At 48.5% G+C, this 55331-nt stretch carries 65 protein-coding genes, 2 tRNA genes, 3 rRNA genes and 1 pseudogene (2 of these 71 only partly in view); 59 read left to right on the top strand and 12 right to left on the bottom strand.

Features of this window, described 5'->3' with window-relative positions; translation table 11 throughout:
- On the bottom strand, positions 1 to 1454 hold the 5' portion of the coding sequence (locus tag PCO85_20955) for an ABC transporter ATP-binding protein (GenBank protein ID WJV53584.1). The gene continues 484 nt to the left of window position 1, outside the view; the window shows 1454 of its 1938 coding nt (coding positions 1-1454); the start codon lies at positions 1452 to 1454; the stop codon falls past the left edge of the window.
- A 124-nt stretch (positions 1455 to 1578) separates the two neighbouring features.
- Between PCO85_20955 and kefG the strand changes: the two genes are divergently transcribed.
- From kefG to slyD, 4 genes are all read left to right on the top strand, one after another.
- The gene (gene kefG / locus PCO85_20950; GenBank protein WJV56163.1) at positions 1579 to 2133 is read left to right on the top strand and encodes a glutathione-regulated potassium-efflux system ancillary protein KefG; all 555 of its coding nucleotides are present in this window, start codon (positions 1579 to 1581) and stop codon (positions 2131 to 2133) included.
- Position 2134: 1 nt separating this feature from the next.
- Positions 2135 to 3940, top strand: a complete 1806-nt coding sequence (gene kefB / locus PCO85_20945; GenBank protein WJV53583.1) for a glutathione-regulated potassium-efflux system protein KefB — start codon at positions 2135 to 2137, stop codon at positions 3938 to 3940.
- A gap of 18 nt (positions 3941 to 3958) precedes the next feature.
- Positions 3959 to 4165 (top strand): YheV family putative zinc ribbon protein, encoded by a 207-nt coding sequence (locus PCO85_20940; protein ID WJV53582.1) that lies wholly within the window; start codon positions 3959 to 3961, stop codon positions 4163 to 4165.
- Positions 4166 to 4405: 240 nt separating this feature from the next.
- A complete protein-coding gene (slyD, locus tag PCO85_20935; GenBank protein WJV53581.1) occupies positions 4406 to 5032 on the top strand; it encodes a peptidylprolyl isomerase in 627 nt (208 codons plus the stop codon).
- Between the two features lie 125 nt (positions 5033 to 5157).
- Here the strand turns inward: slyD and eat are convergent, their stop codons facing one another.
- Entirely contained in the window at positions 5158 to 6525 is a 1368-nt protein-coding gene (eat, locus tag PCO85_20930; GenBank protein WJV53580.1) for an ethanolamine permease, read from the bottom strand.
- A gap of 314 nt (positions 6526 to 6839) precedes the next feature.
- Between eat and PCO85_20925 the strand changes: the two genes are divergently transcribed.
- Both PCO85_20925 and PCO85_20920 read left to right on the top strand, forming a co-directional pair.
- Positions 6840 to 7844 (top strand): phosphotransferase, encoded by a 1005-nt coding sequence (locus PCO85_20925; GenBank protein ID WJV53579.1) that lies wholly within the window; start codon positions 6840 to 6842, stop codon positions 7842 to 7844.
- 161 nt (positions 7845 to 8005) lie between these two features.
- Complete coding sequence (locus PCO85_20920; GenBank protein WJV53578.1) at positions 8006 to 9049, top strand: AraC family transcriptional regulator; 1044 nt, start codon at positions 8006 to 8008, stop codon at positions 9047 to 9049.
- A 39-nt stretch (positions 9050 to 9088) separates the two neighbouring features.
- Here the strand turns inward: PCO85_20920 and PCO85_20915 are convergent, their stop codons facing one another.
- Complete coding sequence (locus tag PCO85_20915) at positions 9089 to 9307, bottom strand: SlyX family protein (GenBank protein WJV53577.1); 219 nt, start codon at positions 9305 to 9307, stop codon at positions 9089 to 9091.
- A 215-nt stretch (positions 9308 to 9522) separates the two neighbouring features.
- Here PCO85_20915 and fkpA point away from each other — a divergent pair, with 215 nt between their 5' ends.
- Together fkpA and PCO85_20905 are read left to right on the top strand one after the other, a co-directional pair.
- Positions 9523 to 10344 carry an FKBP-type peptidyl-prolyl cis-trans isomerase gene (gene fkpA / locus PCO85_20910; GenBank protein WJV53576.1) on the top strand — a complete coding sequence of 274 codons (822 nt, stop codon included), beginning with the start codon at positions 9523 to 9525 and terminating at the stop codon, positions 10342 to 10344.
- Between the two features lie 183 nt (positions 10345 to 10527).
- A pseudogene (locus PCO85_20905) lies at positions 10528 to 11054 on the top strand (amino acid ABC transporter ATP-binding protein).
- 25 nt (positions 11055 to 11079) lie between these two features.
- Here PCO85_20905 and pmrB read toward each other — a convergent pair.
- Genes pmrB through eptA form a run of 3 tightly spaced genes read right to left on the bottom strand, consistent with a single transcriptional unit; the run spans position 11080 to position 14488 of the window.
- Positions 11080 to 12183: a two-component system sensor histidine kinase PmrB gene (pmrB, locus tag PCO85_20900; protein ID WJV53575.1), complete on the bottom strand. Its 1104-nt coding sequence runs from the start codon at positions 12181 to 12183 to the stop codon at positions 11080 to 11082.
- On the bottom strand, positions 12180 to 12848 hold the full coding sequence (pmrA, locus tag PCO85_20895) for a two-component system response regulator PmrA (GenBank protein WJV53574.1): 669 nt from the start codon (positions 12846 to 12848) through the stop codon (positions 12180 to 12182). Before pmrA ends, pmrB begins: the two co-directional genes overlap by 4 nt.
- Positions 12845 to 14488: a phosphoethanolamine transferase EptA gene (gene eptA, locus PCO85_20890; protein ID WJV56162.1), complete on the bottom strand. Its 1644-nt coding sequence runs from the start codon at positions 14486 to 14488 to the stop codon at positions 12845 to 12847. Before eptA ends, pmrA begins: the two co-directional genes overlap by 4 nt.
- 201 nt (positions 14489 to 14689) lie before the next feature.
- Between eptA and PCO85_20885 the strand changes: the two genes are divergently transcribed.
- The 38 genes from PCO85_20885 to PCO85_20700 all read left to right on the top strand — a co-directional run bounded on the left by PCO85_20885 (position 14690) and on the right by PCO85_20700 (position 36115).
- Positions 14690 to 15412, top strand: coding sequence for a transcriptional regulator (locus PCO85_20885; GenBank protein WJV53573.1), 723 nt, complete (start codon positions 14690 to 14692; stop codon positions 15410 to 15412).
- On the top strand, positions 15412 to 15801 hold the full coding sequence (gene tusD / locus PCO85_20880) for a sulfurtransferase complex subunit TusD (GenBank protein WJV53572.1): 390 nt from the start codon (positions 15412 to 15414) through the stop codon (positions 15799 to 15801). The genes PCO85_20885 and tusD overlap by 1 nt, the downstream gene beginning before the upstream one ends.
- A gap of 19 nt (positions 15802 to 15820) precedes the next feature.
- Entirely contained in the window at positions 15821 to 16180 is a 360-nt protein-coding gene (gene tusC / locus PCO85_20875) for a sulfurtransferase complex subunit TusC (protein ID WJV53571.1), read from the top strand.
- 13 nt (positions 16181 to 16193) lie between these two features.
- Positions 16194 to 16481, top strand: coding sequence for a sulfurtransferase complex subunit TusB (gene tusB / locus PCO85_20870; GenBank protein WJV53570.1), 288 nt, complete (start codon positions 16194 to 16196; stop codon positions 16479 to 16481).
- A gap of 129 nt (positions 16482 to 16610) precedes the next feature.
- Complete coding sequence (rpsL, locus tag PCO85_20865) at positions 16611 to 16985, top strand: 30S ribosomal protein S12 (protein ID WJV53569.1); 375 nt, start codon at positions 16611 to 16613, stop codon at positions 16983 to 16985.
- A gap of 96 nt (positions 16986 to 17081) precedes the next feature.
- Positions 17082 to 17552, top strand: a complete 471-nt coding sequence (gene rpsG, locus PCO85_20860; GenBank protein WJV53568.1) for a 30S ribosomal protein S7 — start codon at positions 17082 to 17084, stop codon at positions 17550 to 17552.
- A 93-nt stretch (positions 17553 to 17645) separates the two neighbouring features.
- On the top strand, positions 17646 to 19754 hold the full coding sequence (gene fusA, locus PCO85_20855; GenBank protein WJV53567.1) for an elongation factor G: 2109 nt from the start codon (positions 17646 to 17648) through the stop codon (positions 19752 to 19754).
- Positions 19755 to 19822: 68 nt separating this feature from the next.
- Positions 19823 to 21007, top strand: coding sequence for an elongation factor Tu (tuf, locus tag PCO85_20850; protein ID WJV53566.1), 1185 nt, complete (start codon positions 19823 to 19825; stop codon positions 21005 to 21007).
- Positions 21008 to 21605: 598 nt separating this feature from the next.
- A complete protein-coding gene (gene rpsJ / locus PCO85_20845) occupies positions 21606 to 21917 on the top strand; it encodes a 30S ribosomal protein S10 (GenBank protein WJV53565.1) in 312 nt (103 codons plus the stop codon).
- Positions 21918 to 21949: 32 nt separating this feature from the next.
- Positions 21950 to 22579 (top strand): 50S ribosomal protein L3, encoded by a 630-nt coding sequence (gene rplC, locus PCO85_20840; GenBank protein WJV53564.1) that lies wholly within the window; start codon positions 21950 to 21952, stop codon positions 22577 to 22579.
- Positions 22580 to 22595: 16 nt separating this feature from the next.
- A complete protein-coding gene (gene rplD / locus PCO85_20835; GenBank protein ID WJV53563.1) occupies positions 22596 to 23201 on the top strand; it encodes a 50S ribosomal protein L4 in 606 nt (201 codons plus the stop codon).
- A complete protein-coding gene (gene rplW / locus PCO85_20830) occupies positions 23198 to 23500 on the top strand; it encodes a 50S ribosomal protein L23 (GenBank protein ID WJV53562.1) in 303 nt (100 codons plus the stop codon). Before rplD ends, rplW begins: the two co-directional genes overlap by 4 nt.
- Positions 23501 to 23519: 19 nt before the next feature.
- Positions 23520 to 24341: a 50S ribosomal protein L2 gene (gene rplB / locus PCO85_20825; GenBank protein WJV53561.1), complete on the top strand. Its 822-nt coding sequence runs from the start codon at positions 23520 to 23522 to the stop codon at positions 24339 to 24341.
- Positions 24342 to 24357: 16 nt separating this feature from the next.
- Positions 24358 to 24636, top strand: coding sequence for a 30S ribosomal protein S19 (rpsS, locus tag PCO85_20820; protein WJV53560.1), 279 nt, complete (start codon positions 24358 to 24360; stop codon positions 24634 to 24636).
- 14 nt (positions 24637 to 24650) lie between these two features.
- On the top strand, positions 24651 to 24983 hold the full coding sequence (gene rplV / locus PCO85_20815; GenBank protein ID WJV53559.1) for a 50S ribosomal protein L22: 333 nt from the start codon (positions 24651 to 24653) through the stop codon (positions 24981 to 24983).
- Between the two features lie 17 nt (positions 24984 to 25000).
- Complete coding sequence (rpsC, locus tag PCO85_20810) at positions 25001 to 25702, top strand: 30S ribosomal protein S3 (GenBank protein ID WJV53558.1); 702 nt, start codon at positions 25001 to 25003, stop codon at positions 25700 to 25702.
- A gap of 12 nt (positions 25703 to 25714) precedes the next feature.
- On the top strand, positions 25715 to 26125 hold the full coding sequence (gene rplP / locus PCO85_20805) for a 50S ribosomal protein L16 (protein ID WJV53557.1): 411 nt from the start codon (positions 25715 to 25717) through the stop codon (positions 26123 to 26125).
- Positions 26125 to 26316, top strand: a complete 192-nt coding sequence (gene rpmC / locus PCO85_20800) for a 50S ribosomal protein L29 (protein ID WJV53556.1) — start codon at positions 26125 to 26127, stop codon at positions 26314 to 26316. Before rplP ends, rpmC begins: the two co-directional genes overlap by 1 nt.
- Positions 26316 to 26570, top strand: a complete 255-nt coding sequence (gene rpsQ, locus PCO85_20795; protein ID WJV53555.1) for a 30S ribosomal protein S17 — start codon at positions 26316 to 26318, stop codon at positions 26568 to 26570. Before rpmC ends, rpsQ begins: the two co-directional genes overlap by 1 nt.
- A gap of 171 nt (positions 26571 to 26741) precedes the next feature.
- Entirely contained in the window at positions 26742 to 27113 is a 372-nt protein-coding gene (gene rplN / locus PCO85_20790; GenBank protein WJV53554.1) for a 50S ribosomal protein L14, read from the top strand.
- Between the two features lie 10 nt (positions 27114 to 27123).
- Complete coding sequence (rplX, locus tag PCO85_20785; protein ID WJV53553.1) at positions 27124 to 27438, top strand: 50S ribosomal protein L24; 315 nt, start codon at positions 27124 to 27126, stop codon at positions 27436 to 27438.
- A gap of 14 nt (positions 27439 to 27452) precedes the next feature.
- Complete coding sequence (rplE, locus tag PCO85_20780; protein WJV53552.1) at positions 27453 to 27992, top strand: 50S ribosomal protein L5; 540 nt, start codon at positions 27453 to 27455, stop codon at positions 27990 to 27992.
- Positions 27993 to 28005: 13 nt separating this feature from the next.
- A complete protein-coding gene (rpsN, locus tag PCO85_20775) occupies positions 28006 to 28311 on the top strand; it encodes a 30S ribosomal protein S14 (GenBank protein ID WJV53551.1) in 306 nt (101 codons plus the stop codon).
- A 33-nt stretch (positions 28312 to 28344) separates the two neighbouring features.
- The gene (gene rpsH / locus PCO85_20770) at positions 28345 to 28737 is read left to right on the top strand and encodes a 30S ribosomal protein S8 (GenBank protein WJV53550.1); all 393 of its coding nucleotides are present in this window, start codon (positions 28345 to 28347) and stop codon (positions 28735 to 28737) included.
- A gap of 13 nt (positions 28738 to 28750) precedes the next feature.
- Entirely contained in the window at positions 28751 to 29284 is a 534-nt protein-coding gene (gene rplF / locus PCO85_20765) for a 50S ribosomal protein L6 (GenBank protein WJV53549.1), read from the top strand.
- A gap of 9 nt (positions 29285 to 29293) precedes the next feature.
- A complete protein-coding gene (gene rplR, locus PCO85_20760; protein WJV53548.1) occupies positions 29294 to 29647 on the top strand; it encodes a 50S ribosomal protein L18 in 354 nt (117 codons plus the stop codon).
- A gap of 14 nt (positions 29648 to 29661) precedes the next feature.
- Complete coding sequence (gene rpsE, locus PCO85_20755; GenBank protein WJV53547.1) at positions 29662 to 30162, top strand: 30S ribosomal protein S5; 501 nt, start codon at positions 29662 to 29664, stop codon at positions 30160 to 30162.
- A 6-nt stretch (positions 30163 to 30168) separates the two neighbouring features.
- Positions 30169 to 30348: a 50S ribosomal protein L30 gene (gene rpmD, locus PCO85_20750; GenBank protein ID WJV53546.1), complete on the top strand. Its 180-nt coding sequence runs from the start codon at positions 30169 to 30171 to the stop codon at positions 30346 to 30348.
- Positions 30349 to 30351: 3 nt separating this feature from the next.
- Complete coding sequence (gene rplO / locus PCO85_20745; protein ID WJV53545.1) at positions 30352 to 30786, top strand: 50S ribosomal protein L15; 435 nt, start codon at positions 30352 to 30354, stop codon at positions 30784 to 30786.
- A gap of 7 nt (positions 30787 to 30793) precedes the next feature.
- Positions 30794 to 32125: a preprotein translocase subunit SecY gene (gene secY / locus PCO85_20740; protein ID WJV53544.1), complete on the top strand. Its 1332-nt coding sequence runs from the start codon at positions 30794 to 30796 to the stop codon at positions 32123 to 32125.
- A 34-nt stretch (positions 32126 to 32159) separates the two neighbouring features.
- A complete protein-coding gene (gene rpmJ, locus PCO85_20735) occupies positions 32160 to 32276 on the top strand; it encodes a 50S ribosomal protein L36 (protein ID WJV53543.1) in 117 nt (38 codons plus the stop codon).
- 145 nt (positions 32277 to 32421) lie between these two features.
- Positions 32422 to 32778 carry a 30S ribosomal protein S13 gene (gene rpsM / locus PCO85_20730; GenBank protein ID WJV53542.1) on the top strand — a complete coding sequence of 119 codons (357 nt, stop codon included), beginning with the start codon at positions 32422 to 32424 and terminating at the stop codon, positions 32776 to 32778.
- Positions 32779 to 32794: 16 nt separating this feature from the next.
- On the top strand, positions 32795 to 33184 hold the full coding sequence (gene rpsK, locus PCO85_20725) for a 30S ribosomal protein S11 (protein ID WJV53541.1): 390 nt from the start codon (positions 32795 to 32797) through the stop codon (positions 33182 to 33184).
- Positions 33185 to 33214: 30 nt separating this feature from the next.
- The gene (rpsD, locus tag PCO85_20720; protein ID WJV53540.1) at positions 33215 to 33835 is read left to right on the top strand and encodes a 30S ribosomal protein S4; all 621 of its coding nucleotides are present in this window, start codon (positions 33215 to 33217) and stop codon (positions 33833 to 33835) included.
- Positions 33836 to 33860: 25 nt separating this feature from the next.
- Entirely contained in the window at positions 33861 to 34850 is a 990-nt protein-coding gene (gene rpoA / locus PCO85_20715; protein WJV53539.1) for a DNA-directed RNA polymerase subunit alpha, read from the top strand.
- A 40-nt stretch (positions 34851 to 34890) separates the two neighbouring features.
- A complete protein-coding gene (gene rplQ / locus PCO85_20710; GenBank protein ID WJV53538.1) occupies positions 34891 to 35283 on the top strand; it encodes a 50S ribosomal protein L17 in 393 nt (130 codons plus the stop codon).
- A 135-nt stretch (positions 35284 to 35418) separates the two neighbouring features.
- Positions 35419 to 35799: a DUF1992 domain-containing protein gene (locus PCO85_20705; protein ID WJV53537.1), complete on the top strand. Its 381-nt coding sequence runs from the start codon at positions 35419 to 35421 to the stop codon at positions 35797 to 35799.
- Positions 35800 to 35884: 85 nt separating this feature from the next.
- Entirely contained in the window at positions 35885 to 36115 is a 231-nt protein-coding gene (locus tag PCO85_20700; protein ID WJV53536.1) for a ribosome alternative rescue factor ArfA, read from the top strand.
- 125 nt (positions 36116 to 36240) lie between these two features.
- Here PCO85_20700 and mscL read toward each other — a convergent pair whose 3' ends face one another.
- From mscL to def, 5 genes are all read right to left on the bottom strand, one after another.
- Positions 36241 to 36651 carry a large-conductance mechanosensitive channel protein MscL gene (mscL, locus tag PCO85_20695; GenBank protein WJV53535.1) on the bottom strand — a complete coding sequence of 137 codons (411 nt, stop codon included), beginning with the start codon at positions 36649 to 36651 and terminating at the stop codon, positions 36241 to 36243.
- A gap of 106 nt (positions 36652 to 36757) precedes the next feature.
- Positions 36758 to 38134 carry a Trk system potassium transporter TrkA gene (gene trkA / locus PCO85_20690; GenBank protein WJV53534.1) on the bottom strand — a complete coding sequence of 459 codons (1377 nt, stop codon included), beginning with the start codon at positions 38132 to 38134 and terminating at the stop codon, positions 36758 to 36760.
- A gap of 49 nt (positions 38135 to 38183) precedes the next feature.
- Positions 38184 to 39473 carry a 16S rRNA (cytosine(967)-C(5))-methyltransferase RsmB gene (rsmB, locus tag PCO85_20685; GenBank protein ID WJV53533.1) on the bottom strand — a complete coding sequence of 430 codons (1290 nt, stop codon included), beginning with the start codon at positions 39471 to 39473 and terminating at the stop codon, positions 38184 to 38186.
- Positions 39474 to 39533: 60 nt separating this feature from the next.
- Positions 39534 to 40475 carry a methionyl-tRNA formyltransferase gene (fmt, locus tag PCO85_20680; protein WJV53532.1) on the bottom strand — a complete coding sequence of 314 codons (942 nt, stop codon included), beginning with the start codon at positions 40473 to 40475 and terminating at the stop codon, positions 39534 to 39536.
- Between the two features lie 26 nt (positions 40476 to 40501).
- The gene (def, locus tag PCO85_20675; protein ID WJV53531.1) at positions 40502 to 41014 is read right to left on the bottom strand and encodes a peptide deformylase; all 513 of its coding nucleotides are present in this window, start codon (positions 41012 to 41014) and stop codon (positions 40502 to 40504) included.
- A 114-nt stretch (positions 41015 to 41128) separates the two neighbouring features.
- On the opposite strand from def, the gene dprA reads away from it, so the two are divergent.
- Genes dprA through aroE form a run of 5 tightly spaced genes read left to right on the top strand, consistent with a single transcriptional unit; the run spans position 41129 to position 44702 of the window.
- The gene (gene dprA / locus PCO85_20670; protein ID WJV53530.1) at positions 41129 to 42262 is read left to right on the top strand and encodes a DNA-protecting protein DprA; all 1134 of its coding nucleotides are present in this window, start codon (positions 41129 to 41131) and stop codon (positions 42260 to 42262) included.
- Positions 42234 to 42707, top strand: a complete 474-nt coding sequence (locus tag PCO85_20665) for a DUF494 family protein (GenBank protein WJV53529.1) — start codon at positions 42234 to 42236, stop codon at positions 42705 to 42707. Before dprA ends, PCO85_20665 begins: the two co-directional genes overlap by 29 nt.
- A gap of 27 nt (positions 42708 to 42734) precedes the next feature.
- Positions 42735 to 43295, top strand: a complete 561-nt coding sequence (locus PCO85_20660) for a topoisomerase DNA-binding C4 zinc finger domain-containing protein (GenBank protein WJV53528.1) — start codon at positions 42735 to 42737, stop codon at positions 43293 to 43295.
- Entirely contained in the window at positions 43288 to 43857 is a 570-nt protein-coding gene (gene tsaC, locus PCO85_20655; protein ID WJV53527.1) for an L-threonylcarbamoyladenylate synthase type 1 TsaC, read from the top strand. The genes PCO85_20660 and tsaC overlap by 8 nt, the downstream gene beginning before the upstream one ends.
- Before the next feature lie 17 nt (positions 43858 to 43874).
- A complete protein-coding gene (gene aroE / locus PCO85_20650) occupies positions 43875 to 44702 on the top strand; it encodes a shikimate dehydrogenase (protein ID WJV53526.1) in 828 nt (275 codons plus the stop codon).
- Positions 44703 to 44909: 207 nt separating this feature from the next.
- Here the strand turns inward: aroE and PCO85_20645 are convergent, their stop codons facing one another.
- Positions 44910 to 45464, bottom strand: coding sequence for a gamma carbonic anhydrase family protein (locus tag PCO85_20645; protein WJV53525.1), 555 nt, complete (start codon positions 45462 to 45464; stop codon positions 44910 to 44912).
- A 482-nt stretch (positions 45465 to 45946) separates the two neighbouring features.
- Here PCO85_20645 and PCO85_20640 point away from each other — a divergent pair.
- From PCO85_20640 to aceA, 8 genes are all read left to right on the top strand, one after another.
- A 16S ribosomal RNA gene (locus tag PCO85_20640) occupies positions 45947 to 47489 on the top strand.
- Positions 47490 to 47558: 69 nt separating this feature from the next.
- Positions 47559 to 47635: transfer RNA gene (locus PCO85_20635), tRNA-Ile, on the top strand.
- Between the two features lie 101 nt (positions 47636 to 47736).
- A tRNA-Ala gene (locus PCO85_20630) sits at positions 47737 to 47812 on the top strand.
- 202 nt (positions 47813 to 48014) lie between these two features.
- A 23S ribosomal RNA gene (locus PCO85_20625) occupies positions 48015 to 51023 on the top strand.
- 109 nt (positions 51024 to 51132) lie between these two features.
- Positions 51133 to 51248 (top strand): 5S ribosomal RNA (gene rrf / locus PCO85_20620).
- The 16S, 23S and 5S rRNA genes sit together here with 2 tRNA genes alongside, the layout of an rRNA operon.
- A gap of 749 nt (positions 51249 to 51997) precedes the next feature.
- Positions 51998 to 52927: a homoserine O-succinyltransferase gene (gene metA, locus PCO85_20615; protein WJV53524.1), complete on the top strand. Its 930-nt coding sequence runs from the start codon at positions 51998 to 52000 to the stop codon at positions 52925 to 52927.
- A 455-nt stretch (positions 52928 to 53382) separates the two neighbouring features.
- A complete protein-coding gene (aceB, locus tag PCO85_20610; protein ID WJV53523.1) occupies positions 53383 to 54981 on the top strand; it encodes a malate synthase A in 1599 nt (532 codons plus the stop codon).
- Between the two features lie 26 nt (positions 54982 to 55007).
- Positions 55008 to 55331, top strand: the start of a protein-coding gene (gene aceA, locus PCO85_20605) for an isocitrate lyase (protein ID WJV53522.1). 987 nt of this gene lie beyond the right edge of the window; 324 of the gene's 1311 nt are visible here — the first part of the coding sequence; the start codon lies at positions 55008 to 55010; the stop codon falls past the right edge of the window.

The following is a 55331-nucleotide window of genomic DNA, read 5'->3' as shown; positions in this document are numbered from 1 at the left end:
TGAGAAACCACCACCAAGGCACCTTCAAAATCGATCAACGCTTCGGTTAATGCTTGACGCATATCCAAGTCCAGATGGTTGGTCGGTTCGTCGAGCAGCAGCAGATTAGGCCGTTGCCAGACGATTAACGCCAGCACCAGACGTGCTTTTTCTCCGCCGGAAAAACGTTCCGTCGCTTCCGTCACTTTATCGCCGCGGAAATCAAATCCACCGAGATAATCGCGTAACTGTTGTTCCGTTTCACGCGCAGCCAGACGGGTGAGATGCTGTAATGGGGATTCATCTGCCCGCAGAAATTCCAATTGATGCTGCGCGAAATAACCCAGCTTCACACCTTTTGCCAGCCCGATATCCCCATGAAGCGGCTGTAGTTCGCCTGCCAGCAGCTTAATCAGCGTTGATTTACCGGCACCGTTGTGGCCCAGTAGACCAATACGCGAACCTGGCACCAGATTCAGTTTGATCGATTCAAGAATTAGCTTGTCACCGTAGCCTGCGCTGACTTTTTCCATGCGCAGCAATGGGTTGGGCAAAGCTTCCGGTGGGCGGAAACTGAAGCGGAAAGGATTATCCACGTGAGCCGGGGCAATCAATTCCATACGTTCCAGCATTTTGATACGGCTCTGTGCCTGTTTGGCTTTGGTGGCCTGAGCGCGAAAACGGTCAATATAGTGTTGCAGGTGAGAGACCTGTTCCTGCTGGTGTTCATACATCGACTGCTGTTGTGCCAGTTTCGTCGCCCGCTGCCGCTCGAAAGAGGAGTAGTTGCCGGTGTATTCATACAGCGTTTCCTGCTCAATATGCAGGATTTTGTTCACGACGGGATCGAGAAAGTCCCGGTCATGTGAGATCAGCATCAACGTGCCGGAATAATTTTTTAACCACTTTTCCAGCCAGATAACCGCATCCAGATCCAGGTGGTTGGTGGGTTCATCCAGCAGCAGCAGATCGGAGCGACAAATCAGCGCCTGCGCCAGATTCAACCGCATCCGCCAGCCCCCGGAAAACGCACTTACCGGCTGTTGTAACTGATCCTGGGTAAATCCAAGACCGTTTAACAGACTGGCGGTACGGGACTGAATCGACCAGGCTTGAATGGCATCCAGCTTGCCGTGCAAAGTAGCGATGGCGTTGCCGTCATTCTTTTCATTGGCTTCATTCAGCGCCGCTTCCAACTGGCGGAATTCCCGATCACCGTCCATCACGTACTCGATGGCGGGACGCTCCAATGCTGGTGTTTCCTGATTCACCCAGGCTAGCGCCCAGTTTTGCGGAAAGGTCGCATTACCACCATCGGCGCTGATTTCACTTTTCAGCAGTGCGAGTAATGTCGATTTACCACACCCATTTTTACCCACCAGACCCACTTTCTGGCCCGGATTCACGGTAGCGGTTGCATTATCCAGCAGTACCCGCGTACCACGTCTAATTTGTAAGGAGGAGAAAACAATCATAACGCGCCAAATAGTTAGAATATGTTAAATTATGGATCTTGGTTCAGGACTGTTGTGTCCTGCTTGTCACCGCTGCGCTGCATGGTAGCGGAAAATACCCACTATGACGACGTTTTGGAGGGGAATGATGTCGCAGCCACCGAAGATTTTGCTGCTGTTTGCCCATCCGGAATCACAGGACTCAGTAGCGAATAAGCTACTATTGGAGTCGGCCCAGTATCTGGGGCATGTCACCGTGCATGATCTTTACGCACACTATCCTGACTTTTTCATTGATATTCACCATGAACAACAGCTGTTACGTGAACATCAGATCATTGTGTTTCAGCATCCACTCTACACTTATAGTTGTCCGGCGTTATTGAAAGAGTGGCAGGATCGCGTGTTGTGCCGCGGTTTTGCCAATGGTATTGGCGGTAATGCGCTGGCCGGAAAATATTGGCGCTCGGTGGTAACCACCGGTGAACCGCTGGAAGCATACCAACCCGGTGGGAGCAATCGTTTTTATATGTCTGACGTATTACGGCCGTTCGAAATGACAGCGGCAATGTGTCATATGCGTTGGATGGAACCGATGGTTATTTACTGGGCGCGGCGTCTGCCGCGCCACGTATTGCTCAGTCATGCCCGGTTGTATGAAAAATGGCTGAGTTCACCGCTGACTACCGGAGAGCAGTAGCATGGAAAGTTCCTCCGTATTAAGTGCTAGCGTATTGTTTCTGTTTGTTGCGGTATTGATGGTGCCTATCGCCGCCCGGATGGGGATTGGTGCGGTGCTGGGTTATCTTATCGCTGGTATCGCCATCGGCCCGTGGGGATTGGGTTTTATCCGTGGTGTGGATGCCATCCTGCATTTTTCCGAGCTTGGCGTGGTGTTTCTGATGTTTATCATTGGACTGGAGCTAAATCCGGCCAAACTCTGGAAGCTGCGTCGTTCTATTTTTGGTATCGGTGCCGCGCAAGTGTTGCTCAGTGCGGCCATTCTCGGCGGCGCACTGTATTTAAGCGCATTTCCCTGGAAGTCCGCGCTGATTGGCGGTATTGGTCTGGCGATGTCATCCACGGCAATCGCTTTGCAACTGATGCGAGAAAAAGCCATGAATCGCAATGAATCCGGGCAACTCGGGTTTTCTGTGTTGTTGTTTCAGGATCTGGCGGTGATCCCGGTGTTGGCATTGATTCCGCTCCTGGCGGGAGTGCAGAGCGAGATCGGGAATTGGAATCAGGTCGGGATGAAAGTCGTGGCGTTTGCGGGCATGTTGATCGGTGGCCGCTATTTGATCAGGCCGTTATTCCGCTTTATTGCGGCTTCCGGTGTCAGAGAAGTGTTTACTGCGGCAGCACTGTTGCTGGTGCTCGGCTCTGCGCTGTTTATGGAGGCGCTCGGGCTATCGATGGCGTTGGGGACATTTATCGCCGGCGTGCTGCTGGCTGAAAGCGAATACCGACATGAGCTGGAAAGCGCTATTGAACCATTTAAAGGGTTGTTGCTCGGTCTGTTTTTTATTTCAGTGGGGATGTCACTCAATCTGGGGGTGCTCTACGACCATATCATCGACGTATTAATCGGTGTGGTGGTTCTGGTGGCAGTAAAAACGCTGGTGCTCTATCTCCTGGCCCGGATTCATGGGCTGCGATCCTCGGAACGGTTGCAGTTTGCCGGTGTTCTCAGTCAAGGCGGCGAGTTCGCTTTTGTGCTGTTTTCTGCCGCGGCGGCTCACCAGATGTTTAAAGGCAATCAGTTACCGCTGCTATTGGTGACGGTAACACTGTCGATGATGCTGACACCTTTATTGATGCAGTTGATAGACCGTATTCTGGTGCGTCGCTTTAATGTGCGTGACGAGCCGGATGAAAAACCCTATGTGGACGATGACGAACCGCAAGTGATTGTCGTGGGATTCGGGCGTTTCGGGCAGGTGATCGGCCGTTTGCTGATGGCCAACAAAATGCGAATCACGGTGCTGGAGCGCGATATCAGTGCAGTGAGTCTGATGAGATCGTTTGGTTATAAAGTGTACTATGGCGATGCTGCCGATCTGGAGCTGCTGCGTGCCGCCGGTGCAGGGAAGGCGCAATCCATCGTGATTACCTGTAACGGGCCGGAAGATACGATGGCAATTGTGAACCTATGTCAGCAGCATTTTCCTGACCTGGAAATACTGGCCCGTGCCCGTGGCCGAGTGGAAGCACATGAATTAATGCAGGCCGGCGTGACACAATTCTCCCGTGAAACATTTTCCAGCGCGCTGGAACTGGGTAGGAAAACGCTTATTACATTGGGTATGCATCCACATCAGGCTCTTCGGGCGCAGCAGCATTTCCGGCGGCTGGATATGCGAATGTTGCGGGAATTGATGCCACAGCGCCAGGGGGATGTAGCTCAGGCATCTCGTATTAAGGAAGCACGTCGTGAACTGGAGGATATCTTCCACCGTGAAATGCAACGTGAACGTCGACGCCCCGATGACTGGAACGAGTTTTGATCAAGGTTGGAAATAATCATGGCAACTATACGTAAACGTTTTATTGCTGGGGCGGTTTGCCCACAATGTCATTCGCAGGATACGCTGGCCGTCGGTCGGGAAGATGAGACCGACGTCGTGATCTGTGTAAAATGTGGTTATCATCAGCGTCAGTCTGAGGAGTCGTTGAAGGCGATAACGCGCCCCGACGAGAAACAGATCATTGGTATTTTCCACCCTGAATAAAATATGCTCGCAGCACGTTAATACTGCTCGGTCAGGTGAGCAAATATTGAAAATACGCGAGCTTGAACGAATGCGTCGCACATCGGTGGTCGGCCCTGTTTTGGTGCAGAATAACGTGAGAGATAGCCCTTGAACGGTAGATCCCACGCTGGTTGCTGTGATTTTTTATCTCAGGCAGTACATGGAGATTTTTTTCAGCTACAATTTGCGCAAAATTGATTTCCAACGGTAGGAGATATCATGAAAGTAGCAAAAGACGTGGTGGTCAGCCTGGCCTATCAGGTACGTACAGAAGACGGTGTATTGGTTGATGAGTCTCCGGTGAGTGCACCGCTGGACTACCTGCATGGCCACGGTTCGCTGATTTCCGGTCTGGAAAAAGCGTTGGAAGGCCGTGATGTGGGTGAGCGATTTGACGTTAACGTAGGGGCTAACGATGCCTACGGTAACTATGACGAGAATCTGGTACAGCGCGTTCCTAAAGATGTATTTATGGGTGTGGATGAACTTGAAGTCGGCATGCGTTTTCTGGCAGAAACCGATCAGGGTCCGGTACCAGTAGAAATTACTGAAGTTCAAGATGAGCACGTTGTGGTTGATGGCAATCATATGCTGGCAGGTCAGAACCTGAACTTCAACGTGGAAGTGGTTGCCATCCGCGAAGCTACGGAAGAAGAACTGGCGCACGGCCATGTGCACGGTGAGCATGATCACGAGCACGAAGGCTGCTGTGGCGGTCACGATCATGATCATGACGGTTGCTGCGGTGGTCACGACCATGAACATGGTAAAGGCGATTGTGGCGGTCATGGTCATGAACATGGTAAAGGTGATTGTGGCGGTCATGGCGGCTGCGGTTGCCACTAATCCTGCGATAAAAAAGGCTACTGGATTTGCTATCCCGGTGAGAACGGGGAACTAATCTGATACCCATTGATAGAAAAGGCCGTATATGCGGCCTTTTCTATTTGACGTTGACGCTCGGTAACCGGTTATTCTTCTCCCATCAGCAGTACATCTTGCGGTGCGTTATTTCGCTGGGTTTTGGTCACCAGGAAATAGCTGTAACCCACCAGCATGAAGACAATGAAGATCCCGCCAATCAGCGGATTGAACCACAGCATGGCGATCAGACAGACCAGCGCCAGTACCAGTGCAATAGCGGGCACAATGGGGTAGCCAGGCGCACGGAAGGTGCGTTCCAGCTCTGGTGCGCTGCGGCGCAGCCGGAACAGACTTAGCATACTCATGATGTACATCACGATGGCACCGAATACTGCCATAGTGATCATCGCCGCCGTCAGGCTCATGCCTTGCAGGTTAATCCAGCCATCGCTGAAGATGGCGGCAATACCGATGATCCCGCCAGTGATGATCGCTCGGTGCGGCGTCTGGAAACGGGAGAGTTTTGCCAACCCGGTGGGCAGATAACCGGCTCGTGCCAGTGCAAAGAACTGGCGGGAATAACCCAGAATGATACCGTGGAAGCTGGCGATCAGTCCGAACAGCCCGATCCAGACTAGCATATGCATCCAACCTGAGTGCTCACCCACGACAATTTTCATCGCCTGCGGCAGCGGATCGTTGATATTGGACAACGTTCTCCAGTCACCTACGCCACCGGCAAGGAACATCACGCCCAGTGCCAGCACGACCAGCGTTATAATGCCGGTGATATAGGCTTTAGGAATGGTTCTTTTGGGATCTTTGGCTTCTTCGGCGGCCATGGCCGCTCCTTCAATCGCCAGAAAGAACCAGATGGCGAAAGGAATGGCGGCGAAGATTCCGGAAACAGACGACATGCTGAAGTGATCACTACCTGCCCAGCCGTTGGCGACGAAGTGGCTGACACTAAACCCTGGTGCGACGACCCCCATAAATACCAGTAATTCCGCTACAGCCAGCAATGTCACTAACAACTCGAACATGGCAGCAAGTTTTACCCCCAGAATATTCAGTGTCATAAAAATAAGGTAGGCCCCGGTAGCCGCATAACGCGGATCAAGTCCGGGGTATTGGACATTGAGATAAGCGCCGATCGCCATAGCGATGGCCGGCGGTGCAAACACAAATTCGATCAGTGTGGCCATACCAGCAATCAGTCCACCGGTTTCACCAAACGCCCGACGGCTGTAGGCAAATGGCCCGCCAGCATGGGGAATGGCGGTGGTCAGTTCGGTGAAACTAAAAATAAAACAGGTATACATGGCGGCAATAAGCAGTGAAGTGATCAAAAATCCCATCGTGCCTGCCACCCCCCAGCCATAGCTCCAGCCGAAATATTCGCCGGAAATGACCAGACCGACTGCGATCCCCCACAAATGGAGGGCTCCCAGGGTGGGTTTTAGCTGCGTTGTCATGACTCTCTCCCATCTAACAAATTCAGGATGAAAACAGACGGCGTTTTCATAACGAGTGACTCGATAAAGCGTTGTATTTTTTTCTGCGACGGAACATGCCCGATGAGTCCGCATGTTGTCGATAATGCCGCTGTCAGATAAAGGGATACTTGACACCAAGGCAGTGATTTTTGCGCTTTACAGTCAAGTGGTGCAGAGAAATGCCTGCCGTTGTCATGTGTAGTCAACTAATGCCGTTTTTACGTCAAGCATCGAAAAGAGAGTGATTACATCCTGAATACTACTCAGGACACTACTCTTTGCGAGAGAAAAATATGGCAAAACAATATGATACGCTTGATGACGTGGCGATGAGCCATTTAGCCGAGGTGGCAATGAAACGCTATGCCCCATCGCTACAGGGGAAGTTGACGTTATTGTGCCGTTCGGAAAATGCGACCTACCGGCTTGATGCTGGAGGAAAGCGCTATGCCATGCGCATTCATCGAGAGAATTATCACCAGCGTGATGAAATTGCTTGCGAACTTGCCTGGCTGTCGGCGTTGAGTGCTGAGGGTATCGCTGTGCCGCAGGCACTGGGTGGAGTAGATGGCGATGTTGTACAAACCGTGATACTGGCAGATGGGACACCACGGCATGTGGTGCTGTTTCACTGGATTGAGGGCGAAATGCCGACCACGGAAGTGGACGCTCGGGCTTTTGAGCAGTTGGGGATGATTACCGCTCGTTTGCATCAACACAGCAGAAACTGGCAACAACCCGCACAATTCAGGCGCATCATTTGGGATCACCAGACGATGGTCGGCTCAGATGGTCATTGGGGACGTTGGCAGGATGCTCCCCGTTTACAGGCTACAGATCATACGGTTATCGAGGAAACGCTGCATCAGGTAGGAGAAGCGTTGGATGCTTATGGCAAAGACAGCCAGCGTTATGGGCTGATTCACGCCGATCTGCGATTAACCAACCTGTTGATGTTTAAAGGGGAAACTCGGGTCATTGATTTTGATGACTGTGGTTTCGGCTGGTATCTGCATGACCTGGCCGCAGCAATCAGTTTTGTCGAGCATCATCCCCGTGCTGACGCCTGGGTAGCAGGCTGGTTGCGTGGTTATCAGCGGATTTGCCCTCTCACTGACGCTGATATGGCAGTCATTCCGGCATTATTGATCCAGCGGCGTATACAACTGATGGCCTGGGCTGGCTCTCATGCACAGACCGAGCAGGCGAAAAGTCTGGGTGATAACTGGAGTGAGCACAGTGTGCGGTTGTGCCGGCGTTATCTGGAAAAAGCATCACTGCCGGTCGGGTGTGATTAGTTCATCGCCACACCTGTGGACGTTTTGCACCAGTGACGCGCACTCTTTGTCTCGTGGTGGTGCTTTTTCCTACAAAAATCTGTCTGATTGTGCGTTTTCTATCTGGTATGAAAATTGCTGGCTTACCTCTGCTTCAACTGATTACTTACGGGGTAAGGATAATGGAAATGCCACTTTTTCGACTTCCGCCGATCACCGAAACGCAGGTAGGGCACCGGGGGGTGTTAGCTGCGGCAGCATCCGGGTTGGGCCAGTTCATCTGTGATAAAGGGGGGGACGCTGATCGTATCCTGGGAATCAGCGGTATCAATCCCGAGCATCTGTCTTGCCCGACATTGAGCGTCGGGTTGGTCAATTATTGCCGGGTGCTTGAAGAAGCGGCTCGTTATTCTGACTGTGACAATTTCGGTCTGCATTATGGTCGACAGTTCAAGCCTCAGTCTTTAGGGCTGGTGGGGTATGTCGGATTGTGCAGTGCAACGCTTGAGCAAGCGTTGCACAATGTAGTGAATGCTTTCCCTTTTCACCAGCATGACACGCTGGTGCGGTTGGTTGATAAAGGCGATTGCTGGCGTTTTGACTATCAGGTTCGCCATGGCGCCATTCTGCACTGCCGGCAGGATGCGGAACTGACCCTGGGGATGATCCTGAACCTGATTCGCCATGCTGCGGGTAGAAACTGGGCACCGCGTGAAGTTCATTTTGAGCATCCTCGTCCGGAACAATGGCATGAACACTGTAAGGTTTTTGATGCACCGGTCTATTTTGACCAGCCGTTCAATTCATTGCTTATACCTAAACGGGATGTAGTTCGTTCGATGCCAGATAGCGATCCGTTACTGTTGCTGGTTGTTCAGGATGCCATCCGGCGTTTAAACAGTGATATACATCCGCAAAGCGTGGTGGATTTGGCACGTACCCAGGTACGGCATATGTTGCCACAGGGAGAACCTGTTCTGGATGAGGTGGCGGACAAGATAGGTCTGTCTAGTTGGTCATTGCAGCGGCGTTTAAAAGATGAGGGTATTAATTATACGACGCTGGTTGAAAAAGTCCGTTGTGAGATGGCAACCCACTATTTGCAGCAACGTCAGCTCTCGATTTCTGAGATGGCATTTTTGCTGGGGTATTCGGAAGTCAGTGCGTTTTCCCGGGCTTTCCGGCGCTGGTTCGGGATCAGCCCCCGACAATGGCGTAAAGCGTGAGACACCTTACTGCCAATGACGCAATAGAATTAAGTGCGGTTAATAATGTGGTGGTGGTGTTTCTTCAGACACGGGAGCAAGCAGCGATGTCTGCTGAGTCCGTAGCCGTTCAGTTAATAAGCGCAGTTGCTCACGCAGTTTTACCATCTCTAACTCATGCTGCACTACCGTCTGGTTCAGTTCCTCAATTGTGACTTCCTGAAACGAGATTCGGCTTTCCAATTGTTCAAGTCGTTGTTCAAGCCATTGCGGTGACATTTTCTCTCCTCTCCAAGCGATGTCCGTAGAGTTTGTCAGAAAGCGGAAACTTCTGGTAGTAAAAACAGTCTGATTAAGGCGCAATTACCGGGTAAGTTATTTTTCTTAATGTATTGTTGCGCACATCGTTGTGTTGCCTTCGTGCGCACGGTTATAGTAGTGACCGACTTTTTAACGATCGCTGGGGCATGTCGCTCCAGATTCTGGAGAGATGGATGAAATCACTGTTTAAAGTAACGCTGTTAGCAACCACAATGGCACTGGCTTTGAATGCAGGTGTCATGGCTGCGGATACGGCGAAAGCGACGGATAGTAATGCAACAGCAAAATTCAATAATGATGATCAGGCTGCGGCGTATGCATTAGGTGCATCCTTAGGGCGTTACATGGACAACTCCCTGAAAGAACAAGAAAAATTGGGTATAAAGCTGGATAAGGAACAGCTGATCCAAGGTGTTCAGGATGCATTTGCTGATAAGAGCAAACTGTCTGACGAAGAGATCGAAAAAACATTGCAATCGTTTGAAGGCCGGGTGAAAGCAGCTTCTCAGGCGAAAATGAAGCAAGATGCTAAAGAAAACGCTGATAAAGGGACGAAATACCGTGATGCTTTCGCCAAAGAAAAAGGCGTGAAGAAGACCAAGTCTGGTCTGCTTTATAAAGTAGATAAAGAAGGCACCGGTGCTGTACCGAAAGATAGCGATACGGTGGTAGTGAATTATAAAGGTACGTTGGTAGATGGTACTGAGTTCGATAATTCTTACAAGCGCGGCGAACCGCTTTCTTTCCGTCTGGATGGTGTTATCCCCGGTTGGACTGAAGGTCTGAAGCACGTGAAGAAAGGTGGCAAAATCGAGCTGGTTATTCCGCCAGCATTAGCCTACGGTGAAACTGGTGTTCCAGGGATCCCACCCAACTCTACACTGGTGTTTGATGTTGAATTACTGGATGTCAAATCAGACGCGCAAACCAAAGCGGCAGATAGCGCCAAGGCGGGAAAACCAGCTGGTGACGAGGCCAAGAAAAGCGCGAAGTAACAATGTAATTCCACAACAGTATCCAAATATAAACCGCTGGGAAACCAGCGGTTTTTTTATGTCAAAGACAGGCTTGATGTTCACCTGGCTCCATACCACAGGCGAGAATTAACGCATCGGCGATGCTTTCAACCTGCTCCTTTTTCATCATTGATGTGCTGACCCGGATAAACTGCGCACTGCCGCTTGTCGCCGCGTAAGATTGCGCGTCAACGTCAGGAAATCGGTATGGTATTTCAGCAATTCAATCTTTATCCGCATATAACGGTGTTACAAAATATCATTGAAGCACCTATCGGGGTTCACAAATATCCTCGAGAGGAAGCCATTCGTTTTGCAACTGAGCTGCTGGCAACCGTAGGATTGAATGACAAGGCCGATGTCTGGCCACGCCATCTCTCCGGCGGCCAGCAACAACGGGTGGCAATCGCTCGGGCACTGGCGATTAAACCGAGGCTGATGCTGTTTGATGAGCCAACGTCTGCACTCGACCCTGAACTGGTGGGAGAAGTGCTGGCGACGATGCGAGCGTTGGCAGAGAAAGGGTTGACTATGTCGTGGTAACCCATGAAATTGGGTTCGCCCGTGAGGCGGCTGACCGGGTGGTATTCATGGATGGCGGTGTGGTCGTGGAGCAGGGGACGCCTGAAGAGGTGTTAACTTACCCACAACACCGACGAACTCAGGCATTTCGCAGCCGTTTTATCTGAGTATACTTCGCTTCCTGTTCGCGGGTTAGATGATACTTTCCTGATGGTTGAATACCACCCGGGCCTGAGCGCCAGAGTGTTGCGAGCAATTCTCCAAAAAGAATTGTCCCTGATGCAATTGGGCAATGCGGGTGACAATACTTAACCCCAGGCCGATACCACCGTAACGAGTATCCATGCGGACAAAGGCTTTGCTCAACTCGCCAGCCTTATTTTCATCAATGCCCGGCCCTTGGTCCTGTACCAGCAATTCCGTTACATCATTTTCCAACGGATTCAAGGCAATCGTGATCGTACTGTTTTCCGGGCTATAACGATGGGCATTTTCTACTAGATTACGCAGCATCAACTGCAACAGCGTAGCATCCCCTTTAATCACTGTATCTTCTTTTGGCAATTGCCATTCCAGTGTTTGGTGGCGCTGTTCGATCATTTCTGTCAATTCTTCCAGAGTAGGAGAAATGACATCATCAATCAGCGATACCATCTGGTAATGCCCAGAAGCAAACTCATGTCCGGTACGGGCTAACAGTAGTAAATGCTCAACCGTTTTGGTCAGTTTATCAATGCGGTTAATCAACGGCTGGCAATTTATCTGATAATGTTGTTCCTGCAACTCGAGATGCAGACGGATGCCAGCCAGTGGCGTTCGTAATTCGTGCGCTACATCGGCAGTGAATTGCCGGTCGCGACATAGTGTTCCGTTGAGTCGCAAAAAAAGTTGATTCAGGCTACTGGTAACGGCTCTTATTTCGGTGATGTTACTGTCATATTCTAGTGGTTCAAGGTTTTCAGCAGTGCGATTTTGCAAATTTTGCTGCAAGCGTGATAGTGGGCGGGTAATCCAGTTTACCGCCTGAACACACATCAGCAGTGAAGCGATTACCATAACCAGGCTTGGCACGCTGAGCGAGGCGATGGCTTCGCGAATTTCCTGATCGATATCACGATGGAGTGTTTTGGCGGTTAGTGTCTGTTCAACTAGCAGTTCAATCTGCTCTTTGCTTTCGTGCCATAACCATGCCACGCTGATGAGCTGACAAACCAATAGAATGCTGCCTAGCGCCAGAATCAGGCGCCATCGCATACTGGAGGTTTTTTCATCAGCATCATGAATGCGTTGATTCATGGTTGGCTGCTCTTGGTTAATAAATAGCCAAATCCTCGCAGTGTGCGAATACGATTTTTCCCGATTTTTTGTCGGAGATTATGGATATGCACTTCCAGAGAATTAGAGGAGGGATCGTCGTTCCAATTATATATATCCTGATGAAGCACTTCTCGATGTACTTGAGAGCCCGCTTTTAAAATCAGACGTGAGAGAATGGCGAACTCTTTGGGGGTGAGCACCACGGGTTTGTCATCCACCGTGACCTGCTGATTATTAAGATCCAGAGTAATATTGTCGACCTGTATCTGGCTATCACTGGAACCTTGATGGCGGCGGATTAGCGCCCGGACCCGCGCTTGCAATTCTGTCAATGCAAAGGGCTTGACCAGATAGTCATCAGCCCCGACATCCAAACCACTGACGCGGTCAGATACCGTATCTCTGGCAGTCAATATCAAAACAGGTTGCTGGTAATTAGTTTTACGCCAGCGCGCGAGTAGGGTTAATCCGTCTTCATCCGGTAAGCCCAGATCCAGAATTACCAGGCTGTAGTGAGCGCTGCTGATCAGCGCATGGGCTTCTTTTGCTGTACCGGCACAATCACAGACGTAACCTTCACTGCTCAACGCTTGTAATAATCCTTCCTGTAGCAATGTATCATCTTCAACAATCAATAATTTCATGAATTGCCCCGACACGGTTGAAGTATATCTAGTTGAGATTGGTACTCTTTTGTGTCGATGTCAAACATTCCCAATAGGGTATGAAAGAGATTATCCTGCGAGAAATTACGCTGTTTGGCGTTAGTGCGCAGACAACTGTCTTTAATCGCAAATTGTTGCTGATATCCCTTGGATAACCACATGAGCATCGGTATATGTGTTTGCTGCTCAGGGGCAATAGAATAGGGCATACTGTGTAAATAGATGCCGTTTTCACCTAATGATTCTCCGTGATCGGAAAGATAGACCAATGCAGTATTAAATTTATCCTGGTGCCTTTTTAATTCGTTAATCGCTCTATCAACAATATAATCCACATGCAGAATCGTGTTGTCATAGGTATTGGTGAGTTCTTCGCGCGAGCAATTCTGTATTTGGTTGGTGTCACAGGCTGGCGTGAATTTATTGAAGGTCTGAGGGTAACGTTTATAATATGTCGGACCATGACTGCCCATCGTATGTAATACGATAATGCCATCACCTTTCAGGTTATTGATGTAATCTTCAAGACCATTAAACAGAGCTTCGTCATAGCATACACCTCCCGCACATAGGCCGGGGAGATCCAATGCAGTAATGTCCCTGCTGGGAACTCGGTCACAGACACCTTTGCAGCCACCGTCATTTTCATTCCACAGTACATTGATTTTCGCATGCTGCAAAATATCCAGCACACCTTCCTGATGGCTGGCTAACTGTTCGTTATAGCCGGTTCGTGGCATATTGGAGAACATGCATGGCACAGAAACCCCGGTGGACGTGCCACAAGAGCTGGTATGATCGAAATAGACAACATTATCATGTGCCAGTAACGGGTTGGTTTCTTTAGTGTACCCACCCAATGAGAAATCTTCAGCCCGTGATGTTTCCCCCACGATAAGAATAACCAGATTCTTTTTCGTCGCCGTTTCTGCCAATGGTTTTTTGTGGGCATCCAGGCCGATCTGGATTAATGGCAGATTATCCATTGCCTTATGTTTATAATAAGAGTGTATCGCGACAATAATGTTGCTGGGGGTTAGTGATTTCACTAGCTCTTTATTATTCCTCATTAAAGACGCATAGTCTTTATAAAAGAATGTGGCTATCAGTAAAATAGCAAATAGAGAAAGCACAATACTAAAGAAACGTGTGCCGATGTTAAACCATGTCAGCTTGGTGGGTTTTATTTTAATCCATAATGCTAAAAAAGCAGGAAAAACACCCAGTGATATAAGCCATATTATGTATTGTGGTGTAATTAAAGAAAATGACTCTGCCGCTGTAGTCTCAAAAACATTCTGCATCATCGTGCGATCAATAATGATGCCATAATTCAACATAAAGTATTGAACGGCGGCACCACTCAATAGAAAGAAGGCGACGACGAGTGGACGCAAGTAAGGCATTGCCAACAAGGTGAACAGAATGTTCAGTACGGAAAAAATGACTATCGGCATCGTGAGAACAAACAGAGTATCAACCCAGGATGACATCGCGACAAGATGACTAATCTGTCGATAATAGGCGATGTTTTGTACCGTGGCGATAAAGGCGGCAAACACTATATTGTAAGTGATACTGTTCCATTTTGGTCTCTTGAGTTTAAGCATATTATTAATCACTTACGGTATATCCAAATTATGTATAGGTATATCAGGGTAACAGTAAAGAGGTTGAATTAATTCAACCTTAAGAAAGGCGAAATCGTACAAGAAAAAATAGTTCCCGTCGGTTAAATACGAGGACGACAGAAGGGTTGTTTGCTAGACTATGTATCCTATGAATAGGATGAATAAATGACGTTGAGGGTGGTGTCTGCCATGTCTAGTTCGCTCGTTACTGGCGAATCCAATGACCTTGATTTGCTGGATGACCGTCCGTTTATGACGACGGATTATGAGATCCTGAAGTCGTATGAAGCTGTGGTTGATGGTCTGGCGATGCTGATCGGTGGACACTGTGAGATCGTGCTGCATTCGTTGGAAGATTTGAAGTGCTCCGCTGTACGTATTGCGAATGGCGAGCATACCGGCAGGAAAATTGGATCACCGATCACCGACTTGGCATTGCGGATGCTCCACGATATGGCGGGTGAAGATAGTAGCGTATCAAAAGCTTATTTCACCCGTGCTAAAAGCGGAGTATTGATGAAGTCAGTAACTATCGCGATCCGTAATCGTGAACAGCGTGTCATTGGTTTACTGTGCATCAATATGAATCTGGATGTACCTTTTTCCCAGATTATGCAGACATTCATGCCACCGGAAATCAAAGAAGTGGCTTCTTCTGTTAATTTCGCTTCGTCGGTAGATGACCTGGTGGCACAAACGCTGGAGTTTACCATCGAAGAAGTTAATGCCGACCGGAATGTTTCCAACAACGCCAAAAATCGGCAGATTGTTCTTAACCTTTATGAGAAAGGCATTTTTGATATTAAAGATGCCATTAATCAGGTTGCCGATCGGCTGAATATTTCCAAGCATACTGTTTATCTTTATATCCGCCAGTTTAAGAGCGGTGATTTTACTGGGCATGATCGTTGATGTTGACTTACTGCCTATTGGTCACCGGGCCGGCTTACGGCACACAACAAGCCAGCAGTGCATTGCAGTTTGCGCAGACATTGCTGGCGGTTGGGCATCAGTTGGACAGCGTTTTTTTTTATCGTGAAGGTGTATTGAATGCCAATCAGTTTACGTCACCCGCCAGTGATGAATTCGACCTCGTGCGTGCATGGCAGCGTTTCGGACAGAAACATCAGGTCGCATTAAACGTCTGTGTGGCGGCGGCGCTGCGGCGTGGTGTTACTGATAATCAACAGGCAGAACAACTCAATCTGGCAGGGGCAAATCTGCAACCTGGTTTTAATTTAAGTGGGCTTGGCGAATTAGCTCAGTCGGTTCTGATATGCGATCGGGTTATCCAGTTCTAATAGTTGTTAGGGGCGGATTATGAAGCGTATTGCCTTCGTCTTTACTCATGTGCCTCACGGCAATGCATCTGGCAGGGAAGGACTGGACGCGCTACTAGCAATGTCAGCGCTGACTGAAAATATTGGTGTGTTCTTTATCGGTGATGGTGTATTTCAATTGTTACCTCAGCAGCAGCCCGAAAAAGTGCTGATGCGTAATTATATTGCCACCTTTGGTGTGCTCCCTCTATATGATGTCGAACATTGTTATGTGTGCGAGACATCTTTGCAGCAACGAGGTATTTCGCCAGGCATGGGCTGGATTCTGGATGTGAAAATCCTGCCGGCAGACGTACTTCGCACAACCTTATCAACCTATCATTCCGTTCTCACTTTCTAGCGGAGATGTTGTCATGCTGCACACACTTTCTCATTCACCTTATCAAACGGATTTTGATTCGTTGCTACGTAACGTTGGTGCAGAAGACGAAATCCTGCTGTTTCAGGATGGTGTTATTGCATCACTGGAAGAAGCTGCTGCATTAGTGCGCCTGCTGGTATTAGCCGTACCAATTTATGTGTTGAAAGAGGATGTAGAGGCTAGAGGGTTGACTAACCAAGTTTCAGGCAAAATCACACTCATTAGCTATACTCAATTTGTGCAATTAACAGCTCGGCATTCCCAGCAGCTGGCTTGGTAATACTGTATTTTTGTATATTTCTTGACTCCTTACCCAGCCAGCCCTAAAATTCTGCGTCCTCATATTTTGCCTCTGGCTGGTATGAGGCGATTTATCACGTGTTTACGAAGCAAAAACCAGGAGCTTTTAATGGCAACGATTAACCAGCTGGTTCGCAAACCGCGCGCCTTGAAGGTTGCTAAAAGCAACGTTCCGGCGCTGGAAGCGTGCCCGCAGAAACGTGGTGTATGTACCCGTGTATATACCACCACTCCGAAAAAACCGAACTCTGCACTGCGTAAAGTGTGTCGTGTTCGTTTAACTAATGGTTTTGAAGTCACTTCCTATATTGGTGGTGAAGGTCATAACCTGCAGGAACACTCCGTGATCCTGATTCGTGGCGGTCGTGTAAAAGACCTGCCAGGTGTGCGTTACCACACCGTTCGTGGCGCGCTTGACTGCTCCGGTGTTAAAGACCGTAAGCAAAGTCGCTCCAAATACGGTGTGAAGAAGCCGAAGGCTTAATGGTTCTCCGTTAAGTAAGGCCAAACGTTTTAACTTAAATGTCAAACTAAACTCGTAGAGTTTTGGACAATCCTGAATTAACAACGGAGTATTTCCATGCCACGTCGTCGCGTTATTGGTCAACGTAAAATTTTGCCGGATCCGAAATTCGGATCTGAGTTACTGGCCAAATTTGTAAATATCCTGATGGTAGATGGTAAAAAATCTACCGCAGAATCAATCGTCTATACCGCGCTGGAAACCCTGGCTCAGCGCTCTGGTAAAGATCATCTGGAGTCTTTTGAATCTGCACTGGACAACGTACGTCCGACTGTCGAAGTTAAGTCTCGTCGCGTTGGTGGTTCTACCTATCAGGTTCCAGTTGAAGTCCGTCCGGTTCGTCGTAATGCTCTGGCAATGCGTTGGATCGTTGAAGCTGCTCGTAAACGCGGTGATAAATCCATGGCTCTTCGCCTGGCGAACGAACTTTCTGATGCAGCAGAAAATAAAGGTACTGCTGTGAAGAAACGTGAAGACGTTCACCGTATGGCTGAAGCCAACAAGGCGTTCGCTCACTACCGCTGGTAATTCCTGCGTAGACGTTAATAACCCAGCGGGCGCTTCAAATGCTAACCCGTCTGGGTTTACTAATTCGAACGTCCTAGGATATAGAGGAAACAAATGGCTCGTATAACACCTATTGCACGTTATCGTAATATCGGTATCAGTGCACACATCGACGCCGGTAAGACCACTACAACTGAACGTATCCTGTTCTACACCGGTGTGAATCATAAAATCGGTGAAGTTCATGACGGCGCAGCCACCATGGATTGGATGGCGCAGGAACAGGAGCGTGGTATTACCATTACTTCTGCCGCTACTACCGCCTTCTGGTCTGGTATGGCTAAGCAGTTTGAACCGCACCGTATCAACATCATTGATACCCCAGGACATGTCGACTTCACTATTGAAGTAGAACGTTCTATGCGTGTACTGGATGGCGCAGTAATGGTTTACTGTGCTGTCGGTGGTGTTCAGCCACAGTCTGAAACCGTATGGCGTCAGGCAAACAAATACAAAGTTCCGCGTATTGCGTTCGTTAACAAAATGGACCGCATGGGCGCGAATTTTCTGCGCGTTGTAGAGCAGATCAGAACTCGTCTGGCTGCTACCCCGGTTCCGTTGCAACTGGCGATCGGTGCAGAAGAGAAATTCACGGGTGTTGTTGACCTGGTGAAAATGAAAGCTATCAACTGGAATGACACCGATCAGGGTGTAACCTTCACTTATGAAGAGATTCCAGCTGATATGGTTGAATTGGCCAACGAATGGCACCAAAACCTGGTTGAGTCTGCAGCAGAAGCATCTGAAGAGCTGATGGACAAATATCTGGGTGGTGAAGAGCTGTCCGAAGAAGAAATCAAGAAAGCACTGCGTCAACGCGTGCTGAATAACGAAATCATTCTGGTTACCTGTGGTTCCGCGTTCAAGAACAAGGGCGTACAGGCAATGCTGGATGCAGTTATCGAATATCTGCCATCTCCGACTGATGTGCCTGCGATCAATGGCATCCTGGATGACGGTAAAGATACTCCGGCTGAGCGTCATTCTAATGATGAAGAGCCGTTTTCAGCACTGGCGTTCAAAATCGCCACTGACCCGTTTGTGGGTAACCTGACGTTCTTCCGCGTGTACTCTGGTGTGGTTAAGTCTGGTGATGCTGTACTGAACTCTGTTAAAGCCCAACGTGAACGTTTGGGTCGTATCGTTCAGATGCATGCCAACAAACGTGAAGAGATCAAAGAAGTTCGTGCGGGTGATATCGCGGCTGCCATCGGTCTGAAAGACGTTACCACTGGTGACACACTATGTGATCCGGATGCACCGATTATTCTGGAACGTATGGAGTTCCCAGAACCAGTTATTTCTGTTGCGGTTGAGCCGAAAACCAAAGCCGACCAGGAAAAAATGGGTATTGCTCTGGGCCGTTTGGCAAAAGAGGACCCTTCTTTCCGTGTGTGGACTGATGAAGAATCTGGTCAGACTATCATTGCCGGTATGGGTGAATTGCACCTGGAAATCCTGGTTGATCGCATGCGTCGTGAGTTCAACGTAGACGCAAACGTCGGTAAACCTCAGGTTGCTTACCGTGAAACTATCCGTGAAACTGTTACGGATGTTGAAGGTAAACACGCGAAACAGTCCGGTGGTCGTGGTCAATATGGTCATGTTGTTATTGACATGTCTCCGCTAGAACCAGGTGGTGTGGGTTATGAATTCGTCAACGATATTGTTGGTGGTTCTATCCCTAAAGAGTTCATTCCTGCTGTTGATAAAGGTATCCAGGAACAGCTTAAAGCGGGTCCTTTGGCCGGTTATCCAGTCGTCGATATCAAGGTTCGACTGCATTTTGGTTCTTACCATGACGTCGACTCTTCCGAACTGGCGTTTAAACTGGCTGCTTCCCTGGCGTTTAAATCAGCATTCGGTAAGGCGAAACCAGTTCTGCTGGAGCCGGTCATGAAAGTTGAGGTTGAAACGCCTGAAGACTACATGGGTGATGTTATCGGGGACCTGAACCGTCGTCGTGGTATCATTGAAGGTATGGAAGATATCGCAACTGGCAAGACTGTTCGGGCTCAGGTACCGTTGTCAGAAATGTTTGGTTATGCTACTGATCTGCGTTCGCAGACTCAAGGTCGTGCTTCTTACTCCATGGAGTTCTTGAAGTATAGCGAAGCGCCGAACAACGTTGCTCAAGCCGTTATTGAAGCCCGTGGTAAATAATCCGGGTTTAAATCATTGATCCCGTGCTCTTTCCAGAAGGGGAGAGCATTTGAGTAAGGAATATAGCCGTGTCTAAAGAAAAATTTGAACGTACAAAACCGCACCTTAACGTCGGTACTATCGGCCACGTTGACCATGGTAAAACAACGCTGACCGCTGCTATCACAAGTGTTCTGGCTAAAACCTACGGTGGCCAGGCTCGTGCATTCGACCAAATCGACAACGCGCCGGAAGAAAAAGCACGTGGTATCACCATCAACACTTCTCATGTTGAATATGATACCCCGACTCGTCACTACGCACACGTTGACTGCCCAGGACATGCTGACTATGTGAAAAACATGATCACCGGTGCTGCCCAGATGGATGGCGCGATCCTGGTGGTTGCCGCGACTGACGGCCCGATGCCTCAGACTCGTGAGCACATCCTGCTGGCTCGTCAGGTTGGTGTTCCGTATATCATCGTGTTCCTGAACAAATGTGACATGGTTGATGACGAAGAACTGCTGGAACTGGTAGAGATGGAAGTGCGTGAGCTGCTGTCTCAGTACGATTTCCCAGGTGATGACACTCCGGTAATTCGCGGTTCTGCGCTGAAAGCACTGGAAGGCGACGCTGAGTGGGAAGCCAAAATCATTGAGCTGGCGGAAGCCCTGGATTCCTATATTCCAGAACCTGAACGTGCGATTGACAGACCGTTCCTGCTGCCGATCGAAGATGTATTCTCCATCTCTGGTCGTGGTACGGTAGTGACGGGTCGTGTAGAACGCGGCGTCATCAAAGTGGGTGAAGAAGTTGAAATCGTGGGTATCAAAGACACCACGAAAACCACGTGTACCGGTGTTGAAATGTTCCGTAAATTGCTGGACGAAGGCCGTGCGGGTGAGAACGTTGGTGTTCTGCTGCGCGGTACGAAGCGTGATGAAGTGGAACGTGGTCAGGTACTGGCTAAACCGGGTTCAATCAAGCCGCATACGCAGTTTGAATCAGAAGTTTATATTCTGAGCAAAGATGAAGGTGGCCGTCATACGCCGTTCTTCAAAGGCTATCGTCCACAGTTCTATTTCCGTACGACGGATGTTACGGGAACGATTGAACTGCCAGAAGGCGTAGAGATGGTAATGCCGGGCGACAACATCAAGATGGTAGTAAACCTGATTGCGCCAATCGCAATGGATGACGGTTTGCGTTTTGCTATCCGTGAAGGCGGCCGTACAGTAGGTGCTGGCGTTGTTGCTAAAGTTATCGCTTAATGCTTAATCGCGTTTAATGTGGTAATAAGAATGAGGGCACTTCGGTGCCCTTTTTTATTGGCGCTCATCAGAAATCAGAAGATAAATTTGAATAGAAATGATTCCCACCTGTACTTGGGGTCAGTGATCTTTGAAAGGTTATCAATTCTTCTGACTCTGTACGCAGCTATGTCAGTCGGGGGTTAATGATTGAAGTTTTGGTAGACGAAGAAGGGTACAGCGATTGGCGTGAAACTGAGTTAGAATCTATTACCTATATGAGAATGCAAAATTATCTACAAACTCAGTTCAAGTAAGAATAATATCTCGCATTATCTGACTAAATTTATATGTTGTTCTTATTCACATAAAGCAGAGTGATATATAGCAAATCATTTTTACCTACGGGTTGCTTCCTGAACGGATTTGCGTATAATGCGCGGGCTTACCTGAGATGGTGAGCCTGGTTTGATCTGAATCAGATGGCTAGTGTTGTTAGTACTAGTCAAACAATATCCCCGATATGGGGGTTATATGAAGAACGATTACACTCCCCCATCAATCGAAATGGGTGTGGGTAGTAATTATTTATGTTTAAAATAATTGGAGCTCTGGTCTCATGCAGAACCAAAGAATCCGTATCCGCCTGAAAGCGTTTGATCATCGTTTGATTGATCAATCAACTGCGGAAATCGTCGAGACTGCTAAGCGCACTGGCGCTCAAGTTCGTGGTCCGATCCCGCTGCCGACCCGCAAAGAGCGCTTTACCATTCTGATTTCTCCGCACGTTAACAAAGATGCGCGCGATCAGTATGAAATTCGCACTCACAAGCGTCTGGTTGACATCGTTGAGCCAACCGAGAAAACCGTTGATGCTCTGATGCGTCTGGATCTGGCTGCCGGTGTAGACGTGCAGATCAGCCTGGGTTAATCAGGTCATTGAGCGATTGAGAGGTTGAAACAATGATTGGTTTAGTCGGTAAAAAAGTGGGTATGACGCGCATCTTCACTGAAGAAGGTGTTTCTATCCCCGTAACCGTAATCGAAATTGAAGCAAACCGCGTGAGCCAGGTTAAGAGCCTGGAAAACGATGGTTACCGTGCTGTCCAGGTCACTACCGGCGCTAAAAAAGCTAACCGTGTAACTAAGCCGGAAGCTGGTCATTTTGCTAAAGCTGGTGTTGAAGCTGGCCGTACGCTGCGTGAATTCCGCCTGTCTGAAGGTGAAGAGTTCACTGCAGGTCAGAGCATTAGCGTTGAAATTTTCGCTGACGTTAAGAAAGTTGATGTTACCGGTACTTCTAAAGGTAAAGGTTTTGCTGGCACGGTTAAGCGCTGGAATTTCCGTACCCAAGACGCTACCCATGGTAACTCCTTGTCTCACCGTGGTCATGGTTCTATTGGTCAGAATCAGACTCCGGGCAAAGTGTTCAAAGGCAAGAAAATGGCAGGCCAACTGGGTAATGAGCGTGTAACCGTTCAGAGCCTGGATGTAGTACGTGTTGACGCTGAGCGCAACCTGCTGCTGGTCAAGGGCGCCGTTCCGGGAGCAACCGGCAGCGACCTGATCGTTAAACCGGCTGTCAAGGCTTAACGTCGAGGAGATAGGAATGGAATTGGTATTGAAAGACGCGCAAAGCGCGCTGACTGTTTCCGAAACTACCTTCGGGCGTGATTTCAATGAAGCGCTAGTTCACCAGGTTGTTGTTGCTTATGCAGCAGGTGCCCGTCAAGGTACTCGCGCTCAGAAGACCCGCGCTGAAGTAGTTGGTTCCGGTAAGAAACCGTGGCGTCAGAAAGGTACTGGCCGTGCTCGTGCAGGCTCTATCAAGAGCCCGATCTGGCGTTCCGGTGGTGTAACCTTTGCTGCCAAGCCTCAGGACCATAGTCAGAAAGTTAATAAGAAGATGTACCGCGGCGCGCTGAAAAGCATTTTGTCTGAATTGGTACGTCAGGATCGTCTGATCGTTGTCGAACAGTTCTCTGTAGAAGCACCGAAAACCAAACTATTGGCTCAGAAACTGAAAGACATGGCGCTGGAAGATGTGCTGATCATCACAGGTGAACTGGATGAAAATCTGTTCCTGGCCGCACGTAACCTGTACAAGGTTGACGTACGCGATGTAGCAGGTATCGACCCGGTTAGCCTGATCGCCTTCGACAAAGTAGTCATGACTGCTGATGCTGTTAAGCAAGTTGAGGAGATGCTGGCATGATTCGTGAAGAACGTCTGCTGAAAGTATTGCGCGCGCCGCACGTTTCTGAAAAAGCGTCTACTGCGATGGAAAAAAATAACACCATCGTGCTCAAAGTTGCTAAAGACGCGACTAAAGCAGAGATCAAAGCTGCCGTACAGAAACTGTTCGAAGTCGAAGTCAATGATGTCCGTACCTTGATTGTTAAAGGCAAGGTTAAACGTCATGGACAACGTATCGGTCGTCGTAGCGACTGGAAAAAAGCTTACGTCACCCTGAAAGAAGGCCAGAATCTGGACTTCATTGGCGGCGCAGAGTAAGTCGGAGGAGTAAAGAACAATGGCAATTGTTAAGTGTAAACCGACATCTCCGGGTCGTCGCCACGTTGTTAAAGTGGTTAACCCTGAGCTGCACAAGGGCAAACCATATGCCCCATTGCTGGAAAAAAACAGCAAAACCGGTGGCCGTAACAACAATGGCCGCATCACCACCCGTCATATCGGTGGTGGTCACAAGCAGCTGTATCGTATTGTTGACTTTAAACGTAACAAAGACGGTATCCCGGCTGTTGTCGAGCGTCTGGAGTATGATCCGAACCGTTCTGCCAACATCGCGTTGGTTTTGTACAAAGATGGCGAACGTCGTTACATCCTAGCGCCGAAAGGCCTGAAAGCGGGTGATCAGATTCAGTCTGGTGTTGATGCTGCAATCAAAACGGGCAACACACTGCCGATGCGTAACATCCCAGTGGGTTCAACGGTTCACAACGTAGAAATGAAACCAGGTAAAGGCGGCCAATTGGCTCGTTCTGCTGGTGCTTACGTTCAGATCGTTGCTCGTGAAGGTGCTTACGTTACCTTGCGTCTGCGCTCAGGTGAAATGCGTAAAATTGAGTCTGACTGTCGCGCTACGTTAGGTGAAGTTGGTAACGCTGAGCATATGTTGCGGGTTCTGGGTAAAGCAGGTGCTGCTCGCTGGCGTGGTATTCGTCCTACTGTTCGTGGTACGGCGATGAACCCGGTAGATCACCCACATGGTGGTGGTGAAGGTCGTAACTTTGGTAAGCACCCGGTTACCCCGTGGGGCATTCAGACCAAAGGTAAGAAGACCCGCAGCAATAAGCGTACTGATAAATTCATCGTACGTCGCCGTACTAAATAATTTTAGAGGATAAGCCATGCCACGTTCTCTCAAGAAAGGTCCATTTATTGACCTGCACTTGCTGAAGAAGGTAGAGAAAGCGGTGGAAAGCGGTGACAAGAAGCCTTTGCGCACTTGGTCCCGTCGTTCAACGATCTTTCCAAACATGATCGGTTTGACCATCGCTGTCCATAATGGTCGTCAGCACGTTCCGGTATTCATTTCTGATGAAATGGTCGGCCACAAGCTGGGTGAGTTCGCACCGACCCGTACTTATCGCGGCCATGCGGCCGATAAAAAGGCTAAAAAGCGCTAAGGTAGGAGGAAGAGATGGAAACTATCGCTAAACATCGCCACGCTCGTTCTTCTGCTCAAAAGGTACGCCTGGTGGCTGACCTGATTCGCGGTAAGAAAGTGTCGCAAGCTCTGGATATTCTGGCCTATACCAACAAGAAAGCTGCTGGTTTGGTTAAAAAAATACTGGAGTCTGCCATTGCTAACGCAGAACACAACGATGGCGCTGACATTGATGATCTGAAAGTTGCGAAAATCTTCGTTGACGAAGGCCCTAGCATGAAGCGCATTATGCCGCGTGCCAAAGGTCGTGCGGATCGCATCCTGAAGCGTACCAGCCACATTACTGTGGTTGTGTCCGATCGCTGAGACTCTGGAGACTAGCAATGGGTCAGAAAGTACATCCTAATGGTATTCGCCTGGGTATTGTCAAACCTTGGAACTCTACCTGGTATGCGAATACCAAAGAATTCGCTGACAACCTGGACGGCGACTTTAAAGTTCGTAAATACCTGACGAAGGAACTGGAGAAGGCTTCCGTTTCTCGTATCGTTATCGAACGTCCGGCAAAAAGTATACGTGTAACCATTCATACTGCCCGCCCGGGGATCGTTATCGGTAAAAAAGGTGAAGATGTTGAAAAATTGCGCAAAGTCGTAGCGGATATCGCTGGCGTACCTGCACAAATCAACATCGCTGAAGTTCGTAAACCTGAACTGGACGCAAAACTGGTTGCTGACAGCATTACTTCTCAGCTGGAACGTCGTGTTATGTTCCGTCGAGCTATGAAGCGTGCAGTACAGAACGCTATGCGCCTGGGCGCTAAAGGTATCAAGGTTGAAGTAAGTGGCCGTTTGGGCGGCGCTGAAATTGCGCGTACCGAATGGTACCGCGAAGGTCGTGTTCCGTTGCATACACTGCGTGCGGATATCGATTACAACACTTCCGAAGCGCACACCACTTATGGTGTTATCGGTGTGAAGGTATGGATCTTCAAAGGTGAGATCCTGGGTGGTATGGCTGCCGTTGAACAACCGGAAAAACCGGCTGCTCAACCTAAAAAGCAGCAGCGTAAAGGCCGCAAGTAAGGAGAGTCGCTGATGTTACAACCAAAGCGTACAAAATTCCGTAAGATGCACAAAGGCCGCAACCGCGGTCTGGCTGCTGGTACGGATGTTAGCTTCGGCACTTTCGGTCTGAAAGCTGTTGGCCGCGGTCGCCTGACTGCTCGTCAAATCGAAGCTGCACGTCGTGCTATGACTCGTGCTGTAAAGCGTCAAGGTAAGATCTGGATCCGTGTATTCCCGGACAAACCGATCACCGAAAAGCCGCTGGAAGTGCGTATGGGTAAAGGTAAAGGTAACGTAGAATATTGGGTTGCCTTGATTCAGCCAGGTAAAGTCCTGTACGAGATGGACGGTGTGCCGGAAGAGTTAGCCCGTGAGGCATTCCAACTGGCAGCAGCGAAACTGCCGATCAAAACCACCTTTGTAACTAAGACGGTGATGTAATGAAAGCACAAGAGCTGCGTGAAAAGAGCGTTGAAGAGCTGAACACTGAGTTGCTTGAACTGCTGCGCGAACAATTTAATCTGCGCATGCAGACAGCAAGTGGTCAACTACAACAAACTCACCTGTTGAAACAAGTGCGTCGTAATGTTGCACGTGTTAAGACTTTACTGACTGAGAAGGCGGGTGCGTAATGACCGATAAAATCCGTACTCTGCAAGGTCGTGTTGTTAGCGACAAAATGGAGAAATCCATGGTTGTTGCGATCGAACGTTTCGTGAAACACCCGCTTTACGGTAAATTCATTAGACGTACGACTAAGCTGCACGTACATGACGAGAACAACGAATGTGGTATTGGTGACGTGGTTGAAATCCGCGAATGCCGCCCACTGTCCAAAACAAAATCTTGGACGTTGGTTCGCGTTGTAGAGAAAGCGATTCTGTAATACAGTGAGCGCTCTCAAATAGGATAAACGGCTCAAGTATCTGGGCCGTTTATTTTTTCTACCCATAGTAAAGAAGCAGTGTTATAATGCTGCGCCTTCAATTATGGGGGCTTTTTTAACGACCTATTCTGGGTCCTATAAAGTAGTAGTTGACATTAGCGGAGCACTAACATGATCCAAGAACAGACTATGCTGAATGTGGCCGACAACTCCGGTGCACGTCGCGTAATGTGTATCAAGGTTCTAGGTGGCTCGCACCGTCGCTACGCAGGCGTCGGCGATATCATCAAAATTACCATCAAGGAAGCAATTCCCCGCGGTAAGGTGAAAAAAGGCGATGTGCTGAAGGCGGTTGTGGTGCGCACCAAGAAGGGTGTTCGTCGCCCGGACGGTTCTGTCATTCGCTTCGATGGAAATGCTTGCGTTATTTTAAATAATAACAGTGAACAGCCTATCGGTACGCGTATTTTTGGGCCGGTAACTCGTGAACTCCGTAATGAGAAGTTCATGAAAATTATCTCTCTGGCACCAGAAGTACTTTAAGGAGCGAATCATGGCAGCGAAGATCCGTCGTGATGACGAAGTTATTGTGCTAACCGGTAAAGATAAAGGTAAGCGCGGTAAGGTAAAAAATGTTCTGTCTTCTAGTAAGGTCATTATTGAAGGTATCAATCTGGTTAAGAAACATCAGAAGCCGGTTCCGGCTCTGAATCAACCAGGTGGCATCGTTGAAAAAGAAGCTGCAATTCAGGTTTCTAACGTTGCAATCTTCAATGCGGCTACTGGCAAGGCTGACCGTGTAGGCTTTAGATTCGAAGAGGGCAAAAAAGTCCGCTTCTTTAAATCTAATAGCGAAACTATCAAGTAATTTGGAGTAGTACGATGGCGAAACTGCATGATTACTACAAAGACGAAGTAGTTAAAAAACTGATGACTCAGTTTAGCTACAATTCTGTCATGCAAGTCCCTCGGGTCGAGAAGATCACCCTGAACATGGGTGTGGGTGAAGCGATTGCTGACAAAAAACTGCTGGATAATGCAGCAGCCGACCTGACAGCAATCTCCGGTCAAAAACCGTTTATCACCAAAGCACGCAAATCTGTTGCAGGCTTCAAAATCCGCCAGGGCTATCCGATCGGCTGTAAAGTAACTCTGCGTGGTGAACGCATGTGGGAGTTCCTTGAGCGCCTGATTTCTATTGCTGTTCCACGTATTCGTGACTTCCGTGGCTTGTCTGCCAAGTCATTCGATGGTCGTGGTAACTACAGCATGGGCGTGCGTGAGCAGATCATCTTCCCGGAAATCGATTATGACAAAGTCGATCGCGTTCGTGGTTTGGATATAACCATTACCACCACTGCGAAATCCGATGATGAAGGCCGTGCTCTGCTGGCTGCCTTTAACTTCCCGTTCCGCAAGTAAGGTAGGGTTACTAATGGCTAAGCAATCCATGAAAGCACGCGAAGTCAAACGCGTGAAGTTGGCTGACAAATTCTTCGCAAAGCGCGTTGAACTGAAAGCTATTATCTCTGACGTGAATGCTTCTGACGAAGATCGTTGGGATGCTGTTCTGAAGCTGCAGACTCTGCCGCGTGATTCCAGCCCGTCCCGTCAGCGTAACCGCTGCCGCCAGACTGGTCGTCCGCACGCTTTCCTGCGGAAGTTCGGGTTGAGCCGTATTAAGGTCCGTGAAGCCGCCATGCGCGGTGAAATCCCGGGTCTGAGAAAGGCTAGCTGGTAATTGTCACCAATTGAATCACGGGAGTAAAGACAGATGAGCATGCAAGATCCGATCGCGGATATGCTGACCCGTATCCGTAACGGTCAGGCCGCGAACAAAGTTGCGGTCACCATGCCTTCCTCCAAGCTGAAAGTGGCAATTGCCAACGTGCTGAAGGAAGAAGGCTTTATCGAAAATTTCAAAATTGAAGGCGACACCAAGCCTGTTCTGGAATTGGTACTTAAGTATTTCCAGGGCAAAGCTGTGGTAGAAAGCATTCAGCGTATTAGCCGCCCAGGTCTGCGCATCTACAAACGTAAAGATGAGCTGCCAAAAGTTATGGCTGGCTTGGGTATTGCAGTCGTTTCTACCTCTAAAGGTGTTATGACTGATCGTGCAGCTCGCCAGGCAGGTCTTGGTGGCGAGATTATCTGCTACGTAGCTTAATCGGGAGGAAAGAATGTCTCGTGTTGCAAAAGCACCCGTCGTCATTCCTGTCGGCGTAGAGGTAAAACTCAACGGTCAGGTTATTTCGATCAAGGGTAAAAACGGCGAGCTGACTCGTAAGATCCATGATGCCGTAGATGTTAAACAGGCTGATAACGTACTGACTTTCGCTCCGCGCGAAGGCTTCGTTGACGGTTGGGCCCAGGCTGGGACCACTCGTGCACTGTTAAACGGAATGGTTGTTGGTGTTACCGAAGGCTTCACCAAGAAGCTGCAATTGGTAGGTGTTGGTTACCGTGCTGCTGTTAAAGGCAATGTGGTAAATCTGGCTCTTGGGTTTTCTCATCCAGTTGACCATGCCCTACCAGCAGGTGTGAGTGCCGAATGTCCGTCTCAGACTGAAATTGTGCTGAAAGGCGCAGATAAACAGCTGGTCGGTCAAGTGGCGGCAGACCTGCGTGCTTACCGTCGTCCTGAGCCTTATAAAGGCAAGGGTGTTCGTTACGCCGACGAAGTCGTGCGTACCAAAGAGGCTAAGAAGAAGTAAGGTAACACTATGGATAAGAAATCAGCCCGTATCCGTCGTGCGACCCGCGCACGTCGCAAATTCCAGGAACTGGGTGCGACTCGTCTGGTGGTACATCGTACCCCTCGCCATATTTATGCGCAGGTTATCGCACCGAACGGTTCTGAAGTCCTGGTAGCCGCTTCGACTGTAGAAAAGGCTATCTCTGAACAACTGAAGTCCACTGGTAACAAAGATGCCGCTGCAACTGTAGGTAAAACTATTGCTCAGCGTGCTCTGGAAAAAGGCATCAAAGATGTTGCTTTTGACCGTTCCGGTTTCCAATATCATGGTCGAGTCCAGGCACTGGCAGATGCTGCCCGTGAAGCTGGCCTTCAGTTCTAAGGTAGAGGTGTAAGATGTCTCACATCGAGAAACAAGCTGGCGAACTGCAGGAAAAGCTGATCGCGGTAAATCGCGTATCTAAAACCGTTAAGGGTGGTCGTATTTTTAGCTTCACCGCACTAACTGTAGTGGGTGATGGTAACGGCCGCGTTGGTTTTGGTTACGGTAAAGCACGCGAAGTTCCGGCAGCGATCCAGAAAGCGATGGAAAAAGCTCGTCGCAATATGATGAATGTCGCGCTGAACAACGGCACTCTGCAGCACCCAGTTAAAGGTGCTCATACAGGGTCTCGCGTGTTCATGCAGCCAGCTTCCGAAGGTACCGGTATTATTGCCGGTGGCGCAATGCGCGCCGTACTAGAAGTTGCAGGGGTTCACAACGTATTGGCCAAGGCCTATGGTTCTACTAACCCGATTAACGTGGTTCGTGCAACTATTGCTGCCTTGGAAGATATGAAGTCCCCGGAAATGGTCGCTGCCAAGCGTGGTAAATCCGTTGAAGAAATTCTGGGGTAATTAACCATGGCAAAGACTATTAAAATTACTCAAACCCGTAGTGCAATCGGTCGTCTGCCGAAACATAAGGCGACACTGCTTGGCCTGGGTCTACGTCGTATTGGCCACACCGTTGAGCGTGAAGATACTCCCGCTGTTCGTGGTATGGTCAACGCGGTTTCCTACATGGTTAAAGTGGAGGAGTAACAGATGCGTTTAAATACTCTGTCTCCGGCCGAAGGTGCTAAACATGCACCAAAGCGTTTAGGTCGTGGTATTGGCTCTGGAACGGGCAAAACCGGCGGTCGTGGTCACAAAGGTCAGAAATCTCGTTCTGGCGGTGGTGTACGTCGTGGTTTTGAAGGTGGTCAGATGCCTTTATATCGTCGTTTGCCGAAATTTGGCTTCACTTCTCGCAAAGCAATGATTACGGCAGAAATTCGTTTGTCTGATCTGGCTCGTGTAGAAGGCGATGTTGTTGACCTGAATACGCTAAAAGCCGCTAACGTCATTGGCGTCCAGATTGAATTTGCGAAAGTAATTCTGTCAGGCGAAGTTGCTCGCCCGGTAACGATCCGTGGTCTGCGTGTCACTAAAGGTGCTCGTACTGCTATCGAAACTGCTGGCGGTAAAATTGAGGAATAAGTAGCAGATGGCTAAGCAACCAGGATTAGATTTTCAAAGTGCTAAAGGCGGAGTTGGCGAACTGAAGCGCAGACTATTGTTTGTTATCGGTGCGTTGATTGTTTTCCGCATTGGCTCTTTTATTCCCATTCCTGGTATTGATGCCACTGTGCTTGCCAAATTGCTCGAGCAACAGAGAGGCACCATCATTGAAATGTTTAATATGTTCTCTGGTGGTGCTCTCAGTCGTGCTTCTATCTTTGCTCTGGGGATCATGCCGTATATTTCGGCATCCATTATTATCCAGTTGCTGACAGTTGTGCACCCAGCTCTGGCGGAGATAAAGAAAGAAGGGGAAGCTGGACGTCGTAAGATAAGTCAGTATACCCGTTATGGTACGCTAGTATTGGGTATATTCCAGTCAATCGGTATAGCTACCGGTTTGCCGAATATGCCAGGGATGCAAGGTTTGGTGATTAATCCAGGTCTTGCATTCTACTTTACCGCTGTTGTGAGTCTGGTTACAGGAACTATGTTCCTTATGTGGCTAGGTGAACAGATTACTGAACGAGGTATCGGAAACGGTATTTCTATAATAATCTTTGCTGGTATTGTCGCGGGTTTACCGCCAGCTATTGGCCATACTATCGAGCAAGCGCGGCAAGGCGATCTGCACTTCCTCCTGTTGCTGTTGGTTGCAGTTTTAGTGTTTGCAGTGACCTTCTTTGTTGTATTTATTGAGCGTGGTCAACGTCGTATTGTCGTTAATTATGCTAAACGTCAACAAGGGCGTCGCGTTTACGCAGCACAGAGTACGCATTTACCGCTGAAAGTGAATATGGCAGGCGTAATACCAGCTATTTTTGCTTCTAGTATTATTCTGTTCCCAGCAACGATTGCATCTTGGTTTGGGGGCGGTACCGGTTGGAACTGGTTGACAACGATTTCTATGTATTTGCAGCCTGGACAACCGCTTTATGTGCTACTCTATGCGTCTGCAATCATCTTCTTCTGTTTCTTTTACACGGCGTTGGTTTTCAACCCACGTGAAACAGCAGATAACCTGAAGAAGTCCGGTGCATTCGTGCCAGGAATTCGTCCGGGAGAGCAAACGGCGAAGTATATCGATAAGGTAATGACTCGTCTGACATTAATCGGTGCGATGTATATTACTTTTATCTGCCTCATCCCGGAGTTCATGCGTGACGCAATGAAGGTACCTTTCTATTTTGGCGGTACTTCATTACTTATTGTTGTTGTTGTCATCATGGACTTTATGGCTCAAGTGCAAACTCTGTTGATGTCAAGTCAGTATGAGTCTGCATTGAAGAAAGCAAACCTGAAAGGCTATAACCGCTAATCAGGGTAAGCTTGAGAAGTTACGGAGAGTAAAAATGAAAGTTCGTGCTTCCGTCAAGAAATTATGTCGTAACTGTAAGATCGTTAAGCGTAACGGTGTCGTTCGTGTCATCTGCAGTGCCGAGCCGAAGCATAAGCAGCGTCAAGGCTGATTATCTCACATATTTTTCTTGCAAAGTTGGGTTGAGCTGGCTAGATTAGCCAGCCGATCTTTTGTATGTAACTGCAATATCATTTGAGTATCCTGAAACGGGCTTTTCAGAGTGGTATTGCTGTATAAAATTGTAGGAGTGCATAGTGGCCCGTATAGCAGGCATTAACATTCCTGATCATAAACATACCGTTATTGCGTTAACCGCTATTTACGGTGTCGGTAGAATCCGTTCTAAGTCTATTTGTGCAGCAACGGGTATTGCCGAAGATGTTAAGATCAGTGAGCTGTCTGAAGAGCAAATCGATAAGCTACGTGACGAAGTCGCCAAGTTTGTTGTCGAAGGTGATCTGCGTCGTGAAGTTACCCTGAGCATCAAGCGTCTTATGGATCTTGGTACTTATCGTGGTTTGCGTCATCGTCGTGGTCTACCGGTGCGCGGTCAGCGTACCAAGACTAACGCCCGTACCCGTAAGGGTCCGCGCAAACCGATCAAGAAATAATCGGGGTGATTGAATAATGGCAAAGGCACCTATTCGTGCACGTAAGCGTGTAAGAAAGCAAGTCTCTGACGGTGTGGCTCATATCCATGCTTCTTTCAACAACACCATCGTTACCATTACTGATCGTCAGGGTAATGCATTGGGTTGGGCAACTGCCGGTGGTTCCGGTTTCCGTGGTTCTCGAAAATCCACTCCGTTCGCCGCTCAGGTAGCAGCAGAGCGCTGTGCTGAAGCAGTGAAAGAGTACGGTATCAAGAATCTGGAAGTTATGGTTAAAGGACCTGGTCCGGGCCGTGAGTCTACTATCCGCGCGTTGAACGCGGCTGGTTTTCGCATCACTAATATTACTGATGTGACTCCGATCCCTCATAACGGTTGTCGTCCGCCGAAAAAGCGTCGCGTATAACGCTGCTTTTAGGATTGTTGGAGAAAGAAAATGGCAAGATATTTGGGTCCTAAGCTCAAGCTGAGCCGTCGTGAAGGCACCGACCTGTTTCTAAAGTCTGGTGTTCGTGCGATCGATTCCAAGTGTAAAATTGAACAAGCTCCTGGCCAGCATGGCGCACGTAAGCCGCGTCTGTCTGACTATGGTGTGCAGTTGCGTGAAAAGCAAAAAGTCCGTCGTATCTACGGTGTGCTTGAACGCCAGTTCCGTAACTATTACAAAGAAGCAGCTCGTCTGAAAGGCAACACAGGTGCAAACCTGCTGCAATTGCTTGAAGGCCGTCTGGATAACGTCGTTTATCGTATGGGTTTTGGTGCTACTCGTGCGGAAGCACGCCAGTTGGTTAGCCACAAAGCTATCATGGTAAATGGTCGTGTTGTTAACATTGCTTCTTATCAGGTATCTCCGAATGATGTAGTTAGCATCCGTGAGAAAGCTAAAAAGCAGTCTCGCGTTAAGGCTGCTCTGGAGCTGGCTGAGCAGCGTGAAAAGCCAACTTGGCTGGAAGTTGATGCTGCCAAGATGGAAGGTATGTTCAAGCGTAATCCTGAACGTACTGATCTGTCTGCTGACATTAATGAACACCTGATCGTCGAGCTTTACTCTAAGTAAGGCTTAGTACCAAAGAGAGGACACAATGCAGGGTTCTGTGACAGAGTTTCTAAAACCGCGCCTGGTAGATATCGAGCAAGTCAGTTCGACGCACGCCAAGGTGACCCTTGAGCCGTTAGAGCGGGGCTTTGGCCATACTCTTGGCAACGCACTGCGCCGTATTCTGCTTTCATCCATGCCAGGTTGCGCGGTGACCGAGGTTGAGATTGATGGTGTACTACATGAGTACAGCACCAAAGAAGGCGTACAGGAAGATATCCTGGAAATCCTGCTCAACCTGAAAGGGCTGGCGGTGAAAGTTCAAGGAAAAGATGAAGTTATTCTTACCTTGAATAAATCTGGCATTGGCCCTGTGACTGCCGCCGACATTACACATGATGGTGATGTCGAAATCGTCAAGCCACAGCATGTAATTTGCCATCTGACCGATGAAAACGCGAATATTAATATGCGTATTAAAGTTCAGCGTGGTCGTGGTTACGTGCCGGCATCTGCCCGTATTCATACGGAAGAAGATGAGCGCCCAATTGGTCGTTTGTTAGTCGATGCTTGCTACAGCCCTGTTGAGCGTATCGCTTACAATGTTGAAGCAGCTCGAGTAGAACAACGTACCGACTTGGATAAGCTGGTCATCGAAATGGAAACCAACGGTACGATCGATCCTGAAGAATCGATCCGCCGTGCGGCAACCATTCTGGCTGAACAATTGGAAGCTTTTGTTGACTTACGTGATGTACGTCAACCAGAAGTGAAAGAAGAAAAGCCAGAATTCGATCCGATCCTGCTGCGCCCTGTTGACGATCTGGAATTGACTGTCCGCTCTGCTAACTGCCTCAAGGCAGAAGCTATCCACTACATCGGTGATCTGGTGCAACGTACCGAGGTTGAGTTGCTGAAAACGCCGAACCTGGGTAAGAAATCTCTTACTGAGATTAAAGACGTGCTGGCTTCCCGTGGCTTATCACTAGGCATGCGCCTGGAGAATTGGCCGCCTGCAAGCATTGCCGATGAGTAACCAGATCACAGGTTAAGGTTTTACTGAGAAGGATAAGGTCATGCGCCATCGTAAGAGTGGTCGTCAACTGAACCGTAACAGCAGCCATCGTCAGGCTATGTTCCGTAACATGGCTGGTTCTTTGGTTCGTCATGAGATTATCAAGACGACCTTGCCGAAAGCAAAAGAGCTGCGTCGTGTTGTTGAACCGCTGATTACTCTTGCCAAGACCGACAGCGTTGCTAATCGTCGTCTGGCATTTGCACGTACTCGTGATAACGAGATCGTGGCTAAACTGTTTAATGAATTGGGCCCGCGTTTTGCGAGCCGTGCTGGTGGTTACACTCGTATTCTTAAGTGTGGCTTCCGTGCAGGCGACAATGCGCCGATGGCATACATCGAGCTCGTTGATCGCGCCGCTTCTCAAACAGAAGAAGTCGCTACTGCAGAGTAAAATCTGTGCTAGCGTAAAAAAGCCGGGGAAACCCGGTTTTTTTACGTCTAAATGTCATGTCTTTTCTTATCTTTGCTAAATTTCTGCGTTATCCTTCTATTACTGTCTTTTGATAATGTCTCGTAGGAGAAGGCCATGTTTCTTATTGATGAATGGGCTGAGAGGCACATTGTCGAAGCCCAATTGAAAGGAGAGTTTGATAATTTATCTGGTTGTGGAAGACCGCTCCAGCTTGATGATAATAGTGCCGTTCCTGAAGAGTTACGATCAGCATTTCATTTACTTAAAAATGCCGGGTACCTTCCACAGGAACTGTTGGACCGTAAAGAGGCCTTAACACTCATTCAACTGTTGCAGGAAATTAATCCTGAGCATCCTGAACATGACAAACTCAACAAACAGATTCGGCTTTTGGAGTTACGTTTACAACAGGCAGGAATGAGTACTGACTTTTTAAGAACCCGGTATCAATCAGCAATAAGTGATAAGTTGCTTAGCTCTTCTCAAAAGTCTTAGAGTAGATTAAATATACTGTGAGTGTTTAGTTTACGAACAGCAGCGTTCGTAATCTGTATTTACTAATAATGTGTCAGGAGTAATCATGTCTAATTATCGGCATACAAAAGGGCAAATCAATAATAATGCAATTGAAGCACTGCTTCACGATCCTTTATTCCGCCAAAGGGTTGAGAAAAATATGAAGGGGAAAGGAAGTTATCAACGGAAAGGAAAACATAAAAAATTTAATGGCAATAACTGGGAGGCCAGTGGTAAAAATCAGAAAATTTTTACCACTGGCCTTCTGTTTACCACTGGCCTTCTGATTGTGTAAATCAGTACGTAGGTGTTTTGCTCGGCCTATGATACTCCATTTTTTATTTCCTTTATTGTCTTCTGAATAATTCTCTTGATATGGGCATTAGAATTTCAAACACGCTAATGTCGTTACGATTAAGACTATTGCTTGGCCTGTTGCTTAAGTAAATCGCGAATTTCTATGAGTAATTTCTCTTCTGCATTGGGTTCAGCGGGCATTTTTGGTTTCTCTTCCTGTTTATGATGCATGCTATTTATCAGTTTGACCAAAGCAAAAATAGCAAAGGCAACAATAATAAAATCAAAGACATTCTGAATAAAAGTACCGTAGTTTATGACAACCTCAGGGGTATTGTTCTGTGCTTGACGCAATATAAAGTGAAAGTGCTTAACGTCGATGCCAGCAATAAGCAATCCCAAAGGGGGCATAATAATGTCAGAGACTAGTGATGAGATAATTTTACCAAACGCTGAGCCAACAATGACCCCTACCGCCAAGTCAATAACATTGCCACGCATGGCAAATTCACGGAATTCTTTAATAAAATTCATTTGGGCTCTCCCGACAATATCTATGTCAATTCTAACAAGGGGTGGTCGATTTGCCAGCAAGATAGATGTATGGCCGTTGAGGTAGTCGACAACGGCCTGATCGTGATTACAAGAAGAAAGGGCTGGGTTGGAATAAGCGTTCTACTTCTGGAACATACTTTTTGTCGGTCAAGAACATAATGACATGGTCACCTTGCTCAATGTGTGTATTGTGGTTAGCGATGATGACATCATCACCTCTTACAATTGCACCGATGGTTGTTCCTGGTGGGAGTTTGATATCTTCAATCATGCGTCCAACTACTTTTGATGTTCCTTCATCACCATGAGCGATGGCCTCGATGGCTTCAGCCACACCTCGGCGTAATGATGAGACGCTGATAATATCCGCTTTACGAACATGTCCCAGTAAAGCTGAAATAGTCGCTTGTTGTGGAGATATAGCGACATCAATAACACTTCCTTGTACCAGATCGATATAAGCTCTGCGCTGGATCAAAACCATTACCTTTTTGGCACCCATCCGTTTAGCGAGCATGGCAGACATAATATTCGCTTCATCATCGTTAGTGATAGCGATGAAAACGTCAATTTGTTCAACATGCTCTTGGGTCAGAAGTTCCTGATCGGAAGCATCACCATGAAAGACGATGGTATTTTGTAGCCGTTCTGCGAGCTCTGCCGCCCGTTGTGTATCTTTCTCTATCAGTTTTACACTGTAGTCTCGTTCCAGCTTCATAGCCAAACCAAGACCCACGTTACCACCACCTACGATCATGATTCGTTTGTAGGGTTTTTCCAGCCGCTGTAACTCGCTCATTACTGCGCGAATATGTTGTGATGCGGCAACAAAAAATACTTCATCACCTGCTTCAATGATAGTCGATCCCTGAGGGCGGATAGGACGATCCTGTCGGAAAATAGCTGCAACTCGTGTTTCAATATGTGGCATATGTTCGCGCATAGAGGAAATGGCATTGCCCACTAACGGCCCGCCATAATAAGCATTAACGGCAGCAATACTTACTTTTCCTTCTGCAAAAGTCACTACCTGCAGCGCACCAGGATATTCGATTAGTTTATAGATATTATCGATCACCAACTGTTCTGGAGAAATCAGATGATCGATGGGAACGGCCTCGGGCGTGAACAGTTGATCCGCCTCGCGTATATAGTCAGCTGAGCGAATGCGAGCGATACGATTAGGGGTATTAAATAGTGAGTAAGCAATTTGGCAGGCTATCATGTTTGTTTCGTCAGAATTGGTGACGGCAACTAGCATGTCTGCATCTTCTGCGCCTGCTTCACGCAATACCCGTGGATGAGATGCATAGCCAGTGACAACGCGGAGATCGAATTTATCCTGAAGCTGACGTAAGCGGGCCGTATTGGTATCAACAACAGTAATATCGTTGTTTTCTCCCGATAAATTTTCTGCCAGTGTTCCACCGACCTGACCAGCACCAAGAATAATAATCTTCATAGTTATTTTTGCCGTGTGTTTTGAGACTCAGATAATACTGGAACCAATGTCAGCGTTTTACCAGCTTCGCATAAAAGAAACCATCCCCGCCATCTGAAGAGGGCAGCTTCTGAATTCCTGGATGATCATGATCACCCGTATCGACCAAATCAGCATCGGGGTGACGGCCAAGGAATGCTGAAATTTGCATGTGGTTTTCTTCTGGCAAGATGGAGCAGGTCGCGTAAACAAGCGTGCCCCCAGGTTTTAGTCGTGGCCAGATAGCTTCCAGAATCTCCTGTTGTAAGATGGTCAGCTCGACAATATCACTATCCCGTCGTAACCACTTGATATCAGGATGACGTCTAATCACACCCGTTGCTGAGCAGGGAGCATCTAACAGAATACGATCGAAAGTTCTGTCGCCACACCAGGCGGTCGGTGTTCTGCCATCTCCTTGTTTCAGCTCTGCATACAACTGTAGGCGTTGCAGATTTTCTTTGACTCGTGCCAGGCGCTGTTCGTCAATATCAACGGCAAGTACATGTGATTTGGGAGCAGCTTCAAGAATATGGGTGGTTTTCCCTCCGGGCGCAGCGCATAAATCAAGGATTGACTCACCATCTTCAGGAGCTAGCCAGTGTATACAACCTTGCGCTGATGCATCTTGTATTGTTACCCATCCTTGATTGAAGCCTGGCAGATTCGTTACTGCGCAAGGAGCCATTAGCCTTATAGCATCTGGATAGTCGGCGCTCTGACTTGCCTCAATGCCGTTTTGCTGTAGTAAAGACAGATATTCATTACGTTGGTGATGTAGACGGTTGACCCTTAGCCACATTGGAGGGTGTTGATTATTCGCTTCAACAATGTTTTTCCAATCAGCCGGATAGACGGTCTTAATGCGGTTCAGCAGCCACTTAGGATGTAAATACCGGGCATCATTGTTTTCCAGCCTTTGCAGTAATTCTTCCCGTTGACGCTGAAATTGCCGTAACACTCCATTAATCAAACCTTTTAACTGCGGGCGTTTTAATGCTGTCGCACCGTTGACCGTCTCGGCGAGTGCGGCATGGGGAGGTATACGCGTGTAAAGTAATTGGTAGATACCAATCATAAGTAAATAATGTAATACCCTTTGTTTGCCGGTAAGTGGTTTTGCCATTAACTGCTGAATGCACCACTCTAGTTGTGGTAGGGCTCTCAGCACGCCGAAACAAAGTTCTTGCAATAAACCACGGTCCTTTTCTGAGATATCGCGTTGATAGATAGGTAATACATTACTAAGCGATTGCCCTTGGTCCAGAACCTGGGCGATAACTTTTGCTGCGATACTGCGGAGGTTATATGTACTTTTCATTGTTTCAGCAACGGTATGTGAAGTGAGATGTACCGGTATGTGCACCGGTACCAATGGGAATCAGGCAAGTACGCGGCCTGGAGTAAACCACTCTCGGCGTGAATTCAGCAGATCCTGAACCGGCATGGTTTTTTTGCCAGAGGGTTGTAATACCAGAATATTTAACAGACCGTTGGCAGTGGCGATCTGAATGCCTGTTTTATCCGCCTTTATTACAGTGCCAGGCTGAGCATGATGATCCATTTTGAGGGCTTCAGCTTTCCACACTTTTACTGGTTGGCCATCAATCATAAAATAGCTGACTGGCCATGGATTAAAGGCCCTGATGCAGCGTGCCAGTTGTTCTGCTGAAAGTTGCCAATCTAACAGCGCTTCTTCTTTACTAAGCTTGTCGGCATAGGTCGCCAGCACATCATTTTGCATTTCGGGTTCGGTCTGAGATGCAGCCAACTGACTCAATGTCGTCAGTAACCCCTGTGGTCCCAGCTCAGCCAGTTTGTCATAGAGTGTGGCGCTGGTATCTTCCGGAAGAATGGCACATTCAATTTTGTGCAACATGGCTCCAGTATCTAATCCGGCGTCCATTTGCATAATGGTTACGCCGGTCAGTTTATCCCCTGCCCATAATGCACGTTGTATGGGCGCGGCACCACGCCAGCGCGGTAATAATGAGCCGTGGACATTGATACAACCTAAACGAGGCATATCCAGCACTGCCTGTGGTAAGAGTAGTCCATAAGCAACAACAACCATTATGTCGGCATTGAGCGCTGCGACCAGTTGCTGATTCTCGACAGGGCGCAAGGATTTCGGCTGAAAAACCGGGATGCCATGTTGTTCAGCCAGCAATTTTACCGGACTGGCTGTGAGTTTATTTCCACGTCCGGCAGGCCTGTCTGGCTGAGTAAATACGCCAATAACGTCATGCTCAGACAAAAGCAGCGCGTTGAGGTGACGCGCTGCGAAATCGGGAGTACCTGCAAAAATAATACGTAATGACACGTGATTTCCTGCCTGGAAAAGAGTGATTAGGCCCGGCTGTTTTGCTTTGCCAGTTTTTCCAGCTTTTGACGAATCCGCTGGCGTTTTAACGGCGACAGATAATCAATAAACAGCTTTCCAACCAGATGGTCCATTTCATGCTGAATACAGATAGCTAACAGACCGTCGGTTTCCAGTTCAAATGAGTTGCCTTCGCGATCTAACGCCCGGACCTTAACGTGCTCGGCTCGAGGAATGAGTGCTCGGGTCTCGGGAATAGACAAGCAGCCTTCTTCTATACCAGTCTCACCACTTTTCTCAAGTAGCTCTGGGTTGATGAATACCAGACGTTGATTACGTTCTTCTGAAATATCCATCACGATGATTCGTTGATGAATATCAACCTGAGTAGCCGCTAAGCCAATGCCTTCTTCTTCGTACATGGTATCGAACATATCGTCCACAATACGTTGAATCTCTGCATTCACTTCTTTGACGGGCGCAGCCGTAATGCGGAGCCGATCATCTTCTGGATAATGTAATACCTGCAAAACTGACATATATATTTAGATCTGTATCCAAGTGGTAAGAAAGTTCCAGTCTGTATTCTAGACATTTCCTGTGCTGATTGACAGCATCAACATCCGATAGCAAAGCAGGAAGTGGGTAAGGGTATGACTGATACGGAAATTTGGTTACGTCTGGCATCGGTACGTGGTTTGGGAGCGAAACAGACGGCAAAGTTGGCCCGGCAGTTACTGGACACGAAAGATTACTCGCCGGACTTTATGCTTTCCCTTGGATTGAATGTGGCGCAGATCGAACAATTTTTGACGCTTGATCGTGTATCTTTGGAAAACACGTTGTGCTGGTTGGAGCAACCCGGACACGATCTTATCACCTATAGCGATACTAATTATCCCCCTTTGCTGAACAATATCAGCTCTCCGCCTGTACTCCTTTTTGTTTCTGGCAATTCCCATTTACTGGCATTGCCTCAGATCGCGATCGTGGGTAGTCGTGATAACAGTGCTTATGGTGAACAGTGGGGACGGTACTTTGCTCAGGAACTTAGCCTGAATGACTTGATTGTTACCAGCGGACTGGCAATAGGAATTGATGGTATTGCACATCGATCAGCGTTGGAGATGGGAGGGAAAACGATCGCAGTATTAGGCAGTGGTCTGAAGAGTATTTATCCGCATCGCCATCGGCTTTTGGCAGAACGCATTCTCGAACAAGGTGGTGCGTTGGTGTCTGAATTTGCATTAACCGCTCCTCCAGTGCCTGCCAATTTTCCACGCCGGAATCGAATTATCAGTGGGCTTAGCCTCGGTGTTTTAGTGGTTGAAGCCTCTAGGCGCAGTGGTTCACTAGTAACGGCACGTTATGCACTGGAACAAAACAGGGAGATTTTTGCCTTACCTGGCCCGATTGGCAACCCTATGATGGAAGGGACCCATTGGCTGATTCAGCAAGGTGCGTATTTGGTAACACATCCGAAAGATATTCTGGAACAATTGAACAGTAGTCTACAGTGGTTTTCTGGTCTGCCCAATGAAAGCACGGGTGAAACTATTTCTATCCGGTATGATGAACTGGAATTGCCATTTGCTGACGTGTTGGCTAACGTAGGAGATGAGGTTACACCTGTTGACGTTGTCGCTGAACGTGCCGGCCAACCTGTGCCAGAAGTAGTCAGTAAACTATTGGATCTGGAGTTAGCAGGATGGATCGCAGCTGTACCCGGCGGCTATGTCCGATTAAGGAGGGCAGGCCATGTTCGACGTACTCATGTACTTGTTTGAAACATATATACACAATGAAACTGAAATGCGTGTCGATCAAGATACGTTAACTGATGACCTCACTCGCGCGGGATTCGATCGTAATGATATTTATAGTGCGCTGGACTGGCTGGAAAAATTAGCTGATCTTCAAGAAGGGCAGACTATCCCGCTGGCGTTAGCCAGTGATCCTTTGGCGTTACGGATCTATACGGCTGAAGAAGAGCAGCGCCTAGAGACGGAATGTCGGGGGTTTTTGCTGTTCCTTGAACAGATTCAGGTATTGAATCTGGAAACACGGGAAATGGTTATTGATCGAGTTATGGCGCTGGAAACTCAGGAATTTGACCTGGAAGACCTGAAATGGGTCATCCTGATGGTGTTGTTTAATGTGCCTGGCTGTGAAAATGCCTATCAACAAATGGAAGAGTTACTCTTTGATGAAAACGACGGTCATTTGCAGTAGCAGTAAAGAAGGGTAAGTAGATACGTAATGGTTAAAACCACTCTTTTTGATGAGAAAAAGCAACAGGCTTGTCCTGAATGTGGGGCTGCGCTGGTTATTCGATCCGGACGGCATGGCCCTTTTCTTGGTTGTTCTTGCTACCCGGCGTGTGAATATATCCGGCCGTTAAAAGCGCAGGCTGACGGTCATGTGGTCAAAGTATTGGAGGGGCAAAGCTGCCCTCTCTGCCAGTCGACATTAATACTGCGGCAAGGCCGTTATGGCATGTTTATCGGTTGTAGTCGCTATCCTGATTGCGATCATATCGAAACGATGGATCGTCCAGATACAACATCGCTGACCTGTCCTCAATGCCATAAAGGTAAGTTACTCCAGCGTAAATCCCGTTATGGGAAGGTTTTCCATGCTTGTGAACGCTATCCTGACTGTCAATTTACACTGAACCATAAACCAATAGCGGGGGAGTGTGAGTATTGCCATTATCCGTTATTGCTTGAGAAAAAAACGGCGCATGGACTGAAACGTTTTTGTGCCAGTAAATTGTGCGGAAAACCAGTAATAACAGAAAAGATGGATAGCAATGAATAATTTCCCACAAGATCAATTGGTTCCTCTGTTACAGAAATTGAAGGAAGGAAACGTCATCGCCTACCCAACCGAGGCTGTATTTGGTTTAGGATGCGATCCTGACAACGAGACTGCAGTTAAACAGCTGCTAAAGTTGAAGCAACGTCCGTGGGAAAAAGGATTGATTCTGATTGCCGCTGAATTTTCGCAACTGGAACCTTACCTGGATCTTGCCGCATTAAGCGCAGAACAGAAGGCGGCTATTTTCGCTTCCTGGCCAGGACCTGTGACATGGGTGATCCCGGCCAAACCAGCTACACCAAGATGGTTAACGGGAAAGTTCACCTCTCTGGCTGTCCGTGTCAGCGCTCATCCTTTGGTGAAACAGTTGTGTCTGAGTTATGGTAAGCCATTGGTATCAACCAGCGCTAACTTGAGTGGTCAGCTACCATGTCGTTCTGCTGTTGAAGTAGCTCAACAGTTTGGAGATGATTTCCCAGTATTACATGGCAATGTTGGTGGCCGGTTAAATCCGTCTGAAATTCGTGATGCCTTGACGGGAGAGATGTTGCGACAAGGGTAAATGCAATGGGAGATACGATGTCTAATATGAAATTTTTTGCGGTTTTTGGTAATCCCATCGCGCATAGTAAGTCCCCTCGCATTCACGCTCTCTTTTCCGAGCAGACCGGGATTGAGCTTGCATACGAGCGTATTCTGGCGCCGGTTGCCGGTTTCGAGAAAAGCTTGAGAGATTATTTTGAGGCGGGGGCTTATGGTGCCAACATTACTGCACCTTTTAAAGAGCGGGCTTGCGCTGAAGTCGATGCTCTCAGTGAACGAGCTTCCTTTGCGAAAGCCGTAAATACCATCAAAAAAATGGATAATGGTGAACTGTATGGTGATAACACGGATGGTATTGGTTTACTGAGTGACCTTAAGCATCGTGATTTGATACAACCACAGTCTCGCATTTTGCTGATTGGGGCTGGTGGAGCAACCAGGGGAGTGATTCAACCCTTGCTGAGTCATGGATGTTCGTTGGTGTTAACAAATCGGACCTTGTCCAAAGCAACGGTGCTGGCTGAACATTTCAGTTCATTGGGCAATATTACCGCTGTATCAATGCATGAGCTAAATGATTGTGCTTTTGATCTTATTATTAATGCCACATCATCGGGTATTACGGGTGATATACCAGCATTACCCGCATCGCTAATTTCTCAAGATATATGCTGTTATGACATGTTTTATCTGCCGGAGCCAACGCCATTCCTGAAGTGGTGTTTGCAACATGGCGCTCAGCATTGTTCGGACGGATTAGGAATGCTTATTTGGCAGGCAGCACACGCTTTCCAGTTGTGGCACGGTGTCATGCCTAATGTTGTCCCGGTCATTCAGCAAATGAAACAGGAACTTGCCAGTTGAACCAATCAATACAACTTCCTGAGCGTGAATTATGAGATTAATAATCAAAAGTAATAAGATTCTCCGTACTGGTTAACGAATTTCAGAGCTAATGTTCTATTAGCTTTGTCACTATCCAGCAGCGATATGGTGGGGAAAATGCGGAACAGTGGCTACCTTTGTTCCGCGTTTATCGTTGAGATTTAGAAGACGAATTTGAGCGTATGATCAAGGGTGCTTTGCTCTCTGCTGATCCAGATATTCATCTTTCCATAAAACGTAATTATTTGCCGAGTAAAGTAAGCCTTCAATTTCCAGTGGGCTTAGGGGGCGAATTTTTTTAGCAGGACTGCCGAGGTAAAGATAGCCTTTTTCCAGTACTTTGCCTGGAGATACCAGACTGCCTGCACCGATCATTACATCATCTTCAATGATGGCACCATCCAGAATGATCGAGCCCATACCAATTAGAACCCTATTTCCTATAGTACAACCGTGCAGCATAGCCTTATGTCCGATGGTGACATTCTCGCCAATGATCAAAGGATTACCTTGCAGATTTTTTTCCGAGCAGTGTGTGACATGCAGTACGCTGCCATCCTGAATGTTCGTACGGGCTGCAATATGGATTCGATTAACGTCTCCGCGAATGGTGACTAATGGCCAGATGCTGACATCATCTGCAAGAGTGACCTCGCCTATAACCACACTTGATGGGTCGATCATAACCCTTTCGCCAGTTATTGGCACAATTCCTTTAAACGGACGGAGCACGTTAGTCATCTTCAATCACCTCTTTTGGGTAAAATATTCACCACAACTACCTATTTTAGCTTCAGTGTTCTGATTGGATCTCCTTATTTGACTTTGAAAATAGCGTTGTATGTACAAGATCTCAACGAAAGGGTGGAAAAATGTGCGAACAGAAAGAAAGATCTAAAAAGAGGTTGTGTAACTTTGGCGGATCCCTATAATGCGCCTCCACTGACACGGCAACAGCGATGATGTTGTGGTGGTTTCAGTAAGAATTAGAGTTTGTATTACTTGACTTTCTAGCGGAAACGCATAGTATATGCGGCCCGCGACCACGAAAAGGTGGTCCTGCTCTTTAACAATATAATCAGACAATCTGTGTGGGCACTCACAGGACCCTATCGTAATCAATACGAAAAGACTTGAAGAGTGACTGACAGTAAATTCATTACGAATAAACAGTTATAAATTCTTTGAGCATCGCTTCTTCGGAAGCACATCAAACAAATCTTAAATTGAAGAGTTTGATCATGGCTCAGATTGAACGCTGGCGGCAGGCCTAACACATGCAAGTCGAGCGGCAGCGGGGGGAAGCTTGCTTCCCCGCCGGCGAGCGGCGGACGGGTGAGTAATGTCTGGGGATCTGCCTGATGGAGGGGGATAACTACTGGAAACGGTAGCTAATACCGCATAACGTCGCAAGACCAAAGTGGGGGACCTTCGGGCCTCACGCCATTGGATGAACCCAGATGGGATTAGCTGGTAGGTGAGGTAATGGCTCACCTAGGCGACGATCTCTAGCTGGTCTGAGAGGATGACCAGCCACACTGGAACTGAGACACGGTCCAGACTCCTACGGGAGGCAGCAGTGGGGAATATTGCACAATGGGGGAAACCCTGATGCAGCCATGCCGCGTGTATGAAGAAGGCCTTCGGGTTGTAAAGTACTTTCAGCGGGGAGGAAGGGGAGCACTTTAATAGAGTGTTTCATTGACGTTACCCGCAGAAGAAGCACCGGCTAACTCCGTGCCAGCAGCCGCGGTAATACGGAGGGTGCAAGCGTTAATCGGAATGACTGGGCGTAAAGCGCACGCAGGCGGTCTGTTAAGTTGGATGTGAAATCCCCGGGCTTAACCTGGGAACTGCATTCAAAACTGACAGACTAGAGTCTCGTAGAGGGGGGTAGAATTCCAGGTGTAGCGGTGAAATGCGTAGAGATCTGGAGGAATACCGGTGGCGAAGGCGGCCCCCTGGACGAAGACTGACGCTCAGGTGCGAAAGCGTGGGGAGCAAACAGGATTAGATACCCTGGTAGTCCACGCTGTAAACGATGTCGACTTGAAGGTTGTGGCCTTGAGCCGTGGCTTTCGGAGCTAACGCGTTAAGTCGACCGCCTGGGGAGTACGGCCGCAAGGTTAAAACTCAAATGAATTGACGGGGGCCCGCACAAGCGGTGGAGCATGTGGTTTAATTCGATGCAACGCGAAGAACCTTACCTACTCTTGACATCCTCAGAAGAGACTGGAGACAGACTTGTGCCTTCGGGAACTGAGAGACAGGTGCTGCATGGCTGTCGTCAGCTCGTGTTGTGAAATGTTGGGTTAAGTCCCGCAACGAGCGCAACCCTTATCCTTTGTTGCCAGCGCGTAATGGCGGGAACTCAAGGGAGACTGCCGGTGATAAACCGGAGGAAGGTGGGGATGACGTCAAGTCATCATGGCCCTTACGAGTAGGGCTACACACGTGCTACAATGGCGCATACAAAGAGAAGCGAACTCGCGAGGGCAAGCGGACCTCATAAAGTGCGTCGTAGTCCGGATTGGAGTCTGCAACTCGACTCCATGAAGTCGGAATCGCTAGTAATCGTAGATCAGAATGCTACGGTGAATACGTTCCCGGGCCTTGTACACACCGCCCGTCACACCATGGGAGTGGGTTGCAAAAGAAGTAGGTAGCTTAACCTTCGGGAGGGCGCTTACCACTTTGTGATTCATGACTGGGGTGAAGTCGTAACAAGGTAACCGTAGGGGAACCTGCGGTTGGATCACCTCCTTACCAAAGATAGTGGTAATGTGAAGTGCTCACACAGATTGTCTGATGAAGTACGAGCAGAAATACCTTTATAGGCTTGTAGCTCAGGTGGTTAGAGCGCACCCCTGATAAGGGTGAGGTCGGTGGTTCAAGTCCACTCAGGCCTACCAATTTCTTTCCATGCTGTGTTGTGTTTCCTGTCACGGACGAGAGTCTGTGTCGAGAATTGCGCCTTGCCTGACAGAAATTTGTGTAAAGGTTTTCATGCGATGGGGCTATAGCTCAGCTGGGAGAGCGCCTGCTTTGCACGCAGGAGGTCTGCGGTTCGATCCCGCATAGCTCCACCATACAAAAAAAGACTTCAGAGTATATTGGCAACAGTATGCTGTGAAGTATTTTGCTCTTTAACAATCTGGAACAAGCTGAAAATTGAAACGATACAGCGAAACCTGGCCTTGATGGCGAGGATGTTGCTGTATCAGAGTCTCTCAAATAATTGCAGCGCGAGGTGGTCTTGCTCTTCATGAAAAAGACACCTTCGGGTTGTGAGGTTAAGCGACTAAGCGTACACGGTGGATGCCTAGGCAGTCAGAGGCGATGAAGGGCGTGCTAATCTGCGAAAAGCGTCGGCAAGGTGATATGAACCGTTATAGCCGACGATACCCGAATGGGGAAACCCAGTGTGTTTCGACACACTATCATGACATGAATACATAGTGGCATGAGGCGAACCGGGGGAACTGAAACATCTCAGTACCCCGAGGAAAAGAAATCAACCGAGATTCCCCCAGTAGCGGCGAGCGAACGGGGAAGAGCCCAGAACCAGAATCAGTTTGTGCATCAGTGGAAGCGTCTGGAAAGTCGCACGGTACAGGGTGACAGTCCCGTACACGAAAATGCACGTGCTGTGAGTTCGACGAGTAGGGCGGGACACGAGATATCCTGTCTGAAGATGGGGGGACCATCCTCCAAGGCTAAATACTCCTGACTGACCGATAGTGAACCAGTACCGTGAGGGAAAGGCGAAAAGAACCCCGGCGAGGGGAGTGAAACAGAACCTGAAACCGTGTACGTACAAGCAGTGGGAGCCCCACCACCAAAGCATTCTCTGGTGATGAAGGCACCGCAACAGCAGCATCGCGGTGGCGGCGCGTCTTTTGCGACGCCCAACACACAAAACAAGCGGTGAGTGCTTTGGGGTGGGGTGACTGCGTACCTTTTGTATAATGGGTCAGCGACTTATATTTTGTAGCAAGGTTAACCGAATAGGGGAGCCGCAGGGAAACCGAGTCTTAACTGGGCGTCAAGTTGCAAGGTATAGACCCGAAACCCGGTGATCTAGCCATGGGCAGGTTGAAGGTTGGGTAACACTAACTGGAGGACCGAACCGACTAATGTTGAAAAATTAGCGGATGACCTGTGGCTGGGGGTGAAAGGCCAATCAAACCGGGAGATAGCTGGTTCTCCCCGAAAGCTATTTAGGTAGCGCCTCGTGAGGTCATCTTCGGGGGTAGAGCACTGTTTCGACTAGGGGGCCATCCCGGCTTACCAACTCGATGCAAACTGCGAATACCGAAGAATGTTATCACGGGAGACACACGGCGGGTGCTAACGTCCGTCGTGAAGAGGGAAACAACCCAGACCGCCAGCTAAGGTCCCAAAGTCATGGTTAAGTGGGAAACGATGTGGGAAGGCCCAGACAGCCAGGATGTTGGCTTAGAAGCAGCCATCATTTAAAGAAAGCGTAATAGCTCACTGGTCGAGTCGGCCTGCGCGGAAGATGTAACGGGGCTAAACCATGCACCGAAGCTGCGGCAGCGACGCTTAGGCGTTGTTGGGTAGGGGAGCGTTCTGTAAGCCGTTGAAGGTGGTCTGTGAGGATTGCTGGAGGTATCAGAAGTGCGAATGCTGACATAAGTAACGATAATGCGGGTGAAAAACCCGCACGCCGGAAGACCAAGGGTTCCTGTCCAACGTTAATCGGGGCAGGGTGAGTCGACCCCTAAGGCGAGGCCGAAAGGCGTAGTCGATGGGAAACAGGTTAATATTCCTGTACTGGGTGTTACTGCGAAGGGGGGACGGAGAAGGCTATGTTGGCCGGGCGACGGTTGTCCCGGTTTAAGCGTGTAGGTGGGTGCTCCAGGCAAATCCGGAGTGCTATTAACGCCGAGGCGTGATGACGAGGCACTACGGTGTCGAAGTGACAAATGCCACGCTTCCAGGAAAAGCCCCTAAGCTCCAGGTAACATCGAATCGTACCCCAAACCGACACAGGTGGTCAGGTAGAGAATACTCAGGCGCTTGAGAGAACTCGGGTGAAGGAACTAGGCAAAATGGTGCCGTAACTTCGGGAGAAGGCACGCTGTGCGAGGTGAAGTCCCCTGCGGATGGAGCATTGCGCAGTCGCAGATACCAGCTGGCTGCAACTGTTTACTAAAAACACAGCACTGTGCAAACACGAAAGTGGACGTATACGGTGTGACGCCTGCCCGGTGCCGGAAGGTTAATTGATGGGGTAAGCCGCAAGGCGAAGCTCTTGATCGAAGCCCCGGTAAACGGCGGCCGTAACTATAACGGTCCTAAGGTAGCGAAATTCCTTGTCGGGTAAGTTCCGACCTGCACGAATGGCGTAATGATGGCCAGGCTGTCTCCACCCGAGACTCAGTGAAATTGAACTCGCTGTGAAGATGCAGTGTACCCGCGGCAAGACGGAAAGACCCCGTGAACCTTTACTATAGCTTGACACTGAACCTTGAGCCTTGATGTGTAGGATAGGTGGGAGGCTTCGAAGCGTGGACGCCAGTCTGCGTGGAGCCAACCTTGAAATACCACCCTTTGATGTTTGATGTTCTAACGTGGGCCCGTGAACCGGGTTGCGGACAGTGTCTGGTGGGTAGTTTGACTGGGGCGGTCTCCTCCCAAAGAGTAACGGAGGAGTACGAAGGTTAGCTAATCCTGGTCGGACATCAGGAGGTTAGTGCAAAGGCATAAGCTAGCTTGACTGCGAGAGTGACGGCTCGAGCAGGTGCGAAAGCAGGTCTTAGTGATCCGGTGGTTCTGAATGGAAGGGCCATCGCTCAACGGATAAAAGGTACTCCGGGGATAACAGGCTGATACCGCCCAAGAGTTCATATCGACGGCGGTGTTTGGCACCTCGATGTCGGCTCATCACATCCTGGGGCTGAAGTAGGTCCCAAGGGTATGGCTGTTCGCCATTTAAAGTGGTACGCGAGCTGGGTTTAGAACGTCGTGAGACAGTTCGGTCCCTATCTGCCGTGGGCGTTGGAAGATTGAGGGGGTTGCTCCTAGTACGAGAGGACCGGAGTGAACGCACCACTGGTGTACGGGTTGTGATGCCAATTGCATTGCCCGGTAGCTACGTGCGGAAGAGATAACCGCTGAAAGCATCTAAGCGGGAAACTTGCCCCGAGATGAGTCTTCCCTGGGCCTTCAAGGCCCCTGAAGGGACGTTTAAGACGAAGACGTTGATAGGCTGGGTGTGTAAGCGCAGTGATGCGTTGAGCTGACCAGTACTAATGACCCGAGAGGCTTAACCTTACAACACCCAAGGTGTTTTGGAATGAGAGACGAGCTATTTTCAGTGATGTTCCGGTATTGGTTCTGATGGTGACGCGGAAGTGTGACGGTTGGAACGAAACAGAATTTGCCTGGCGGCGATAGCGCGGTGGTCCCACCTGACCCCATGCCGAACTCAGCAGTGAAACGCCGTAGCGCCGATGGTAGTGTGGGGTCTCCCCATGTGAGAGTAGGGAACTGCCAGGCATTCAACTAGATGAAGCCCTCTGTGAAAGCAGAGGGCTTTTTCACGTCTGTCGTGTTGATGCAGCCGGCAGGCACGGAGGGATATCTGCCCAGCATGCTGTCGCCGGGCCCGTATCAAATAACGGCAAACCTTCTTTAGAATATTGGAATAATAAATTTAGTTCTATTGATTTTTCAAACAGCTATAAAAGATAACCCATAATGAATTGCCCAATGCTTTTTATAAACGAGCATGGGAGAAGATCATCATTCGATCCAAAGACTTGAGGCAGTGTTTTATCTTAAACGGTTCAACGTTTTTCTACATGGTCTAACCGTAGTTCATTTTGTGGCCAATGCCGCGTAAAGCTTTTGCTCGCTATGTTCGATTAACTCCAGCGCCCGATCTCGCTGACGATAAAATTGCGTTGTCATCATCAGAAAAACTTCCGGTGTTGTCTGGTCGACGCGACCACGTAGAATCTGCAGGAGGGGAAAGGCACCGCCATGATAGCAAGATCATAAAATCATCGGTAGAGCTGTAGCGCAGGCGGTGCCAAAGCGCTAACACTGCCTTTAGCACCGGTGCCAGCGAGATGCATCGGCCTGCCATAAGACTGATACGAGAGTATCGACGTTAGGAAAATATCATCTCTTAAGATGAAATATTTTCAACTAACAGTTGAATACTCGACATCATTAGGCAAAGACGATATCGTAGGCATCTGGATGTCTAAACGTTTATACGTATGCTTTGAGGTTCTATAGTTATGCCAATTCGGGTTCCTGATGAGTTACCAGCTGTAAATTTCCTGCGTAACGAAAATGTTTTTGTTATGACGTCTTCACGCGCTCGTACCCAGGAAATCCGTCCGCTCAAGGTGCTGATCCTCAATCTGATGCCGAAAAAAATCGAGACGGAGAATCAGTTCCTGCGGCTGTTATCCAATTCGCCGTTGCAGATTGATATCCAACTGTTACGTATTGACAGTCATGAATCTAAAAACACGCCGGCGGAGCATCTCAATACTTTCTATTGCGATTTTGAAGATATCCAGGACGAAAATTTTGATGGTCTGGTGGTCACCGGCGCACCGCTGGGACTAGTGGACTTCCATGATGTGATGTTCTGGCCACAAATAGAGCGCGTTCTGCAATGGGCGAAAGGGCACGTCACCTCGACACTGTTCGTCTGTTGGGCGGTACAGGCGGCGTTGAATATTTTATATGATATTCCCAAGATGACCCGTAAGGAAAAACTGGCTGGTGTGTATCAACACCGCACCTTGGCACCCCATGCTTTGCTGACCCGTGGGTTCGACGAAACTTTCCTGGCACCACATTCCCGTTATGCTGATTTTCCGACTGAGGCTATTCGTCAGTACACCGACTTGGAAATACTGGCGGAGTCGGAGCAAACCGGTGCCTATTTGTTCGCCAGCCCTGATAAACGACTGGCCTTTGTGACCGGACATCCCGAATATGATGCGTTGACGCTGGCCAGCGAATATCATCGCGATCTGGCGGCCGGCCTTAATCCTGTCATCCCGTTTAACTATTTCCCGGATAACAATCCGGACTTGCCGCCCAGCGCCAGCTGGCGCAGCCATGGTCATCTGTTATTCACCAACTGGTTGAATTATTACGTTTATCAGATTACACCTTATGATTTGCGGCATATGAATCCTACCCTGGAGTAGTCTTCTGTATAGCGATATAAGGCGTCGAAGAAGACACCTTGTATTTTATAAGTGCGTATAGCGGCAGTAATGAGGAGATCGTAAGACGCTACAAGTATCTCCTCAATCTCAAACCATGCCACTCCTGGCGCGGATGCTTTACTCTTCTTCCCATTATCACTGTTCTGATGCCGTACATAGGTTTATCAACGGTTAGCAAAGCACCTTCCTTTTTTCTTCTTTATCACTTCACTTTTTCCATCTTCTCTTCTGGTGAAATTCGTTTCCTCATTGGAACTAACTTTAATTTTTTATATTTCAATATGTTGTCGTGTTTTTTATTTTAAAATGGAAATAGTTTTTGATTTTTAAATTCGATGAGTTAGGCTTAACCCTGTTGAGTGAAAAATGGTTGTATGAAATTCACTGGTTTTGCAGCCAACAAGACGAAGAGAATCTAACAAGGAACTATGATAATGACGCAACAGACGATAAGTAAGGAATTGGCATTCAGTCAGCATTTTGGCGAGGCTGAGCGTCATATCCTGACTGATGATGCGGTTGATTTCCTCACTGACCTGGTCAGCCGTTTCACACCGCAACGCAATGAATTACTGGCCGTCCGGCAGACCGAGCAACAATTGATTGATGAAGGTCAATTACCGAATTTCATTTCGGAATCAAGTTCCATTATTGATGATGGCTGGAAAATCCGTGGTATTCCTGAAGATTTGCTGGATCGCCGGGTAGAAATTACCGGACCAGTAGAGCGCAAGATGGTAATCAATGCGCTTAATGCTAATGTGAAGGTCTTCATGGCAGATTTTGAAGATTCACTGTCTCCCAGTTGGGACAAAGTGATTGATGGACAAATCAATTTGCGTGATGCGGTACGGGGAACCATCTCCTACATCAATGAAACTGGGAAAATTTACCAACTGAAACCTGATCCGGCCGTGTTGATCTGTCGTGTCCGCGGTTTGCACCTGCCTGAAAAGCATGTCACCTGGCGAGGGGAGGCGATTCCCGGTAGCCTGTTCGATTTTGCACTTTATTTCTTCCACAATTATCAGCAACTACTGGCGAAAGGCAGTGGCCCTTATTTTTATCTTCCTAAAACACAATCCTGGCAAGAAGCCACCTGGTGGAATGATGTATTCAGCTATAGCGAAGATCGTTTTGGTTTACCACGTGGCACCATTAAAGCCACGGTGCTGATTGAGACTTTGCCAGCGGTTTTCCAGATGGATGAAATTCTTTATGTTATGCGTGATCACATCGTTGGGCTGAACTGTGGCCGCTGGGACTATATTTTCAGCTACATCAAAACGCTGAAAAACCATCCTGATCGAGTGCTGCCGGATCGCCAGTCGGTAACGATGGATAAACCCTTTCTAAATGCCTATTCGCGCTTATTGATTAAAACCTGTCACCGGCGTGGCGCATTTGCTATGGGCGGTATGGCGGCGTTTATTCCCAGTAAAGATGCTAAGCACAACCAATGGGTGCAGGAGAAAGTTCGCCAGGATAAGGAGATGGAGGCGAGAAATGGTCACGATGGCACCTGGATCGCGCATCCGGGCCTGGCAGACACGGTAATGCCGATTTTTGACCGGATTCTGGGTGGACGCAAAAATCAGCTGGACGTGTTGCGCGAGGGGGATGCCCCCATTACGGCCGCTGAGTTGCTGGAACCATGTCCGGGGGAACGCACGGAAACAGGGATGCGAGCCAATATCCGTGTAGCAGTGCAGTACATTGAAGCCTGGATTTCTGGCAACGGCTGCGTGCCGATTTATGGCCTGATGGAAGATGCCGCTACAGCGGAAATCTCCCGCACCTCCATCTGGCAATGGATTCATCACGGTAAAACTCTGAATGATGGCAGAGCCATTACCAAATCACTGTTCCGGCAGATGCTGTCGGAAGAAATGCAAGTGATCAGAGAAGAAGTAGGTGAAGAACGTTTCGGCAATGGGCGTTTCGATGAAGCTGCCCGTTTGATGGAGCGTATTACGACCCAAGATGAGTTGATTGATTTCCTCACCTTGCCCGGCTACGCATTACTTGATTAATCCAGTTGATAAAAGGAAGAGTCGTTATGAGTACCTCTCGTACCCAACAAATACAGCAAATTGAAGAAGAGTGGAAAAATGAGCGTTGGGAAGGCATCACCCGTCCTTATCGCGCTGAAGATGTCGTTAATCTTCGCGGTTCGGTCAACCCGGAAAGTACGTTGGCTCAATTGGGTGCGGCCAAACTGTGGAAACTCCTGCACGATGGTAAGTCACGCAAAGGCTATGTGAACTGCCTGGGAGCATTGACAGGAGGACAGGCATTGCAACAGGCCAAAGCCGGGTTAGAGGCGGTATATCTTTCCGGCTGGCAGGTGGCCGCCGATGCCAATCTGGCATCCAGTATGTAT

The sequence above is a fragment of the Prodigiosinella aquatilis genome, assembly GCA_030388725.1.
Lineage (GTDB): Bacteria > Pseudomonadota > Gammaproteobacteria > Enterobacterales > Enterobacteriaceae > Prodigiosinella > Prodigiosinella aquatilis.
This window is presented reverse-complemented; position numbering and strand designations above follow the sequence as displayed.

Bases quoted from the DNA above. Each gene is read 5' to 3' on its own strand.
- rplC (WJV53564.1), top strand. From the start codon at position 21,950: ATGATTGGTTTAGTCGGTAAAAAAGTGGGTATGACGCGCATCTTCACT.
- rpsQ (WJV53555.1), top strand. From the start codon at position 26,316: ATGACCGATAAAATCCGTACTCTGCAAGGTCGTGTTGTTAGCGACAAA.
- PCO85_20915 (WJV53577.1), bottom strand. From the start codon at position 9,307: ATGTCACCGCAATGGCTTGAACAACGACTTGAACAATTGGAAAGCCGA.
- rplX (WJV53553.1), top strand. From the start codon at position 27,124: ATGGCAGCGAAGATCCGTCGTGATGACGAAGTTATTGTGCTAACCGGT.
- rplV (WJV53559.1), top strand. From the start codon at position 24,651: ATGGAAACTATCGCTAAACATCGCCACGCTCGTTCTTCTGCTCAAAAG.
- rpmC (WJV53556.1), top strand. From the start codon at position 26,125: ATGAAAGCACAAGAGCTGCGTGAAAAGAGCGTTGAAGAGCTGAACACT.
- tusC (WJV53571.1), top strand. From the start codon at position 15,821: ATGAAGCGTATTGCCTTCGTCTTTACTCATGTGCCTCACGGCAATGCA.
- tusD (WJV53572.1), top strand. From the start codon at position 15,412: ATGTTGACTTACTGCCTATTGGTCACCGGGCCGGCTTACGGCACACAA.
- rpsE (WJV53547.1), top strand. From the start codon at position 29,662: ATGTCTCACATCGAGAAACAAGCTGGCGAACTGCAGGAAAAGCTGATC.
- PCO85_20705 (WJV53537.1), top strand. From the start codon at position 35,419: ATGTTTCTTATTGATGAATGGGCTGAGAGGCACATTGTCGAAGCCCAA.
- rpsL (WJV53569.1), top strand. From the start codon at position 16,611: ATGGCAACGATTAACCAGCTGGTTCGCAAACCGCGCGCCTTGAAGGTT.
- PCO85_20925 (WJV53579.1), top strand. From the start codon at position 6,840: ATGGCAAAACAATATGATACGCTTGATGACGTGGCGATGAGCCATTTA.
- PCO85_20665 (WJV53529.1), top strand. From the start codon at position 42,234: ATGTTCGACGTACTCATGTACTTGTTTGAAACATATATACACAATGAA.
- PCO85_20660 (WJV53528.1), top strand. From the start codon at position 42,735: ATGGTTAAAACCACTCTTTTTGATGAGAAAAAGCAACAGGCTTGTCCT.
- aroE (WJV53526.1), top strand. From the start codon at position 43,875: ATGTCTAATATGAAATTTTTTGCGGTTTTTGGTAATCCCATCGCGCAT.
- rplB (WJV53561.1), top strand. From the start codon at position 23,520: ATGGCAATTGTTAAGTGTAAACCGACATCTCCGGGTCGTCGCCACGTT.
- metA (WJV53524.1), top strand. From the start codon at position 51,998: ATGCCAATTCGGGTTCCTGATGAGTTACCAGCTGTAAATTTCCTGCGT.
- def (WJV53531.1), bottom strand. From the start codon at position 41,014: ATGTCAGTTTTGCAGGTATTACATTATCCAGAAGATGATCGGCTCCGC.
- rplO (WJV53545.1), top strand. From the start codon at position 30,352: ATGCGTTTAAATACTCTGTCTCCGGCCGAAGGTGCTAAACATGCACCA.
- PCO85_20700 (WJV53536.1), top strand. From the start codon at position 35,885: ATGTCTAATTATCGGCATACAAAAGGGCAAATCAATAATAATGCAATT.
- rpsK (WJV53541.1), top strand. From the start codon at position 32,795: ATGGCAAAGGCACCTATTCGTGCACGTAAGCGTGTAAGAAAGCAAGTC.
- rpsH (WJV53550.1), top strand. From the start codon at position 28,345: ATGAGCATGCAAGATCCGATCGCGGATATGCTGACCCGTATCCGTAAC.
- rpoA (WJV53539.1), top strand. From the start codon at position 33,861: ATGCAGGGTTCTGTGACAGAGTTTCTAAAACCGCGCCTGGTAGATATC.
- rpsN (WJV53551.1), top strand. From the start codon at position 28,006: ATGGCTAAGCAATCCATGAAAGCACGCGAAGTCAAACGCGTGAAGTTG.
- tsaC (WJV53527.1), top strand. From the start codon at position 43,288: ATGAATAATTTCCCACAAGATCAATTGGTTCCTCTGTTACAGAAATTG.
- mscL (WJV53535.1), bottom strand. From the start codon at position 36,651: ATGAATTTTATTAAAGAATTCCGTGAATTTGCCATGCGTGGCAATGTT.
- rpsS (WJV53560.1), top strand. From the start codon at position 24,358: ATGCCACGTTCTCTCAAGAAAGGTCCATTTATTGACCTGCACTTGCTG.
- rplD (WJV53563.1), top strand. From the start codon at position 22,596: ATGGAATTGGTATTGAAAGACGCGCAAAGCGCGCTGACTGTTTCCGAA.
- rpsC (WJV53558.1), top strand. From the start codon at position 25,001: ATGGGTCAGAAAGTACATCCTAATGGTATTCGCCTGGGTATTGTCAAA.
- rplW (WJV53562.1), top strand. From the start codon at position 23,198: ATGATTCGTGAAGAACGTCTGCTGAAAGTATTGCGCGCGCCGCACGTT.
- aceB (WJV53523.1), top strand. From the start codon at position 53,383: ATGACGCAACAGACGATAAGTAAGGAATTGGCATTCAGTCAGCATTTT.
- rplQ (WJV53538.1), top strand. From the start codon at position 34,891: ATGCGCCATCGTAAGAGTGGTCGTCAACTGAACCGTAACAGCAGCCAT.
- kefB (WJV53583.1), top strand. From the start codon at position 2,135: ATGGAAAGTTCCTCCGTATTAAGTGCTAGCGTATTGTTTCTGTTTGTT.
- pmrB (WJV53575.1), bottom strand. From the start codon at position 12,183: ATGAATCAACGCATTCATGATGCTGATGAAAAAACCTCCAGTATGCGA.
- PCO85_20885 (WJV53573.1), top strand. From the start codon at position 14,690: ATGTCTAGTTCGCTCGTTACTGGCGAATCCAATGACCTTGATTTGCTG.
- rplR (WJV53548.1), top strand. From the start codon at position 29,294: ATGGATAAGAAATCAGCCCGTATCCGTCGTGCGACCCGCGCACGTCGC.
- rplF (WJV53549.1), top strand. From the start codon at position 28,751: ATGTCTCGTGTTGCAAAAGCACCCGTCGTCATTCCTGTCGGCGTAGAG.
- tusB (WJV53570.1), top strand. From the start codon at position 16,194: ATGCTGCACACACTTTCTCATTCACCTTATCAAACGGATTTTGATTCG.
- dprA (WJV53530.1), top strand. From the start codon at position 41,129: ATGACTGATACGGAAATTTGGTTACGTCTGGCATCGGTACGTGGTTTG.
- rpmJ (WJV53543.1), top strand. From the start codon at position 32,160: ATGAAAGTTCGTGCTTCCGTCAAGAAATTATGTCGTAACTGTAAGATC.
- secY (WJV53544.1), top strand. From the start codon at position 30,794: ATGGCTAAGCAACCAGGATTAGATTTTCAAAGTGCTAAAGGCGGAGTT.
- slyD (WJV53581.1), top strand. From the start codon at position 4,406: ATGAAAGTAGCAAAAGACGTGGTGGTCAGCCTGGCCTATCAGGTACGT.
- pmrA (WJV53574.1), bottom strand. From the start codon at position 12,848: ATGAAATTATTGATTGTTGAAGATGATACATTGCTACAGGAAGGATTA.
- fusA (WJV53567.1), top strand. From the start codon at position 17,646: ATGGCTCGTATAACACCTATTGCACGTTATCGTAATATCGGTATCAGT.
- fkpA (WJV53576.1), top strand. From the start codon at position 9,523: ATGAAATCACTGTTTAAAGTAACGCTGTTAGCAACCACAATGGCACTG.
- rsmB (WJV53533.1), bottom strand. From the start codon at position 39,473: ATGAAAAGTACATATAACCTCCGCAGTATCGCAGCAAAAGTTATCGCC.
- rpmD (WJV53546.1), top strand. From the start codon at position 30,169: ATGGCAAAGACTATTAAAATTACTCAAACCCGTAGTGCAATCGGTCGT.
- rpsJ (WJV53565.1), top strand. From the start codon at position 21,606: ATGCAGAACCAAAGAATCCGTATCCGCCTGAAAGCGTTTGATCATCGT.
- PCO85_20645 (WJV53525.1), bottom strand. From the start codon at position 45,464: ATGACTAACGTGCTCCGTCCGTTTAAAGGAATTGTGCCAATAACTGGC.
- rplN (WJV53554.1), top strand. From the start codon at position 26,742: ATGATCCAAGAACAGACTATGCTGAATGTGGCCGACAACTCCGGTGCA.
- rplE (WJV53552.1), top strand. From the start codon at position 27,453: ATGGCGAAACTGCATGATTACTACAAAGACGAAGTAGTTAAAAAACTG.
- PCO85_20940 (WJV53582.1), top strand. From the start codon at position 3,959: ATGGCAACTATACGTAAACGTTTTATTGCTGGGGCGGTTTGCCCACAA.
- rpsG (WJV53568.1), top strand. From the start codon at position 17,082: ATGCCACGTCGTCGCGTTATTGGTCAACGTAAAATTTTGCCGGATCCG.
- trkA (WJV53534.1), bottom strand. From the start codon at position 38,134: ATGAAGATTATTATTCTTGGTGCTGGTCAGGTCGGTGGAACACTGGCA.
- rpsD (WJV53540.1), top strand. From the start codon at position 33,215: ATGGCAAGATATTTGGGTCCTAAGCTCAAGCTGAGCCGTCGTGAAGGC.
- rplP (WJV53557.1), top strand. From the start codon at position 25,715: ATGTTACAACCAAAGCGTACAAAATTCCGTAAGATGCACAAAGGCCGC.
- eat (WJV53580.1), bottom strand. From the start codon at position 6,525: ATGACAACGCAGCTAAAACCCACCCTGGGAGCCCTCCATTTGTGGGGG.
- PCO85_20920 (WJV53578.1), top strand. From the start codon at position 8,006: ATGGAAATGCCACTTTTTCGACTTCCGCCGATCACCGAAACGCAGGTA.
- kefG (WJV56163.1), top strand. From the start codon at position 1,579: ATGATGTCGCAGCCACCGAAGATTTTGCTGCTGTTTGCCCATCCGGAA.